A 57671-nucleotide genomic window follows, 5' to 3' on the forward strand; every position below is an offset into this window, starting at 1 on the left:
GTTACATTTCGAACCCGGAAGCTAAGCCTTACAGCGCCGATGGTACTGCAGGGGGGACCCTGTGGGAGAGTAGGACGCCGCCGAACAAATATTGAAAGGGTTGGACCTGGAACTTCGGTTCCGGGTCCAACCCTTTTTTGTTTCACGTCACTTGAAGTTCACGTTGCGCAACAACGATCCGCAGCATGGGTACTGCTGCAATGCTCAGGGCCGCCGGCGTCGGGGTCGGTGACGAGGTCATCGTGCCGGCCTTCGGGAGCGTCGAGGTCTCCGAAGCGGTGAGCCTGACGGGGGCACGCCCGGTGTTCGCCGACATCGACCCGGTGTCGTACTGCCTCGACACCTCCGCGGTCGAGGCGGCCGTAACGTCGCGAACCGCGGCCGTCGTTGTCGTACATCGATTCGGTCGCCCTGCGGATGTCCAGGCGCTGCTGGGTGTGGGGCAGCGGAGCGGGCTTCTGGTGCTGGAGCAGGGGGAGTCCGAGGCGCCGTCCGACGAGGTGGCGCAGCGGCGGCAGCGGGCCGCCTATCTCGATGCGAAGTTGCGGGGTGTGTACACGCCTGATGGGGGCGTGGGGCACACCTATCAGCAGTACGTGGTGCGGGTGCCCGGGAACGGGCGGCCGGACCGGGACGCGTTCGCACGGTCGCTGCGAGCCAGGGGAGTTGAGTGCTGGGTGCCGGTGAAGACGCCGGTGCACCGGTTGCCCGCGTTCCGGCAGTGTGTGTCGTTGCCGGAGACCGAACGGGCCGCGGGAGAGACACTCGCGCTGCCCGTGGACGGTGCGTTGACGAAGCGGGACATGCAGCGGGTCGTGTCCGCGTGCAATGCACTGGGCGGACTGCTGCAGCCCGCCTTCTGATCGCTTTCTGTACGGGGCGGTCGTGGTTGGGAGCACCGGCCTGTTCGGGGTAGGATCTATTCCGTTGCCGCGAGGGAAACCTCGGCAAGGTGACCGGCCCCTATAGCTCAGTCGGCAGAGCGTCTCCATGGTAAGGAGAAGGTCAACGGTTCGATTCCGTTTGGGGGCTCAGACAGAGAAGACCCCCACCCTTTCGGGTGGGGGTCTTCTTGCTGTGCGGGTTGCAGTTCAGGCGTTGGACAGGCCGTTGTGGAGGCCCGGGACGCGCATCGCCAGGATGGCCATGTCGTCGGACGGTGCGTCCGAGGCGAAGCGTTCCACTGCGCGCATGATGCGGGCCGCGACCGCGCCGGCTGTGAGACCTGTGCAGGTGGTGAGGACGTCGGCGAGGCCGTCGTCGCCCAGCATGCGGTTGCCCTCGCGGCGCTCGGTGACGCCGTCGGTGACGCAGAGGAGGACGTCACCGGGGTCGAGGGTGACCGTCTGCTCGTACAGGTCCAGGTCTTCCAGGACGCCGAGGAGCGGCTGCGGTTCGGCGGCGGCTTCCACCGTGCCGTCCTGGCGCAGTCGCAGGGGGAGCGGGTGGCCGGCGCAGACCACCTTCAGCTCGGCGCTGCCGTCCTCCAGCGGGCGCATCTCGCCGTAGAGCAGGGTGAGGAAGCGGCTGCGCGCGCCCTCGTCGAGGATGGCGGAGTTCAGGCGCTGCAGAACCGCCGGGCCGCTGAGGCCCTCGCGGGCGAGGAGGCGCAGGGCGTGCCGGGCGAGGCCGGTGACGGCCGCGGCGTTCGGCCCCGTACCGCAGACGTCGCCGATGGCGAAGCCGTAGGCGCCGTCGCGGATGGGGAAGAGGTCGTAGAAGTCGCCGCCGACCTCGTTGCCCTCGCCGGCCGCGCGGTAGATGACCTCGACCTCGACGCCGTCGATCACCGGGAGTTCCGGCGGCAGGAGGCTGCGCTGGAGGGACTGGCTGATGGCCGTGCGCTCGGAGTAGAGGCGGGCGTTGTCCAGGGCCAGGGCGGCTCGGCGCGAAAGGTCCTCGGCCAGTTCCAGGATCTCCTGGCGGAAGTGTTCGTCGGTGGGCTTGCCGAGGGTGAGCATGCCGATGACGCGGTTACGGGCGACCAGCGGCAGGACGACCGTCTCGCCGCCGACCGCGGACGCCGTCGCCAGCGTCGTACCGATACCGGAGCTGACCGTGGCGGGTTCGCCGAGGCCCAGGCTGCGCATCGAGGTGCGCAGGGCCGCCTGGTGGGCGGCTTCCGCCGGGGTCGACCAGACGCGGGCGCCGGGGGTGGGTACCGGGTCGGGCGGGGCGATCTTCGACAGCAGCGACTTGATGCCGTCGATGAGTTCCTCGTCCTCGTGCAGGACGTACGAGAGGTACGGCTCGGAGGCCTGGTCGGCGATCGTGTAGACCGCGCACCAGGTGGCCAGCGTCGGGACCGTCATCTGTGCCATCAGGGCCAGCGTCTGATCGCGGTCCAGGGTGCCGGCGAGGAGGTCGGAGGCCTCGACGAGGAAGCTGAGCGAGCCGCGGCGCAGGCGTTCGAGTTCGCCGAGGCGGGCCGACTCCACGGCGAGGGCGATGCGGTCGGCGGCGAACTGCAGGCGCAGGGCTTCCTCGTTGGAGTACCTGCTCGCTCCCTCCGCGGCGACGCCGAGGGAGCCGGTGAGGCGGCCCTCGACCTTGAGCGGGACGGTGACGACGGAGCGCATGCCGGTGCCGTTGAGCAGTGGTACGGCGCCCGGGACGGCCGTGAGGTCGTCGTGGACGGCGGGCATGCGGGCCGAGCCGTAGCGGCCGGGGCCCGCCTCGACGGGGACGCGGGCGAAGCGCTGGCGGGCGGAGGGCAGGCCCGTGGAGGCGCGGACCTCCAACTCCGTCTCGTCGTCGGTGGCGAGGAGGAGGAACGCGGAGTCGCCGTCGAGCATGTCGCGGGCGCGTTCGACCGTGCGCTGCAGGAGGCCGTCGAGGTCGTCCGGGGCGGGGGAGCCGATGAAGACCTCGAAGGGGTCGGTGCTCTGCCCTTCGGAGGCGGTGGTCGTGTCGGACGCCGTGATGCGCATCGGCGTCTGCAGGACGGCCCGTTCGTGGTCGCGGACGAGGAGGCAGACGGTCGAGGGTTCGCCGGCGGTGTCGCGGACGCGGAGGTGCGAGGCGTAGACCGGGACGACCCGGCCGCCGGCCTCGCGGACGCCGTAGCTGCCCTCCCAGCGCGAGAGTTGCAGGGCCTCGGCGATGCCGGTGCTGGTGCCCGGGGTGTGTGGCCAGGCGGCGAGATCGGTGAGGGGTTTGCCGGTGACCTGCTCGGCCTGGTAGCCGAAGAGTTCCTCGGCGTCCTCGTTCCAGGCCGTGATGGAGCCGCCGCGGTCGATCTGGATGACGGCGACGCGGACGCGGCCGTCGGCCAGCGGGAGCAGGTCGGCCGGGAGGCAGGGGCCGGCGGTGCGGGTGCCCACCGCCCGTTCGGGGAGGTCGAGTTGGAACCAGACCTGTTTGTGCGTGGGTGTGTAGTCGACGCCCCAGCGGCCGGCGAGGGCCGCGCACAGTTGGAGGCCGCGGCCGCCCTCGCGGTCCGGGCTGCCCATGTTGACGGCGGAGCCCTGGAGGGGGACTTCACGCTCCGGGTAGTGGTCGGCGACCTCGATGCGGACGCCGCCGTCGAGGCGCAGGCACAGCACGTCGGCGGTGGTGCCCGCGTGCACGACGGCGTTGGTGACCAGTTCGCTGGTCAGCACCACGGCGTCGTCGACGACGTCGGCGTACCCCCAGCCCTGGAGCGTGTCGCGGACGAAGGAGCGTGCGGAGGCGACCGAGCGCCCGACGGGCTCGAAGCTGGCGGCCGCGCGCGCGGTGATCACAAAACTCCTCGATCTGCTCTCGACGTGCTGGGCTGCGGTGCCGCCGAACGGCTCGCGTCGCGTCTGCGACGGCAGGCCGCTCGTCGGCCGGGGGTCCGGGGGCTGTTCCCCCGGGATCAGTCCGGTGGTCATGTGTGCGGCCGCCCCTCCGATGCCCGCTCGTTGTCGTGCCACCGCCCAGGCCGGACGGAACCGGTGCGGCTGGACAGCCGCATGCAAGGTTACTTACCTTCGCGGTTCATGCGGATGCCGGTCTGCAGTGTTTCCGTCCGGAGGGTGTGCGGACGCTGTGCGAAGCTGCCGAACTCTTATGGCCTGGTTCGGCCGGGGTGAAACACTGGGCAGGCTTGTGGTGGAGGTACGGGCAGGGCGAGTGCGGTGCGCGTTCGGCGGGCAGCAGCCCCTGGTGCGGTCCGGTACCTCCAGGTGGGATTGACGGCTGGTACCACGGGTGCAGATACGCAGTAGTAATCGATACGCCGAGCAGTAGAAGCCGAGCACAGCAGTAATGGTCGACCCCTGCGGGAGGGACACAGTGGAGTCTGGCGCAGCGACGCGGGGCACGAAGCCGCGCGCGAAGGGCGGACAGTCCCCGAGCAGCCGGAACGGGACCACGGAGGTGGACACGGCTGCCCTGAACCGGTTGAAGGCGGCTCTGGTCTCGATGCGGGACGGCAACTTCCGCAAGCGGCTGACGGTGTCCGGGGACGGTGTGATGGCGGAGATCGCCGCCGTCTTCAACGAGGTCGCCGACCGGAATCTGCACCTCACGGGTGAGTTGTCCCGGGTGCGGCGCGTCGTCGGACGTGAGGGGAAACTCACCGAGCGGCTGGACGCGGGGGCCTGCGAGGGGTCCTGGGCGGCAGCGATCGATGCCTCGAACGCCTTGGTCGACGACCTCGTATGGCCGGTGTCCGAGGTCAGCAGGGTGCTGTTCGCGGTGGCCGAGGGCGATCTGGCGCCGCGGATGGAGCTGCGGACGAACGCGCCCGACGGGAGCGGGCACCCGCTGCGGGGGGAGTTCCTGAAGGTCGGGCGGACCGTCAACAACCTGGTCGACCAGTTGTCGACGTTCACCGACGAGGTCACGCGGGTGGCCAGCGAGGTGGGTACCGAGGGCAAGCTGGGTGGGCAGGCCCAGGTGCGCGGTATGTCGGGTTCGTGGAAGGACCTCACGGAGTCCGTCAACACGATGGCGTACCGGCTGACCGCTCAGGTGCGGGACATCGCGCTGGTGACGACGGCCGTGGCGAAGGGTGATCTGTCCCGGAAGGTCACGGTTCACGTGGCCGGCGAGATGCTGGAGCTGAAGGAAACCGTCAACACGATGGTGGACCAGCTCTCGGCGTTCTCCTCCGAGGTGACCCGCGTCGCGCGTGAGGTGGGTACCGAGGGTGAACTGGGCGGGCAGGCGCAGGTGCCCGGGGTGGCCGGGGTGTGGAAGGAGCTCACCGACTCCGTCAACACCATGGCCGGCAACCTCACCGCCCAGGTGCGCGGGATCGCGGAGGTGACCACCGCGGTCGCCAACGGCGATCTGTCGCGGAAGGTGACCGTGCAGGCGCGCGGCGAGGTCGCGCAGCTCGCCGAGACGATCAACCAGATGACCGAGACGCTGCGGATCTTCGCGGACGAGGTCACGCGGGTGGCCAACGAGGTCGGTGCCGAGGGGCGGCTCGGCGGTCAGGCGAACGTGCCGGGCGCCGCGGGAACGTGGAAGGACCTCACGGACTCCGTCAACACGGTGTTCCGCAACCTCACCACTCAGGTGCGGGACATTGCCGCGGTGACGACGGCGGTCGCCAACGGTGACCTCTCCCAGAAGGTCACCGTGGACGTGGCCGGCGAGATGCTGGAGCTGAAGAACACCGTCAACGGCATGGTGGACCAGCTGTCCGCCTTCGGTTCCGAGGTCACGCGGGTGGCGCGGGAGATCGGCGACGAGGGTGAGCTCGGCGGTCAGGCGCAGGTGCCCGGCGCCGCGGGGACGTGGAAGGACCTCACGGACTCCGTCAACACGGCGTTCCGCAACCTCACCGGACAGGTGAGGAACATCGCCCAGGTGACGACGGCGGTGGCCAACGGAGACCTGTCCCAGAAGGTCACCGTGGACGTCTCCGGCGAGATGCTCCAGCTGAAGAACACCGTGAACACGATGGTGGACCAGCTGTCGTCGTTCGCCGACCAGGTCACGACGATGGCCCGGGAGGTCGGCACCGAGGGACGGCTCGGCGGGCAGGCGCGCGTGGAGGGTGTCTCCGGGACCTGGAAGGAGCTCACCGACGCCGTCAACTCCATCACCGGCAACCTGACCGCCCAGGTGCGGCAGATCGCCCAGGTGACGACGGCGGTGGCGCGCGGTGACCTGTCGCAGAAGATCACCATGGACGTGCGCGGGGAGATCCTGGAGCTGAAGAACACCGTCAACACGATGGTGGACCAGCTCTCGGCCTTCGCCGACCAGGTGACGCGGGTGGCCCGCGAGGTGGGTACGGAGGGCCGGCTCGGCGGTCAGGCGCAGGTGCCCGGCGTGGCCGGCGTGTGGCGGGACCTGACGGACTCCGTGAACGGCATGGCCGGCAACCTGACGGCGCAGATGCGGCAGATCGCCCAGGTCGCGACGGCGGTGGCGCGGGGCGACCTCTCGCAGAAGATCACGGTGGACGCGCGCGGCGAGATTCTGGAGCTCAAGAACACGCTCAACACGATGGTGGACCAGCTGTCCTCGTTCGCCGAGGAGGTCACGCGCGTGGCCCGTGAGGTGGGCACCGAGGGCAAGCTGGGCGGGCAGGCCGAGGTGCAGGGCGTCTCCGGCACCTGGAAGGACCTCACCCAGTCCGTCAACTTCATGGCGAACAACCTGACCGTGCAGGTGCGCAGCATCGCTCATGTCACCACCGCCGTCGCCAAGGGCGACCTGTCGAAGAAGATCACCGTCGACGCCAAGGGCGAGATCCTGGAGCTCGTCACCACCGTCAACACGATGGTCGACCAGCTGTCGTCCTTCGCGGACCAGGTGACCCGGGTGGCCCGCGAGGTGGGCACCGAGGGAATCCTGGGCGGCCAGGCGCACGTGCCGGGCGTCACGGGCATCTGGAAGGACCTCAGCGACAACGTCAACCTGATGGCCAAGAACCTGACCGTTCAGGTGAGGAACATCTCCCAGGTCGCGATGGCCGTCGCCAACGGCGACCTGACACGCACGGTGACGATCGAGGCGCGCGGTGAGGTGGCGCAGCTCGCCGACACCTTCAACACCATGGTGAAGACGCTGAGTTCGTTCGCCGAGCAGGTCACCAAGGTGGCCCGTGAGGTCGGCACGGACGGCATCCTCGGTGGTCAGGCGCATGTGCCGGGTGTGGCCGGCACCTGGAAGGACCTCACCGAGTCGGTGAACCAGATGGCGTCCAACCTGACCGGTCAGGTGCGGAACATCGCGATGGTCACGACGGCCATCGCCAAGGGTGACCTGACGAAGAAGATCGACATCGACGCGCGCGGGGAGATCCTCGAACTCAAGACGACCATCAACACGATGGTGGACCAGCTGTCGTCGTTCGCCGAGGAGGTCACGCGTGTGGCCCGAGAGGTGGGCACGGAGGGCCAGCTGGGCGGTCAGGCGCGGGTGCGGGACGTCGACGGCACCTGGCGGGACCTGACGGAGTCCGTGAACGAGATGGCCGGGAACCTGACCCGGCAGGTGCGTGCCATCGCGCGCGTGGCGACCGCGGTGACCCGCGGTGACCTGAACCTGAAGATCGACGTGGACGCCTCCGGCGAGATCCAGGAGCTTCAGGACTACATCAACAAGATGATCGCCAACCTGCGCGACACCACGATCGCCAACAAGGAGCAGGACTGGCTGAAGGGCAACCTCGCCCGGATCTCCGCGCTGATGCAGGGCCGCCGCGACCTGGAGGACGTGGCCTCGCTCATCATGAGCGAGCTGACGCCGGTGGTCTCCGCGCAGCACGGGGCGTTCTTCCTGGCGATGCAGCCGGCCGACAGCACGGGCAAGGACGAGCAGTACGAGCTGCGGATGCTGGGCTCGTACGGCTACTCGATGGGCTCCATGCCGACGTCGTTCGCGCCCGGCGAGGCGCTGGTCGGCACCGCCGCGCAGGAGAAGCGCACGATCCTCGTGGAGAACGCGCCGAGCGGCTATCTGAAGATCTCCTCCGGGCTGGGCGAGGCCCCGCCCGCACAGGTCATCGTGTTGCCGGTGCTGTTCGAGGGCATCGTGCTCGGCGTGATCGAGCTGGCCTCGTTCACGCCGTTCACGCAGATCCAGAAGGACTTCCTCAACCAGATCGCCGAGATGATCGCGACCAGCGTCAACACCATCTCCGTCAACACCAAGACGGAGGTGCTGCTGAAGCAGTCGCAGGAGCTGACCGAGCAACTGCGTGAGCGGTCCGCCGAGTTGGAGAACCGGCAGAAGGCCCTCCAGGCGTCCAACGCCGAACTGGAGGAGAAGGCCGAGCTGCTGGCCCAGCAGAACCGCGACATCGAGGTGAAGAACACCGAGATCGAGGAGGCGCGGCAGGTCCTGGAGGAGCGTGCCGAGCAGCTCGCGGTGTCGATGCGCTACAAGAGCGAGTTCCTGGCCAACATGTCGCACGAGCTGCGTACGCCGCTGAACTCGCTGCTCATCCTGGCCAAGCTGCTCGCCGACAACGCGGACGGCAACCTCACGCCGAAGCAGGTCGAGTTCGCGGAGACGATCCACGGGGCCGGCTCCGACCTGCTCCAGCTGATCAACGACATCCTGGACCTGTCGAAGGTCGAGGCCGGCAAGATGGACGTCTCGCCGACCCGCATCGCACTCGTGCAGCTCGTCGACTACGTGGAGGCCACCTTCCGGCCGCTGACCGCGGAGAAGGGCCTGGATCTGTCCGTACGGGTCTCCCCGGAGCTGCCCGCCACCCTGCACACCGACGAGCAGCGGCTGCTCCAGGTGCTGCGCAACCTGCTGTCGAACGCGGTGAAGTTCACCGACTCGGGTTCCGTGGAGCTGGTCATCCGTCCCGCGCGCGACGACGTGCCGCAGGCGATCCGGGAGCAGTTGCTGGAGGCCGGGTCGCTGACCGACGCCGAGGCCGGGCTGATCGCGTTCTCGGTGACCGACACCGGCATCGGGATCGCGGCGAGCAAGATGCGGGTGATCTTCGAGGCGTTCAAGCAGGCGGACGGCACGACCAGCCGCAAGTACGGCGGTACGGGCCTCGGCCTGTCCATCTCGCGGGAGATCGCCCAGCTGCTCGGCGGTGAGATCCACGCGCAGAGCGAGCCGGGCCGCGGGTCCACGTTCACGCTGTACCTGCCGCTGTACCCGACCGAACTGCCCCCGCACGGATACCAGCAGGCCACCGCGACCCCCGTGGCCGAACTCGCCGAGTGGCCGGAGCCGGCCGAGCCGGCGGTCGAGACGCCGGCCGAGGTGAAGTCGTACCGCGAGACGCAGAACGGGGCCGCCGCGCTCTTCCGGCGCCGGCGCAGGAGCATTCCCGCCGCCGAGCCGCGGGCGCTGCCGGCCGCGCCGGAGCCCTGGCAGGGCGGTGAGGCTGAGGCGGACACCCACCCGCGCGCGGGTATCCGGTTCGGGGGTGAGAAGGTGTTGATCGTCGACGACGACATCCGCAACGTCTTCGCGCTCACCAGCGTCCTGGAACAGCACGGGCTGTCGGTGCTGTACGCCGAGAACGGCCGCGAGGGCATCGAGGTGCTGGAGCAGCACGACGACGTGGCGGTCGTGCTGATGGACATCATGATGCCTGAGATGGACGGTTATGCGACGACCACGGCGATTCGTCGGATGCCGCAGTTCGCCGGGCTGCCGATCATCGCGCTGACGGCCAAGGCGATGAAGGGTGACCGGGAGAAGGCGATCGAGTCTGGTGCGTCAGACTATGTGACGAAGCCGGTCGATCCCGATCATCTGCTGGCGGTGATGGAGCAGTGGATGCAGGCCGAATGAACAGTGGGTGTCCTTGAGGGATTGCTGACGCAGGGTGTGCGAAGCCGTGTAGAAGTGCGGGATTCGGGGAACCTTCTGGTCCCCTGCTGCGTTTCTGCTACGTGCACAGTGACATCGCGGTGACAGGGTGTGTCGACAAGCGGGGTGCGGCTACGATGACCGGCACGAGGATGGGCGGCGCAACGGAGTCGGCCCACGGGGCGGCGCCCGGTGCACTGCCGGGGCGAGGAGGGCGGGCCATGGTGCAGAAGGCCAAGATCCTCCTGGTCGATGACCGGCCGGAGAATCTGCTGGCGCTGGAGGCGATCCTCTCTGCGCTCGATCAGACGCTGGTGCGGGCATCTTCCGGGGAGGAAGCGCTCAAAGCGCTACTCACGGACGACTTCGCGGTCATTCTGCTGGACGTCCAGATGCCGGGAATGGACGGTTTCGAAACCGCCGCGCACATCAAGCGGCGGGAACGGACCCGGGACATCCCGATCATCTTCCTCACCGCGATCAACCATGGCCCGCATCACACCTTCCGGGGCTACGCGGCCGGTGCGGTGGACTACATCTCCAAGCCGTTCGACCCGTGGGTGCTGCGCGCGAAGGTCTCCGTCTTCGTCGAGCTCTACATGAAGAACTGCCAGCTGCGTGAGCAGGCCGCGCTGCTGCGGCTCCAGTTGGAGGGCGGCGGCAAGGGCGCGGTCGGCGGCAAGGAGTCCGCCGGGCTGCTCGCCGAGCTGTCGGCGCGCCTCGCGGCCGTCGAGGAGCAGGCCGAGGCGCTCTCCAAGCAGCTCGACGACGAATCCGCGGACGCGGCGGCGGTGGCCACGGCGGCCCATTTGGAGCGCAAGCTCACGGGGTTGCGCCGGGCGCTGGACGCGCTGGAGCCGGGGACCGGCGGGGCGCCGTCGGTGCCGTCGCAGAACTGACGGCGGATCGGGCCGAGTTGCCCGCTCGGCCGCCACGAGTTCATGGAGCCGCCCTGCGACGGGCGCGGGCAAGTCGCCTGCTCGTGAGCTCGCGTCAGTTCCGCGCCTGCGTAAGGGCGACACGAACGGGTGAAGCAGTGGGCACGCGTGTCCGCTGTCGCCTCCACCGGTAACCTCACACCTATGGCCTCACGTCCCTCCGCAGCCAAGAAGCAGCCCGCCAAGAAGGCTGCCGCTTCCGCGAAGGCTCCGGCGAAGAAGGCCGCTGCGAAAAAGGCGCCCGCGAAGAAGGCGCCCGCCAGGAAGGCTCCGGCGAAGAAGGCCGCGCCGAAGCCGGCGCCCAGCCCGACCGGGGGCGTCTACCGGCTGGTCCGCGCAGTCTGGCTCGGCCTGGCGCACGCCGTCGGCGCCGTCTTCCGTGGCATAGGGCAGGGCGCAAGGAACCTCGACCCCGCCCACCGCAAGGACGGCGTCGCCCTGCTGCTGCTCTCGCTCGCGCTGATCGTCGCCGCCGGCACCTGGTCCAACCTGCGCGGTCCCGTCGGCGACCTCGTCGAGATTCTGGTCACCGGCGCCTTCGGCCGGCTCGACCTGCTCACGCCGATCCTCCTCGCGGTCGTCGCCGTGCGCTTCATCCGGCACCCCGAGCAGCCCGAGGCCAACGGGCGCATCGTCATCGGCCTGTCCGCGCTGCTCGTCGGCGTGCTCGGCCAGGTCCACATCGCCTGCGGCTCGCCCGCGCGCAGCGCCGGCATGCAGGCCATACGGGACGCCGGCGGTCTGATCGGCTGGGGCACGGCGACCCCGCTGACGTATGCCCTGGGCGAGGTGCTCGCCGTACCACTGCTGGTGCTCCTCACGCTCTTCGGACTGCTGGTCGTCACGGCCACGCCCGTCAACGCCATCCCCCAGCGGCTGCGGCTGCTCGGCGTGAAGCTGGGCCTCGTCCGCGACGCCGAGGAGTACGAGGACGAACTCACCGCCGACGACGAGCGCTACGACGAGCAGTGGCGCGAGGCCGTCCCCGCGCGACCCCGCAGACGGGGGCAGGCCCCGCGGGAGTACGACCCCGACGGCGCCGAGCAGGAGGCCCTCTCGCAGCGTCGGGGCCGTCCCAGGCGGGCGTCCGTGCCGCAGCCCGAGGGGGAGCGGCAGCGGGACGCCGTGGACGTCGCCGCGGCCGCCGCTGCCGCACTCGACGGCGCCGTGCTGCACGGCATGCCGCCCTCGCCGATCGTCGCCGACCTCACCCAGGGCGTCAGCGTGGGCGACCGCGCCGAGAGCACGCCGACCCCGATCCCGACGCCTGTGCCGGCCGCGCGCCCGCAGCAGGAGAAGCTCGGCACCGGGGTCCCCGACCTCACCAAGTCGCCGCCCGCGCAGGAGCGCGACCTGCCGCCGCGCGCCGAGCAGCTCCAGCTGTCCGGTGACATCACCTACGCCCTGCCCTCGCTCGACCTCCTCACGCGAGGCGGCCCCGGCAAGGCGCGCAGCGCCGCGAACGACGCCGTGGTGGCCTCCCTGACGACCGTCTTCACCGAGTTCAAGGTCGATGCGGCCGTCACCGGCTTCACACGCGGGCCGACGGTGACGCGGTACGAGGTCGAGCTCGGGCCCGCCGTCAAGGTCGAGCGGATCACCGCGCTCACCAAGAACATCGCGTACGCCGTCGCCAGTCCGGACGTGCGGATCATCAGCCCCATCCCCGGCAAGTCCGCGGTCGGCATCGAGATCCCGAACACCGACCGGGAGATGGTCAACCTCGGTGACGTGCTGCGGCTCGCGGAGTCGGCCGAGGACGACGACCCGATGCTGGTGGCGTTCGGCAAGGACGTCGAGGGCGGCTATGTCATGCACTCGCTGGCGAAGATGCCGCACATGCTGGTCGCCGGAGCCACCGGTTCCGGAAAGTCGTCCTGCATCAACTGCCTGATCACCTCGATCATGATGCGGGCGACCCCGGAGGACGTCCGGATGATCCTGGTCGACCCCAAGCGCGTCGAGCTGACCGCCTACGAGGGCATTCCGCACCTGATCACGCCGATCATCACCAACCCCAAGCGGGCCGCCGAGGCGCTCCAGTGGGTCGTACGGGAGATGGATCTGCGCTACGACGACCTGGCGGCGTACGGCTACCGGCACATCGACGACTTCAACCGTGCCGTGCGCGAGGGCAAGGCCAAGCCGCCCGAGGGCAGTGAGCGCGAGCTTCAGCCCTACCCCTACCTGCTGGTGATCGTCGACGAGCTCGCCGACCTGATGATGGTGGCGCCGCGGGACGTCGAGGACGCGATCGTGCGCATCACCCAGCTCGCCCGCGCGGCCGGCATCCACCTGGTGCTGGCGACGCAGCGGCCGTCCGTGGACGTGGTCACCGGTCTGATCAAGGCGAACGTGCCGTCGCGGCTGGCGTTCGCCACGTCGTCGCTGGCGGACTCCCGCGTCATCCTCGATCAGCCCGGCGCAGAGAAGCTGATCGGCAAGGGCGACGGGCTGTTCCTGCCGATGGGGGCGAACAAGCCGACGCGTATGCAGGGCGCGTTCGTGACCGAGGAGGAGGTCGCGGCCGTCGTCCAGCACTGCAAGGACCAGATGGCGCCGGTCTTCCGGGACGACGTCACCGTCGGCACCAAGCAGAAGAAGGAGATCGACGAGGACATCGGCGACGACCTCGACCTGCTGTGCCAGGCGGCCGAGCTGGTCGTCTCCACGCAGTTCGGGTCGACCTCCATGCTGCAGCGCAAACTGCGCGTCGGCTTCGCCAAGGCCGGGCGGCTGATGGACCTGATGGAGTCGCGGAACATCGTCGGGCCGAGCGAGGGCTCCAAGGCACGTGATGTTCTTGTGAAACCCGATGAGCTGGATGGCGTGCTCGCCGTCATCCGTGGGGAGTCTGAAGGGTAGGCAAGTGGGTCACGCTCGTCGGCTCGCCGCACAAGGTTGTTCGATCGTGACTCACCCGTAAGGGATCATTGAGCAACCGTTTCCCCACGCCGCACGTCAAGTTGAGGGAAACGACAAACACCCGCCCCATCATTCGTCAAGCAGCAACCCCGTCGTCGGGACGTCCGACCATTCGGATGGCGTACAAAGTCTCTCCGCCGGGTTGCCCCACCCTTTTGCACCCCCCCTAGACTGAACCTCCAGCACAGGTGGCTACACGCTCGAAAGGCGCCCCCGTGTCCATCGGCAACTCCCCTGAAGACGAGCGTCCGTTCGAAGACGTTTCCGAGGAAGCCCGCCCCTCCATCGGCCGTGCCCTGCAGCAGGCGCGTATCGCCGCAGGGCTGACCGTCGATGACGTCAGTACCGCCACCCGGGTCCGCATCGCCATCGTGCACGCCATCGAGTCGGACGACTTCGCGCCCTGCGGCGGTGACGTCTACGCGCGCGGGCACATCAGGACCCTGGCCAAGCACGTCCACCTGGATCCGGCCCCCCTCCTCGAGCAGTACGACGCCGAGCGCGGCGGGAGCCCGGCGCCGACGCCGGCGGCGCCGCTGTTCGAGGCCGAGCGCATCCGTCCGGAGCGTCGGGGGCCCAACTGGACCGCGGCGATGGTCGCCGCCATCGTCGCCGTTGTCGGCTTCGTCGGGTTCACCCTGTTCAAGGGCGACACCGAGGACGGCTCCAAGGCGCCGGTCGCGGAGGGTGCCAAGCCCTCCGCCGACAAGACCGCCTCGCCGTCGGCCGACGCCCCCAAGCCCACCGACCCCAAGCCCGACCCCACCGAGAGCGCGATCGCGGCCGCGCCTCGCGACAAGGTCACCGTCCAGGTCAGCGCCGTCGACGGCCGGAGCTGGATCTCCGCCAAGGACCACAACGGACGGCTTCTGTTCGACGGCCTCCTCAAGCAGGGCCAGTCCAAGACCTTCCAGGACAGCTCCAAGGTCAACCTGGTGCTCGGCGACGCGGGCGCCATCCAGCTCTACGTGAACGGCAAGAAGATCGAGGACGACTTCCAGCCCGGCTCCGTGGAGCGCCTGACGTACACGAAGGGCGACCCGCAGGCCGGATAGGCGGCCCCGCAGGGGCGCGGTGCGTACGGGGTTGGCCAAGATCGGCCAACCCCGTCGACGTGGGGTGTCAGTCGGACGAAGTAGTCTTGAGCCCATGCCTGAACGCCGTACCGTCGCACTTGTCACCCTTGGCTGCGCCCGTAACGAGGTGGACTCGGAGGAGCTCGCAGGCCGCTTGGAGGCGGACGGCTGGGAACTCGTCGAGACCGCCGAGGACGCGGACGTCGCCGTCGTGAACACGTGCGGCTTCGTCGACGCCGCCAAGAAGGACTCCGTCGACGCCCTCCTGGAGGCCAACGACCTCAAGGGGCATGGCAGAACCCAGGCCGTCGTGGCGGTGGGCTGCATGGCCGAGCGGTACGGCAAGGAACTCGCCGAGGCACTCCCCGAGGCCGACGGCGTGCTCGGCTTCGACGACTACACGGACATCTCCGACCGGCTGCAGACCATCTTGAACGGCGGCATCCACGCCGCGCACACCCCCCGCGACCGGCGCAAGCTGCTGCCGATCAGCCCTGCCCAGCGGCAGTCGGCGTCCGACGTGGCACTGCCCGGCCACGGCGCCCCCTCGGACCTCCCGGCGGGCCTCGCCCCGGCCTCGGGCCCGCGCGCGCCGCTGCGGCGCCGCCTGGACGGCAGCCCCGTCGCCTCGGTGAAGCTGGCCTCCGGCTGCGACCGGCGCTGCACCTTCTGCGCCATCCCGTCCTTCCGCGGCTCCTTCATCTCCCGCCGTCCCAGCGATGTGCTGAACGAGACGCGCTGGCTGGCCGAGCAGGGCGTCAAGGAGATCATGCTGGTCTCCGAGAACAACACCTCCTACGGCAAGGACCTGGGCGACATCCGGCTGCTGGAGTCGCTGCTGCCGGAGCTCGCGGATGTCGACGGCATCGAGCGGGTGCGCGTCAGCTACCTCCAGCCCGCCGAGATGCGGCCCGGCCTGATCGACGTCCTGACCTCGACTCCCAAGGTCGCGCCCTACTTCGACCTGTCCTTCCAGCACTCCGCGCCGGGCGTGCTGCGCGCGATGCGCCGGTTCGGCGACACCGACCGGTTCCTGGAGCTGCTCGACACCATCCGCAGCAAGGCCCCGGACGCGGGCGTGCGGTCCAACTTCATCGTGGGCTTCCCCGGGGAGAGCGAGGCCGACCTGGCCGAGCTGGAGCGCTTCCTGAACGGGGCACGGCTCGACGCCATCGGCGTCTTCGGGTACTCCGACGAGGAGGGCACCGAGGCCGCGACCTACGACAACAAGCTCGACGAGGACGTCGTCGCCGAGCGGCTGGCCCACATCTCGCAGCTCGCCGAGGAACTCGTCTCGCAGCGGGCCGAGGAGCGCGTCGGCGAGACCGTGCGGGTGCTGGTGGAGTCGGTCGGCGGTGAGGACGGCACCTACGGCCGCGCGGCGCACCAGGCTCCCGAAACGGACGGGCAGGTGCTGCTGACCGGAGTCGTGGCGGGCGCGGCCCTGAGCCCCGGTCGTATGGTCGAGGCGAAGGTGGTCGGTACGGAGGGTGTCGACCTCGTGGCCGAGTCGCCGGCTTTCGCGGGCGCGGGCGCCGACGGCCGGGCCGGCAGTGAGGAGGCTGGCAGATGACCGGAGTACCGGCGTCCGCCGCGGGTGGCTCCGCCCACGCGAACGGCACGGCCGCGCCCTCGAAAGGGCCCTCCTCGCAGCGCGCTTCCCGCCAGGGCCCCGCGCAGGGGGCTGGCTCGTCCGCTTCGGATGCCGGTGGCGTGGGTGTCTCCGGGGCCGGCGCCACCAGCGCCCAGATGGATGCCAGGCCGGCGCGCGGCGGGAAGATCGCGGCCGCGGCGGTGAACCAGGCCAGTGTCTGGAACATCGCCAACCTCCTGACCATGCTCCGGCTGCTGCTCGTCCCTGGCTTCGTCGCGCTGATGCTGGCCGACGGCGGGTACGACCCGGCCTGGCGCTCGCTCGCCTGGGCGGCGTTCGCCATCGCCATGATCACGGACCTCTTCGACGGCCATCTGGCCCGTACCTACAACCTCGTCACCGACTTCGGGAAGATCGCCGACCCCATCGCCGACAAGGCGATCATGGGTGCGGCGCTGATCTGTCTCTCGGCGCTGGGCGATCTGCCGTGGTGGGTGACGGCGGTGATCCTCGGCCGGGAACTGGGGATCACGCTGCTGCGTTTTCTGGTCATTCGCTACGGCGTCATTCCCGCCAGTCGCGGCGGGAAGCTGAAGACACTCACCCAGGGCGTGGCCGTCGGGATGTACGTGCTGGCGCTCACGGGGTGGCTGGCCACCCTGCGGTTCTGGGTGATGGCCGCGGCGGTCGTCCTGACCGTGGCGACCGGACTCGACTATGTGAGACAGGCCATTGTGCTGCGCAGGCAGGGAATCGCCGAGCGCAAGGCCGCGTTGGAGGAGACGGAAGGGTGAGTTCCCCGGCCACCGAAGTGGTGCGACTACTCACGGTGAGGGGCGAGACGATCGCCGTCGCCGAGTCGCTGACGGGTGGCTTGGTCGCGGCGGAGCTGACCGCGGTGCCCGGCGCGTCCAAGGCGTTCCGGGGGTCCGTGACGGCGTACGCGACCGAGCTCAAGCACGAGCTGCTCGGGGTCGATGCCACCCTGCTGGCTCAGCGGGGAGCAGTGGATCCGCAGGTCGCCGCCCAGATGGCAGCCGGTGTGCGGAAGGCGCTGGGCGCCGACTGGGGTCTCGCGACCACCGGTGTCGCCGGTCCGGACCCTCAGGACGGACAGCCCGTCGGGACCGTTTTCGTCGCCGTGGACGGTCCGTTCGCGGTGGGCCCCGGTTCTGCCGGTGGCGGAAAAGTGGAGGCCCTGAGGTTGAACGGCCACCGGGCGGAAATTCGTATGGAGAGTGTACGGAGCGTACTCGCACTGCTTCTGAGGGAGCTTGCGGGCGAACAGACTGGGAATGAGCGGGCACAGGATACGGAACGGAACGGGGGGTTTTGATGTTTGCAGCCCTGAGTGAACACGACATCGCTCCCCGCACGGCCGCAGCGCAAGGCGGTACGGTGGGGCGTGAAGGATGCGGCTACGCGGTCCGAGGAGGGAGCCACCGATGATTCTGCTCCGTCGCCTGCTGGGTGACGTGCTGCGTCGGCAGCGCCAGCGCCAGGGCCGTACTCTGCGCGAAGTCTCCTCGTCCGCCCGAGTCTCACTCGGCTATCTCTCCGAGGTGGAGCGGGGGCAGAAGGAGGCTTCCTCCGAACTGCTCTCCGCCATCTGCGACGCGCTGGACGTACGGATGTCCGAGCTCATGCGGGAAGTGAGCGACGAGCTCGCCCTTGCCGAGCTGGCCCAGTCTGCAGCGGCCACCCCCAGCGAGCCTGTTCGCACGCCGGTTCGCCCGATGCTGGGTTCCGTATCGGTGACCGGTGTGCCACCGGAACGGGTGACCATCAAGGCGCCCGCCGAAGCGGTGGACGTGGTTGCCGCGTGAGCTGAGTCTCGCGTGTGTAGCGCGTGCTCAGTGAACTGCGAGAACGTGTGAGGCCCCGGCCAGGGCCTCTCCGGGAGGTCCGGAGAGTGCGGTCGGGGTTTTCGCGTCTTCGGGACCTCCTCCGGGGTTCTCCCTTCGGGGCTGTTTTGCGTGCGTTTGCCGGTCCGGGGTGGCGCGGTCATCGTGGAGGGACATGACGGGCCAGCCCTACGGAGGTGCGATGTACGTCGTGAAAAGCCCCCTGTCCGACGCCGATCTGAAGACGGTCGCCGAGTCGCTGCAGGGCGCCCTCGTCGATCTGATCGACCTCGCCCTCGTGGCCAAGCAGGTCCACTGGAACGTGGTCGGCCCGCGCTTTCGCAGCGTGCACCTTCAGCTCGACGACGTGGTGACCAGCGCGCGTAAGCACTCCGATACGGTCGCCGAGCGGGCCTCGGCGCTGGGTGTCTCTCCCGACGGGCGCGCTTCCACGGTGGCCGTGGGCAGCGGTATCGCGGCGACGGCCGGCGGCTGGATCAGGGACGCGGAGGCCGTCGGTGTCCTCGTGGACGCGCTGGGAGCCGTGATCGGCCGGATGCGCGAGAGGGTGGCGGCCACCGAGGCGCCGGATCCCGTCTCGCAGGACATCCTGATCGGGATCACGGCTGATCTGGAGAAGCACCACTGGATGTTCCAGGCCGAGAACGGCTGAGCCGGTCCACGTGCGGGTCGCGTCCGGGTCCGGGCGTTCGTGGGCCTGACCTCCCCGTGTCCGAGCGGCCCGGTGGAAGCCCGGGTCGCGCCCACCGGTCGGCCTCGACGAGGCTGCCGCCCTGGATCGAGTGATTCTTCGCCGCGGCCCGTGAGGGCGCGGCCGTTGTGTGGGGCCTTTCGCGCGGATGTTGCCCTGGGGCGGCCTGCGGCGCGGAGATGGCCCCGTTGACCCAAGTGCCTCGTTCTCCGTCGGTGCCGGTGAATGGTGCGCCCCTGTGCCGCTGGTGCGCCCTCCCGTGGCAGGAGGGCACGCCACTAACGTCGTCCCCGGGACGAGGACGGCCTTTCTGGCGCCGAGCTGGAGGTGACGGCCATGGCGGGGCGAATAGTGCGCTGGGGGGCCGCACTGGGACTCGGCGTGGTGTGGTGGTGGGCCGTGCTGCGGCTGGCGACGGCGCCCGACGCGGGGGCGCTGGAGGGGGCGGTCGTGGCCGGGGGGTGGGGGCTGAGCCTGCTGCCGGTGCACTGTGTGCCCAGGGGGCGCGCGGCAGGCTCGCTCGGGTCGGCGGTATGGCGGGCGGTCCGGGGCCCCGCTACCAGGGCATGGCCACGCCCCCGTTCGGACGGAGGATCTGGCCCGTCGTGAAGGCCGAGGCATCCGAGGCCAGGTGGAGGACGGCGTGCGCGACCTCCTCCGCCGTACCCACGCGGCCCAGCGGAGACATCCGGGCCATCACCGACTCCGTGTGCGCCTGGGCCGCGCTGTCGTGGCGTTCGGTCATGGGCGTGCGGATCCAGCCCGGCGCGACCGCGTTCACCCGGATGCCGTACCGGCCCATCTCGGTGGCCAGCGTCTTCGTCAGCTGTACGACGGCTGCCTTTGCCGCGCCGTAGCACAGCAGGCCGGGGCCGCCGGTGTCGACGGCGCCGGAGGCCATGGTGACGATGCTGCCCCGCACATCGGCTTCGAGCATCGCACGGGCGGCCTCCTGGCAGGCGTAGAGGACGCCCTTGAAATTGACGTTCAGCACCCGGTCGAGGTCCTCGTCGAGGGTCTCCAGGACTGGGCTGCTGTGCATGACGCCGGCGATCGCGGCCAGCACGTCCAGCCGGCCGCAGGCTTCGACGGCCTGCCTGACCTGGGCGCGGTCGGTGACATCGAGGTGGTGGGTGTGGGCGGCGCCGCCCTGGCCCTTGATGAGCGTGGCGGTCTCGTGCAGGCCGGGGGCGTCGCGGTCCGCGCAGTGCACGGTGGCGCCCGCCTGGGCGAGGAGGATCGCCGAGGCGCGGCCGATGCCGCCCGCGGCGCCGGTGATGAAGGCGGTGCGTCCGGTGAGGTCGTATGCCTGTACGGCCATGCAGGGACGGTACGAGGATTTCTGACGGGTCGTCAATTGGCTGGGCGGTGCTGGATTTCGCCGGGCGGGGCAGGGCGGGGTTTGCTCCGTCGGCCTCCGCCGGTGCGTGTGGAGCCGGGCGCCGGGGCCGGGCCTGTCTGACAGCGCGGGCACCAGTAGGTGGGACGTTCGCGGGAGCCGTCGCCCTGGTCGGCGACCCGGATGGAGGTGTTGCAGCGCAGGCAGGGGCGAGGTGCGCGGCCGTACACGAACAGGTCCTGGCCGCGGCGTCCCGTCGTGCTGCGGATCGGGCTGTCGCGGTTGGCCTCCAGGAGCTTCTTCGCGAGATCCGGGAGCTTGGCGGTGCGGTCGGCGGGGAGGGCGCCGACCGGGAGCCAGGGGGTGGCCCCCAGCAGGAAGCAGAGCTCGCTCTTGTACACGTTTCCGATGCCGGCCAGGTTGCGCTGGTCCAGGAGAGCCTCGCCGAGGGGGCGCGCGGGGTCGGCGAGGAGATTGGCCAGGGCCTGGCCCGGGTCCCAGTCCGGGCCCAGGAGGTCGGGGCCGAGGTGGCCTACGACCCGGTCCTCGTCGGTGGTGCGGAGGAGTTCGAGGACGGGGAGGCGGTAGCCGACGGCGGTGTGGTCGGGGTTGCCGAGGATGGCACGGATCTGGTGTGCGGGGCCGCCGGTCCAGCGTGCGCCGGCCGCGAACACCCTCCAGGAGCCGTCCATCCTGAGGTGCGAGTGGAGGGTCAGTCCGCCTTCGATGCGGGTGAGGAGGTGTTTGCCGCGGGGTGTGACGTCCAGGACGGTGCGGCCGGTGAGGTCGGCCGTCGCGAATTTCGGGACGCGCAGGTCGGAGCGGGTCAGGATCTTGCCCGCGAGGGCGGTGTGCAGGCGCTTCGCGGATTGCCAGACCGTGTCTCCTTCGGGCATGGGTTCAGGGTGGCATGTTCTGGGGGCGGATTCTCAGGGGGTGGGCTGCGGGGGGCTTCAGGGGGTTCTGCGGATCGCTGGGCAAGCCGCTGTCCGCGATTGCGGGGCCTTTACTGCGCGTCGCCGGGTTCGATCATGCCCGCAGGCGAAGGCCCCGGGGGGTCGCGATGAAGCCCGCCGACTCCAGGAGGGTGCCTACGGGGGACGTGAGGGCGGCGGCGCCGTTGATGCGTTCCACGGTGACCGTGCCCAGTGAACCGGCACGGGCGGCTGCCGCAAGGGCCTCGGCGGCGGCGCCAAGACGCGGGTCGTCGTCAGGAGCGGCGTCCGGGTCGGCGGGCCAGGCCAGCAGGGTCTTGCCGCCGCGCTCCATGTACAGGGCCGCTTCGCCGTCGACCAGGACGATCAGTGAGCCCGCCTTGCGGCCCGGCTTGTGGCCGGCACCGGTCGGGGGTTCGGGCCAGGGCAGGGCCGCCCCGTACGCGTTCGCCGGGTCGGCGGCGGCGAGGACGACGGCCCGGGAGGCGGGGGTGGGGCGGTGACCGCGTGCGGTGCCGTACGGAGCGGGGCCGCCGTTCTGCCACGCGGGTGCCTGCGCGGCGTAGTCACGCGGGGACACGTACTCGCCCGGTGCGGGGTGGGCGAGCGGGGGCTCGCCGTCGGTGTCGGAGTATGCCTCGTCGTCCTGGTAGGCGTGATCGGGGAAGGGGCCCAGGGCGTCGGCGGGGGAGACGTGGCCGTCGGCTGAGCCGGGGGTGCCGCTGCCGAAGGCGGTGGTGCCGTATGTGCCGGTGCCGTGAGGGGAGCCGGCGCCGTTGCCGAAGGCCGGGTCGGGCAGGCTCTCGCCCCGGTCGCGCGCGTTGGACACGGCGCGGAGGCGGTCGACTGCGCCGTCCATCGCGAACTGCGCGGCGCCGAGGCCTTCCACCACGTAGCCGCGGCGGGCCTGGCCGCTCTCCTCGAAGGCGGACAGGACGCGGTACGTCGCAGAGAAGCCGCCCTCGACGCCTTCCGCGGCGACGGCGCCCCGGGTCACCACGCCGTGCCGGTCGAGCAGGGTACGGGCCAGGGCGTGGGCGCGGACGGTGGGGTCGGGATCGTGGGCCGGTAGCAGGGCCCAGCGGCCGGCGACGGTGGGCGGGCCGCTGCGCGACGCCGTACGGGCGGCGGCGGTCAGCGAGCCGTAGCGGCCCCGTGGCACCGTTCGCTTGGCGCGGTGCGCCGTGGAACCGGCGGTGCGGCCCGAGCCGAGCAGGGAGCGCAGCGGGGTGAGGGTGTCGTTGGTCAGCCGGCCGGACCAGGCCAGGTCCCAGAGGGCGTCGGCCAGTTGGGGGTCGCCGGCCTCGGGATGCGTGGTGGCGCGGACCTGGTCGGCGATCTGGCGGAAGAACAGTCCGTAGCCCCCGGAGAGGGCGGCGAGAACGGACTCGTGGAGGGCCGTCAGCTCCAGGGGGTGCGGGGGCGGCAGCAGCAGGGGGGCCGCGTCCGCCATGTACAGGGACACCCAGCCGTCCTTGCCGGGGAGCGCGCCCGCTCCGGCCCACACCACCTCGCCGGCTGCCGTGAGTTCGTCCAGCATGGCCGGGGTGTAGTTGGCGACGCGGGACGGCAGGACGAGCTTCTCCAGGGCGGAGGCGGGCACGGAGGCGCCCTGCAACTGCTCGATGGCACGCACCAGTCCGTCGATGCCCCGCAGTGTGTGCCCCCGGCCGATGTGCTGCCACTGCGGGAGGAACTGGGCCAGGGCGGCCGGCGGCACCGGCTCCAGCTCGTGCCGCAGTGCGGCCAGGGAACGGCGGCGCAGTCTGCGCAGGACCGCCGCGTCGCACCACTCCTGGCCGATGCCGGCCGGGTGGAACTCGCCCTGTACGACCCTGCCCGACCCCGCGAGCCGTTGCAGGGAGCCCTCCGTGACCGCCACGCCCAGGCCGAAGCGGGCGGCGGCCGTGGCCGACGTGAAGGGGCCGTGGGTGCGGGCGAAGCGCGCGAGGAGGTCGCCCAGCGGGTCCTTCACCGGTTCCATGAAGGCTTCCGGGACCCCGACCGGCAGGGCCGTGCCGAGCGCGTCACGCAGGCGGCCCGCGTCCTCGATGGCCGCCCAGTGTTCCGCACCGGCGATACGGACCCGGATCGCGCGGCGGGCCCGGGACAGCTCCTCGGCCCACTGCGGCTCGGCGCCCCGCTCGGCAAGCTCGGCCCCGGTGAGCGGGCCGAGCATCCGGAGCAGGTCGGCGACGCCTTCGGCGTCCTTGACGCGGCGGTCCTCGGTGAGCCACTGAAGCTCCCGCTCCAGTTCGGTCAGCACCTCGGCGTCGAGCAGTTCGCGCAACTCCGCCTGGCCGAGCAGCTCGGCGAGCAGGCGCGAGTCCAGCGACAGCGCTGCGGCGCGGCGCTCGGCGAGCGGCGAGTCCCCCTCGTACAGGAACTGGGCGACGTATCCGAAGAGCAGGGAGCGTGCGAAGGGGGACGGCTCGGGGGTCGTGACCTCGACCAGGCGGACCTTGCGGGACTCCAGGTCGCCCATCAGCTCGACCAGGCCGGGCACGTCGAAGACGTCCTGGAGGCATTCGCGGACCGCCTCCAGGACGATCGGGAACGAGCCGAACTCGCCCGCTACCTGGAGCAGTTGTGAGGCGCGCTGGCGCTGCTGCCACAGGGGGGTGCGCCTGCCCGGGTTGCGGCGGGGCAGCAGCAGCGCGCGGGCGGCGCATTCGCGGAAGCGGGACGCGAACAGGGCAGAGCCGCCGACCTGGTCGGTGACGACCTGGTCGACCTCGCCCTTGTCGAAGACGACGTCCGCGGCGCCGACGGGGGCCTGCTCGGCGTCGTACTCCGTGCCCAGCTTCACCGGTTCCTGGTCCAGCAGATCAAGGCCCATGAGGTCGGCGTCGGGCAGGCGCAGCACGATGCCGTCGTCGGCGTGCATGACCTGGGCGTCCATGCCGTACCGCTCGGAGAGACGGGCGCCGAGCGCGAGTGCCCACGGGGCGTGCACCTGGGCGCCGAACGGCGAGTGGACGACGACGCGCCAGTCGCCGAGCTCGTCGCGGAAGCGTTCGACGACGATGGTGCGGTCGTCGGGGACGTGGCCGCAGGCCTCGCGCTGCTCGTCGAGGTAGGACAGCACGTTGTCGGCGGCCCAGGCGTCGAGGCCCGCGGCGAGCAGGCGCAGGCGGGCGTCCTCCTTGCTCAGGGAGCCGACCTCGCGCAGGAACGCGCCCACCGCGCGGCCCAGTTCGAGCGGTCGGCCGAGCTGGTCGCCCTTCCAGAAAGGGAGGCGGCCGGGGACACCCGGTGCGGGGGAGACCAGGACCCGGTCGCGCGTGATGTCCTCGATGCGCCAGGAGCTGGTGCCGAGGGTGAAGACGTCCCCGACGCGGGACTCGTAGACCATCTCCTCGTCGAGCTCACCGACCCGGCCGCCGCCCTTCTTGGGATCCGCGCCGGCCAGGAAGACGCCGAAGAGGCCGCGGTCGGGGATCGTGCCGCCGGAGGTGACCGCGAGGCGCTGCGCGCCCGGGCGGCCGGTGATCGTGCCCGTGACGCGGTCCCACACCACGCGCGGGCGCAGCTCCGCGAACGCGTCCGACGGGTAGCGGCCGGCCAGCATGTCGAGGACGGCGGTGAAGGCCGACTCGGGGAGCGAGGCGAAGGGGGCGGCGCGGCGCACCAAGGCGAGCAGGTCGTCCACCTGCCAGGTGTCCATCGACGTCATGGCGACGAGCTGCTGGGCCAGGACGTCGAGGGGGTTGGCGGGGACCCTCAGGGACTCGATCGCGCCGGTGCGCATCCGCTCGGTGACCACGGCCGCCTGCACCAGGTCGCCGCGGTACTTCGGGAAGACCACGCCGGTGGAGACCGCGCCGACCTGGTGCCCCGCGCGGCCGACGCGCTGGAGGCCGGAGGCCACGGACGGTGGGGACTCGACCTGGACGACGAGGTCCACGGCGCCCATGTCGATGCCGAGTTCGAGACTGGAGGTGGCGACCACCGCCGGGAGACGGCCTGCCTTGAGGTCCTCCTCGACCAGGGAGCGCTGCTCCTTCGAGACGGAGCCGTGGTGGGCGCGGGCAAGGACGGGCGGGGCGCCCTGGGCGGCGCCGGAGCCGCCCATGAGGTCGGCCGGGGAGTGGTGTTCGTCGAGGGGCTCGCCGGTCGCCCGCTCGTACGCGATCTCGTTGAGGCGGTTGCAGAGGCGCTCCGCCAGGCGGCGGGAGTTGGCGAAGACGATGGTGGAGCGGTGGGACTGGACCAGGTCGGCGATGCGCTCCTCCACGTGCGGCCAGATGGACGGGCGGTCACCGCCCTCGGGGCCGCTGTCGGACGCCGGGGAGCCGCCCAGTTCGCCCATGTCCTCGACCGGCACCACGACCGAGAGGTCGAATTCCTTGCCGGACTTCGGCTGGACGATCTCCACCTTGCGGCGGGGGGAGAGGAACCGGGCGATCTCGTCCACCGGGCGGACGGTGGCGGAGAGGCCGATGCGGCGGGCCGGCCTCGGCAGGAGCTCGTCGAGGCGCTCCAGGGAGAGGGCGAGGTGGGCGCCACGCTTGGTGCCGGCGACGGCGTGCACCTCGTCGAGGATGATCGTCTCGACGCCGGTCAGGGCCTCGCGGGTGGCCGACGTGAGCATCAGGAACAGGGACTCGGGTGTGGTGATCAGGATGTCCGGGGGGCGGGTGGACAGCGCCCGGCGCTCCGCGGCCGGGGTGTCGCCGGAGCGGATACCCACCTTGACGTCGGGTTCGGGCAGGCCCAGGCGGACGGACTCCTGGCGGATGCCGGTGAGGGGGCTGCGGAGGTTGCGCTCGACGTCGACGGCCAGGGCCTTGAGCGGGGAGACGTAGAGGACGCGGCAGCGCTTCCTGGGATCGGCGGGGTGGGGGGCCGAGGTGAGCTGGTCGAGGGCGGCGAGGAAGGCGGCCAGGGTCTTGCCCGAGCCGGTGGGGGCCACGACCAGCACGTCCGAGCCCTCGCCGATGGCCTGCCACGCGCCCGCCTGGGCCGCGGTGGGCGCGGAGAAGGCCCCCGTGAACCAGCCGCGGGTCGCGGGGGAGAAGCCGTCCAGGGCTCGGTGCGTGGAGCTCGCCATGCGTCCATCCTGCACCTCGGCACTGACAATGGGGTTGAGCTGGGGTTTGGGCGGGGGCGGTGCCTGTGGCGGTGCGGGTTGCGCGGGTGCGGGTGGCGTACCGACGTGTCTGTCCCTGTCGACGCGCCGACCGCTGCGGGCGGACAGCCGCCCCCGGCACGTCCCCCCCCGCGCCCAGGCGTGGGCGGGAGGGCCCTCCCGCCGTCACCGGCCGGGTGGCGGAGAATGACGTCATGGGGTCGGGTGAGCGCGCGCGGCACTGGCAGTACTCGGAGCTGCCCGGTGTGGATCTGCTGCGTGCCCGGTACGTGCGGAAGACCTTTGTGCGGCATACGCACGAGCACTTCGTGATCGCCGCCATCGCGGACGGGGTGGAGGTCTTTCACCACGGTGGGGGCGATCAGTACGCGGGGGCCGGGGCGCTGGCGCTGGTCAATCCCGATACGCCGCACACCGGGCGGGCCGGGGTGCCCGAGGGGTGGCGGTACGGGGCTGTCTATCCCTCGCCGGACCTGGTGGCGGAAATCGCTGCCGAGACGACGGTGATCCGGGGCACCCCCGGATTCGTGCGGCCGGTGCTCGAGGATCCGTACGCGGTGGCACTGGTGCATCAGGTCCTGCGTGCCGCGGACGAGGGGAACGCCCTCGCCGCCGACACGCTCCTGCGGGTCGCTGTGACGCGGCTGCTGCGGCTGAACGGCGGCCCGCTGCCGCAGCGGGAGGTGCGGACGGCGGGGGCCCGGACCGCGGCACGCGCGCGGGAGGTGCTGGAAGCGCGGATGGCCGAGCCGCCGGGCCTGGAGAGGCTTGCGGAGGAGCTCGGGACCAGCCCGTTCGCGTTGCTGCGTGCGTTCCGGGAGTCGTACGGGATGCCGCCCCACACCTGGCTGACCGATGCCCGCGTGCGGCGGGCGCGGCGGCTGCTCGACGGCGGGACGGCACCCGCGGAGGCCGCCGCACTGGTGGGGTTCACGGACCAGCCTCACCTGAACCGGCACTTCAGCCGGATCGTCGGGGTGCCACCGGGGGCCTACCAGCGGGAGCGCAAGAACGTACAAGACGCCGCCGGGCGAGTGCGCCTACCGTCGGGCACGTGGCAGATCAGACAGCTCTCGCAGACATACGAACCGATGGACGGCCGGATGCCGCCGTCGTACGGGACGCCCTCGGTGTCGGAGTCGCCGTAGGACTGTCGGGGTTCGCGTTCGGGGTGACCTCGGCGGGAAGTGGGCTCACGCTGTGGCAGACGTGTGCGCTCAGTCTGCTGGTGTTCACCGGCGCCTCCCAGTTCGCGCTGGTGGGGGCGCTCGCCGCGGGCGGCAATCCGTTCACGGCGGCCGCGGGCGCCTTCTTCCTTGGGGTGCGCAACGCCTTCTACGGGCTGCGGCTGTCGCAATTGCTTGCCCTCCCGCGCGCGGTGCGCCCGTTCGCCGCGCAGTGGGTGATCGACGAGACGGCCGCGGTCGCCCTGGCACAGCCCACGCGGCGCAGCGTCCGGATCGGTTTCACGGTGACCGGTCTCAGCCTGTATGTGCTGTGGAACCTGACCACGCTGCTGGGCGCGCTGGGGGCCGAGGCCATCGGCGACACGGCCGCATGGGGACTCGACGCGGCCGGCCCGGCGGTCTTCCTGGCGTTGCTGGCGCCGATGCTGACGAGCGCGACCGAGCGGGTGGTCGCCGGGCTCGCCGTGCTTCTGGGGCTGGGGCTGCTGCCGGTGCTGCCTGCCGGTCTGCCCGTGCTGGTGGCCGCGCTGGCGGCACCGGCCGTGCTGTGGGTGCGGGGACGTCGCGCGGGACGGGAGGAGGTTCGTTGAACGTCTGGATCGCGATCGGTGTCACCGCCGTCAGCTGTTACGCCGTGAAGCTCGCCGGACTGCTGGTGCCGGCCGGCGTGCTGGAGCGCCCCCTCGTCGAACGGCTCGCCGCGCTGCTGCCGGTTGCCCTGCTCGCCGCCCTCACGGCCCAGCAGACATTCGCCGACGGGCGGGCGCTGGTGCTGGACGCGCGGGCCGCGGGGGTCGCCGCGGCCGCCGTGGCGCTGATGCTGCGTGCTCCCTTTCTGCTGGTCGTCGCGGCGGCTGTCGTCGTGACGGCGGGGGTACGGGCGATCGGTGGGTGAGGTGCGGATTCAGCCGATGGGCCGGGCGTAGGACCTGAGGGTGCGCAGGGCCTGGATGGTGACCAGGGGGCGGGCCTCCAGGGCGGGGGCGGGGGCCCAGCGGCGCCAGCGGAGGGGCCAGCCACCGTCCTGCTGCTGTTCGCTCGCGAGGAAGTCGAGGGAGCGTTCCATCTCGTCGTCCGTGAACCACGCCCGCGCGAGGGAGTGCGGCGTCTTGGCGTAGTCGTGCGGGAAATGGTGCTCGCCAGGGGCGTACCCGGGAGCGACGGGGTAGGTGTCCAGCTGCCCGGGATCGAAGGCGGCGAGGCGGTGTTCGCGCACCAGCCGGCCCAGACGGTCGGCGGCCGCCTCCGCGCGCGGGCGGTCGGGCGCGGAGTCCAGGAAGGTCACGGCCGCCTGGATCTCGTAGGGATGGGACCGCTCCAGGGAATCGACGGCCTGCCAGCAGAAGTCGGTGGCCCGGAACAGCCAGGCGTGCCATACCTCGTTGCGGTGCAGGACGCCCACCACCGGCCCGGTGGCGAGGAGTTCGCTCGGCGGGTCGTCGACAACCGGTACGAAAGGGGCCGTCGGATAGCCACGCTGGCTGGGATGGACCGCCGGCAGGGCGCCGTCCGGGGTGGAGACCGACGTCAGATAGCGGCACACCCGCTCCACGCGCTGGCCGCCGCAGCGCCCCACGGCGTCCAGCACGTGCAGGGCGTGCGCGGTGTGCAGTGGCTGGCTGACCGGACCGCGCAGATCGGGTTCCAGAGCGTGGCCGTATCCGCCGTCCTGGTTGCGATAGGCGTCCAGTGCCGTCTCCACCGGGTCGGCGCCGCCGTGGAGGAAGTGGTACGCGAAGAGGCGCTGCTCCAGCACGCGCGCGGTGAGCCAGACGAACTGCTCGGCGCGGAACAGCGGGGAGTGCGCCGGGGGCGTCGGGGGGAGTGGTGAAGCTCCTGTTTCGGCCATGGCTCAGACCGTAGGACGGAAAGCGGTCTCGGCAGGCGCTCCCGGCTCGGGCCCACTCTCAGGGGCGGGATACTGGCGTCATGAGGTTGACGGTCTTCTGGGAGCGGATGGCGGAGCACTTCGGTGCGGGCTACGCCGACACCTTCGCGCGCGATCACGTGATGTCGGAGCTCGGCGAACGCACCGTGTACCAGGCGCTCGACGCCGGCTGGGAGGCCAAGGACGTGTGGCGTGTGGTCTGCGCGGTCATGGACGTGCCGCAGGAAAGGCGCTGAGGTCACGAAGATCGCAGGACGTCACCCGATTGTCGGTGGCGTGGGTGAGACTTGCATCGTGGCAGACGAGACAGGGCAGGCAGCCCCGCACGCAGCTCCCTCCAGCACGGCGCCGCCGCCCCGGCCCGCCGCCGGTGGGCGCATGCCGCGCTGGCTGCCGCGCGCCATGGTCCTGGCGCTCGCCCTGATCGCCGTGTTCCAGCTGGGCAGTTGGGCCTTCCACCAGCTGACCGGCCTGCTGATCAACATCCTGATCGCCTTCTTCCTGGCTCTCGCCATCGAGCCGGCCGTGAGCTGGATGGCCTCGCGCGGAATGCGCCGGGGGCTGGGCACGGGCCTTGTCTTCCTCGCCGTGATGATCTTCTCGGCGGGCTTCGTCACACTGCTCGGCTCCATGCTCGCGGGCCAGATCATCACGATGGTCGAGGGCTTCCCCGGCTACATCGACTCCGTCATCAACTGGATCAACACGCACTTCAAGACCGAGCTGAGACGCGTGGACATCCAGGAGGGCGTGCTCCGCTCCGACTGGCTGCGCAACTACGTGCAGAACAGCGCGACCGGCGTCCTCGACGTGTCCGCGCAGGTGCTCGGGGGCCTGTTCCAGTTGCTGACGATCACCCTGTTCGCGTTCTACTTCGCCGCCGACGGCCCGCGGCTGCGCCGCGCGCTGTGCTCCGTGCTGCCGCCCGCCCGGCAGGCCGAAGTGCTGCGCGCATGGGAGATCGCCGTCAACAAGACCGGTGGCTATCTCTACTCGCGCGGTCTGATGGCGCTCATCTCGGGAGTGGCGCACTTCATTTTGCTGGAGTTCCTGGACGTGCCGTACGCGCCCGTGCTGGCCGCCTGGGTGGGGCTGGTGTCGCAGTTCATCCCCACCATCGGTACGTATCTCGCGGGCGCCCTGCCCATGCTGATCGCCTTCACGGTCGATCCCTGGTACGCGCTGTGGGTACTGATCTTCGTCGTGATCTACCAGCAGTTCGAGAACTACGTGCTGCAGCCCAAGCTGACCTCCAAGACCGTCGACATCCACCCCGCGGTCGCCTTCGGGTCGGTCGTCGCGGGCACCGCCCTGCTCGGCGCGGTCGGTGCGTTGATCGCCATCCCGGCGATCGCGACGCTCCAGGCGTTCCTGGGCGCGTATGTGAAGCGGTACGACGTCACGGACGATCCTCGGGTCCAGGGGCACCGCAGACAGGCACCGGGGACGGGGCTGGTCACGCGCGCCCGGCGAGTGTGGGGGCGGCTGCGGGCGGCGGAGTCCGGGGCGCCGGGGAGCGGTGCAGACTGCCCTTCGGGGGCTTCGGATGGCTCGGGGGCAGGGGCTTCGAGCGAGCCGGACGAGCCGGGGGAAGGCTCCGCGGACGAACGTTCCTGACGGCAGCGCGGCGTGAGTGCGTACGGACGTCCGGCTGACGTCCGAGCAGGCCTGTCCTGACGACCGTCCGCACCGCGCCCCCGGCAACGGCGGCCCCGTGCACAGGGAAGTCGGCGGGTTGCGGGGCCGGGGGGTGGAAGCGGGGGCCGGTGTCAGTGCGCGGTCGTAGTCTCGGAGGTACCGCGTGGTGAGCTTGACACGAAAATCGAACATCCATTCTTATGGAGGCTCCGGTGAGGCTCTCGGCGGGGATCTCCACAGGGATTTGATGGAGAAGTGCCCGAGTTATCCACAGGCTGGACCGGCGTCGGGGCGCATTGTCAGTGGCAGGCGTTAGCGTCTTTGACGTGAAGCGATCGACTCAAGCAAACCGGGTGGAACCCATGGCAGGTACCGACCGCGAGAAGGCACTCGACGCCGCCCTCGCGCAGATTGAACGGCAATTCGGCAAGGGCGCGGTCATGCGCATGGGCGAGCGGGCGAAGGAGCCCATCGAGGTCATCCCGACCGGGTCGACCGCGCTCGACGTGGCCCTCGGCGTCGGCGGTCTGCCGCGCGGCCGTGTCGTGGAGATCTACGGCCCGGAGTCCTCCGGTAAGACGACCCTGACCCTGCACGCGGTGGCGAACGCTCAGAAGGCCGGCGGACAGGTCGCCTTCGTGGACGCGGAGCACGCCCTCGACCCCGAGTACGCGAAGAAGCTCGGCGTCGACATCGACAACCTCATCCTGTCCCAGCCCGACAACGGCGAGCAGGCCCTGGAGATCGTGGACATGCTGGTCCGCTCCGGCGCCCTCGACCTCATCGTCATCGACTCCGTGGCCGCGCTCGTCCCGCGTGCGGAGATCGAGGGAGAGATGGGCGACAGCCACGTGGGTCTGCAGGCCCGCCTGATGAGCCAGGCCCTGCGGAAGATCACCAGCGCGCTCAACCAGTCCAAGACCACCGCGATCTTCATCAACCAGCTCCGCGAGAAGATCGGCGTGATGTTCGGCTCGCCGGAGACCACGACCGGTGGCCGGGCGCTGAAGTTCTACGCTTCGGTGCGCATCGACATCCGCCGCATCGAGACCCTGAAGGACGGCACGGAGGCGGTCGGCAACCGCACCCGTTGCAAGGTCGTCAAGAACAAGGTCGCGCCGCCCTTCAAGCAGGCCGAGTTCGACATCCTCTACGGCCAGGGCATCAGCCGCGAGGGCGGCCTGATCGACATGGGTGTGGAGCACGGCTTCGTCCGCAAGGCCGGCGCCTGGTACACCTACGAAGGCGACCAGCTCGGCCAGGGCAAGGAGAACGCCCGCAACTTCCTCAAGGACAACCCCGACCTGGCCAACGAGATCGAGAAGAAGATCAAGGAGAAGCTGGGCGTAGGGGTGCGTCCGGAGGAGCCCGCGGCGGAGCCGGGCACGGACGCCGCGGTCTCCGCTCCCGCGGACGACCCGGCCAAGGCGGTACCGGCCCCGGCGGCGGCCAAGACCGCGAAGACCAAGGCCGCGGCTGCCAAGAGCTGACCCGTGACACGGCGAACCGACTGGGCCGAGTACGCATACCTCGACACCGGCATCCCGCGGGAGCCGGCCCCGGGGAGCGCGGACGAGGGGGGCTCTGCCGGGACCGAGCGTGGTGAGGACCGCTACGACGGGGGCTTGCACCCCGGTGCGGGCGATGGTGGCGGGCCCCGTGGGGGGCGCGGCGAGGCCGGCGTGCGGCGGGGGCGCGGGCGTCGCCGGCGTGGCTACTCACAGCCGTCCGCTTCGGAGCCGTCCGCCGAGGACGGGGGCACCTCCTCCTTGTCGAGGGCCGAGCAGGAGGAGTCCCCAGGGGACCCGGCTGAGCGGGCACGGGCGATCTGCCTGCGCCTGCTCACCGGGACCCCGCGCACGCGGAAGCAGCTCGCGGACGCCCTTCGCAAGCGGGAGATCCCGGACGACGTCGCCGAGGATGTGCTGTCCCGGTTCGAGGAGGTCGGACTGATCAACGACGGTGCCTTCGCGGACGCCTGGGTGGAGTCCCGGCACCATGGCCGGGGGCTGGCGCGGCGTGCGCTGGCACAGGAGCTGCGGACCAAGGGCGTCGATTCCACACTGATCGAGGAGGCCGTCGCCCAGCTCGACACGGAGCAGGAGGAGGCGACCGCGCGTGAACTCGTCGCCCGGAAGCTGCGCTCCACCCGAGGTCTCGACCGCGACAAGCGGCTCAGGCGGCTGGCGGGGATGCTCGCGCGGAAGGGCTATCCCGAGGGGATGGCCTTGCGGGTGGTCAGGCGGGCTTTGGAGGAAGAGGGGGAAGATACGGAGTTCCTCGGCGAGGAGGGGTTCTAGCCGCGCCGGGTTCCAAGGCGTGCGTCACAGGTTCGCCGTCACGGGCAGCCCCGCACTCCGCCAAGCCTGGAAGCCGCCCGTCACATCGGTCGCCCGGCGCAACCCCAGGCGGTGCAGGGATTCCGCCGCAAGGCTGGACGCGTAACCCTCGTTGCAGATCACCACAACCCGCACGTCATGGCCGACGGCCTCGGGGAGGCGGTGACTGCCGAGGGGGTCGAGGCGCCACTCCAGTTCGTTGCGCTCCACTACCAGGGCGCCGGGGATCAGTCCGTCCCGTTCGCGGAGGGCCTCGTACCGGATGTCCACGAGGAGGGCCTCGCCGGACCGGGCGGCCTCGTACGCCTCTTGCGGGTCGATCCGGACGTACCCCTCGCGAACCCGTTCCAGCAACTCGTCGATGCCCACCGGCGCCTCACGCCTCACGCTCATCGTTCCTCCTCAACCTCCTTGCGCAGCCTGCCTGTCCGGCGGCACCTCCCGTCATGCGCCGCCTCACTGCCAGTCCTCCGGCCGCTCGACCTGCTCCAGCCGCAGCACGTTGTGCGCACGGCTGTACCGGCGGATCCGCGGCAGTGGCGGGTAGTAGGCGTGCACGGAGACGGCGTGCCGGCCGGGGGACTCGTTGAGTACTTCGTGCACATGGTGGTGCCCGAAGGCGCGGCCCCGGCCTGCCGGCAGGCGGCGCTGCCGGTCGACGTCCTCGGTGAGTTCCAGGGTCTTCCAGCCGTCGGTGGGCAGCCTGGCGGCGAGGGAGTTCTCCGTGAGTTCGCCGCGGGCGGTGACAAAGGCGCCGACCGAGTCGGCGTGGTCGTGCCAGCCGGTGCCCGTGCCGGGCGGCCAGCCGATCAGCCAGGCCTCGCTGCCGCCCGGCCCCTCCAGCCGTACCCAGGTGCGGCCCTGCGGGTCGAGCGGCAGGGAGTCGATCAGCGCGGCGTCGGCGGCCGTACGCCGGACGAAGTCGAGCAGATCGGCCTGTGCCGGGGCGGCAGTGGCGGACCCGGAAGCGGAAGGGGACACGGAGGCGTGGGGAGAGACAGACAAGGTGCACCGTCCTGATGAGCGTTCGCGTGAGCGCGCGGCGAGGCGTCAGCGGCGCGCGCGGGTAGAGAAAGGCGAGATCAGCAGGAGGGGCGACACACGCAGCCCGCATAGCGGACGAGGTCCATATGGACCCTCCGCCACAGGCGCACACAGGTGTCGGTCACGATCCGGAGTACACCACGCCGGTACGGACCGGTCAACTCGCCGCCACCCTGCGGACGGTCACAGGGTGGCGGTGAGGACGAGGCGCACCCGGCGCCCCGGAGGACCGACGTCAGCGTGAGCCCGCGGTGGCCTCCGCCGTGGCCTTGGCCGGGCCGCCCAGCGCCGCCTCGGCGGCCGCGTACAGGTCGGCCGGGCGGACGCCGTTGAGGGCAGTGACCAGATGACCGTCGGGACGGATGAGGAGCACGGTGTGGGCGGACGCACCCGGGTAGCGCTCGGCGACGAGCAGCTCGGCCGGGTGCGGCAGCGCCGTGACCGCGGCCGCGAGCCGGGGCATGATCCCGGCGGTCACCCAGTGCTTGCGTTCCCAGACGCCGGTGCCCGGGGCGATCAGTACGACGAGCAGAGCGCCTCGCCCGAGCCGGTCGCGCAGCCGTACGAAGGAACCATCCTCCGCCGTGACGCGCACATCCGTCACCGGTGCACCGGGTTGCGTGTCGACGGGGACCTCCGCCTCGATACGCGGAGCGGCGAGGGGTGAGCCGGCGTAGGTGGACGTCTCGCCCAGCGGTCCGCGCCCCAGGTGCCCGTCGATGAGCAGCGCGTCGTGTCCGCGGCTCGCGCCGGGCACGTAGGAGCGCAGGGCATTGCCTCCGCGGAGCAGCGGCAGCACCTGGTCGGCGGCGCGCAGCCGGGCGGCGACGATCGCGCGGCGCTCGGCCTGATAGCTGTCGAGGAGCGTTTCACGGGGCCCGTGGTGCCAGGCCAGTGCCAGCTTCCAGGCGAGGTTGTCGGCGTCCTTGAGTCCCTCCTCCAGTCCCTGCGTGCCGAGCGCTCCGAGCAGGTGCGCGGCGTCCCCGGCGAGGAAGACGCGGCCCACCCGCCAGCGGCGGGCAAGCCGGTGGTGGACGGTGTGGACGCCGGTGTCGAGGAGTTCGTACGGCGGTGTCGAGCCGCCGGTCCACCCCGCGAGGGTTTCCCGGATGCGGGTGACCAGGAGCTCGGGCGTGACCAGGTCCTTGCCGGGAGGCAGGAGCCAGTCGAGCCGCCAGACGCCATCGGGAAGCGGGCGAGCGGCGATCTCGCCGGCGGAGGGACCCGACGTCCGCCACGGCGGCGTCCGGTGGATCCATGCCTGGCGGGGCCAGGGGAGTTCCGTGCGCAGCGCGGCGACGGCGTATCGTTCCACCGCCGTACGGCCGGGGAAGCGGACGTCCTGGAGCTTGCGGACGGTCGAGCGGGGGCCGTCGCAGCCGACCAGATAACTGCCTCGCCACCACGTGCCGTTGGGACCCCGGGTGTGCGCGGTGACGCCGGAGGGCTCCTGCTCGATGGTGTCGAGCCAGCTGTCCACCGCGACCTTGACGAGGGGCTCGTGGTCGATGGCGGCGCGCAGGGCGTCGGTGAGGACGTGCTGGGCGACGTGCACGGGCGGCTGCTCGGGGGCGGCGCCGGTGGTCACGGCGTAGTCCGAGCCGAGCTGGTGCCCCGGGTCTTCCGGGCGGAGGCGGCCGCGGTCGGCGGAGCCGGGGGCTTTGCCGATGAGGCCGCCGTAGGCGTCGGCGTCGCCGGAGTCCTCGAACGTGATCTCCCGGACCACCTGCCTGCGCCGCATCGACCGCCATCCGGCCCAACGGGTCCCGGCCTCGTCGAGGGGTACCCCGGTCAGCCGTTCCATGAGCGCGGCGGTGTCGTCGCGCAGGACGAGGGTGCGGGCGAGCCGTGGCTCGTCCTTGCCCGGGCCCTCGTCGAGGACGACGGACGGGACTTCCTGACGCGCCAGCGCCAGGGCGAGCGTGAGCCCGACGGGCCCCGCTCCGACGATGATCACCGGATCCACGCGGCGCTCCCTGTCCGCAGCGGTGCCTTCGGAGACGTGTGTGAACAGGAGGTTGGAGCAGGGTGCACGATCACAGAACGTATGCAACCCATTGCCGGTGCTTGCGTCAAGTGACGAGGGGCAGTGGCGATCATGCCACTGCCCCTCAGGCCACGGAAAGCTCTTGACGTGCCCTCAGATGCCGCCTCCAGGGCCGGTGTCGTGGGTCGCCCCGACCTCGGCCGCGTTGAGGTCGTCCACCTTCTCGGCCCCGAGCACCGCTCCGGTGCTCCGCTTGCTGCGCCGCAGGCGGGCCTCCAGCCAGCCGGCGAAGCTGGTCAGGGCGAAGTTCAGGACGATGAAGATGATCGCCACGACGATGAAGCTCGGGATGACGTTGGCGTAGTTGGCCGCGAGCGTGTTGCGAGCGCTGACGAGTTCGCTGAAGTTGAGCAGCGCGCCGCCCAGCGCCGTGTCCTTCACGATGACGACCAGCTGGCTGACGATGGCCGGGAGCATCGCCGTGACGGCCTGCGGCAGCAGGATGGTGGACATCGTCTGGCCCTTGCGCAGACCGATGGCCTGTGCGGCCTCCGTCTGTCCCTTCGGCAGGGAGAGGATGCCGGCCCGGACGACCTCGGCGAGGACCGAGGCGTTGTACAGGACCAGGCCGGTGACGACCGCGTAGAGAGGCCGGTCGTCGCTGGTGATGTCCGTGGAGCGGGCGTAGAACTCGTTGGCGAACAGCATCAGCAGCAGTACCGGGATCGCACGGAAGAACTCGACCACCGCGCCGGCGGGAACCCGGACCCACCGGTGGTCGGACATCCGTGCGATGCCGAATATGGCGCCCAGGGGGAGGGCGATGACCATGGCGAGCGCCGCGGCCTTCAGCGTGTTGGCGAGGCCGGGCAGCAGAAACGTCGTCCACGCCTCGCCCTCGGTGAACGGCTTCCACAGGGCCGACTCCAGCTGGCCCTTGTCGTCCATGACCTGCCAGACCCACCACCCGACCAGAGCGAGCAGGACGACGAAGGTCACCGAGAAGATGATGTTGCGCCGCTTGGCCTTGGGGCCCGGGGCGTCGTAGAGAACGGAAGTCATCGCTTCACCGCCAGTCGCTTGCTCAGCCAGCCGAGGATCAGGCCGGTGGGCAGGGTCAGTACCACGAAACCGAAGGCGAAGACCGCGCCGATGAGCAGGGTTTGAGCCTCGTTCTCGATCATTTCCTTCATCAGCAGAGCTGCTTCCGCCACACCGATCGCGGCCGCCACCGTGGTGTTCTTGGTCAGCGCGATCAGGACGTTGGCCAGCGGGCCGATGACCGAGCGGAACGCCTGCGGCAGCACGACGAGCCGCAGTACCTGGCTGAAGCTCAGTCCGAGGGCACGGGCCGCCTCGGCCTGCCCGACGGGCACGGTGTTGATGCCGGACCGCAGCGCCTCGCAGACGAAGGCGGCGGTGTAGGCGGCGAGGCCCAGGACCGCGAGCCGGAAGCCCTGCAGTTCGAAGTCGTCCGGCGCGCCCATGGTCACCCCGAAGATGTCGGCGAGGCCGAGCGAGGTGAAGACGATGATGACCGTCAGGGGGATGTTCCGGACGATGTTCACATAGGCGGTGCCGAAGCCGCGCATCAGCGGCACCGGGCTGACCCGCATCGCGGCCAGCAAGGTGCCCCAGACCAGCGAGCCGATGCCGGAGAACACGGTGAGCTGCACCGTCACCCAGAAGGCGCCCAACAGGCTCGGGTCGTCATAGTCAGAAAGAAAGTCGAACACGATCTCCCGCGCTTCCGGGTGTGTGACGAACGTGGCGGGCATGGCGCGCCGCCGCCGGGACAGCGGCCGGCGGCGGCGCGCCCGCGAAGCACTCCGCTAGGTGCGGACTCCCGCGTTACTTGACGATCTGGCCGATCTTCGGCGCGGGCTCGTTCTGGTAGTCGGCCGGACCGAAGTTGTCCGTGACGGCCTTCTCCCAGGCCTTCTCACTGACCATCTTCTCCAGCGCTTCGTTGATCTTGTTCACGGTCTCGGTGTCGCCCTTCTTGACGCCGATGCCGTAGTTCTCGTTGCTGAGCTTCAGGCCCGCGAGCTTGAACTGGCCCTTGTACTGGTCCTGCGAGGCGAAACCGGCGAGGATCGAGTCGTCGGTGGTCACCGCGTCCACGGCGCCGCTCTGCAGACCGGCGATGCACTCCGAGTAGGTGCCGTTCTGCTTCAGCTGGGCCTGCGGAGCGATCTCGGCCTTGACGTTCTGCGCGGAGGTGGAGCCGGTCACCGAGCACAGCTTCTTGCCGTTGAGGTCGGTGCCCTCCTTGATGTCGGAGTCCGCCTTGACCAGCAGGTCCTGGTGGGCCAGGAGGTACGGGCCGGCGAAGTCGACCTTCTCCTTTCGCTCGTCGGTGATGGAGTAGGTGGCCGCGATGAACTTCACGTCGCCGCGGGAGAGAGCGTTCTCGCGGTCGGCGCTCTTGGTCTCGACCCACTCGATCTGGTCGGCCTCGTAGCCCAGCTCCTTGGCCACGTAGGTGGCCACGTCCACGTCGAAGCCGGAGAAGGAGCCGCCGGGCTCCTTCAGGCCGAGACCGGGCTGGTCGTACTTGATACCGATCTTGATCTTGTCCTTGTCACCGGAGCCCGAGTCCGAGTCGCCCCCACCACAAGCGGTCGCGGTCAGGGACAGGACAATCGCGGTGGTCGCCGCGGCGGTGACCTTGCGGAGCTTCATGTGAACATCCTTTGCGTGGTGAAGTGGAGGGCCGTCCGGTGCGGGGCGGGAACGCGGCTTGTCGCGAGGCGCGACGAGCGACGGTCAGTGGTGGAGGATCTTCGACAGGAAGTCCTTGGCGCGGTCGCTGCGCGGGTTGCTGAAGAACTGGTCCGGCACGGCCTCTTCGACGATGCGGCCGTCTGCCATGAACACCACGCGGTTCGCAGCGGATCGGGCGAAGCCCATCTCGTGCGTCACGACGATCATGGTCATGCCGTCACGGGCGAGCTGCTGCATGACCTCCAGCACCTCGTTGATCATCTCCGGGTCGAGGGCCGAGGTCGGCTCGTCGAAGAGCATCACCTTCGGGTCCATGGCCAGCGCCCGCGCGATCGCGACGCGCTGCTGCTGGCCACCGGAGAGCTGCGCCGGGTACTTGTCCGCCTGCGAGGCGACGCCGACCCGGTCGAGCAGGGCCCGGGCCTTCGCCTCGGCCTGCTTCTTCTCCGTCTTGCGGACCTTGACCTGGCCCAGCATCACGTTCTCGAGCACGGTCTTGTGCGCGAAGAGATTGAACGACTGGAACACCATGCCGACGTCGGCGCGCAGCCGGGCGAGGGCCTTGCCCTCCGCGGGCAGCGGCTTGCCGTCGATGGTGATCGAGCCGGAGTCGACCGTCTCCAGCCGGTTGATGGTGCGGCACAAGGTGGACTTTCCGGACCCGGAGGGTCCGATGACCACGACGACCTCACCGCGGGCGATGGTCAGATCGATGTCCTGGAGTACGTGCAACGCGCCAAAGTGCTTGTTGACGCTCTTCAGGACGACCAGTTCGCCGGTCGCGGCCACATCTTCCTTGGCCACCGATACTTCGGTCATCGCTCTCGGGCTCCGTCCTCCTCGGTTTCGGAGGACAGTAGCCACCCTATGCGACCTGCGTCATTACATCTGAGGCGAATTTGAGTATCACGATCCGGTAGCAGCCGGACACGGGTGGTAAGACGGAGGGCCGGGCGCGTATCGGCCGGATAACGGAAGGCCCGCGCGACCGGAACCCTCTTGACGCCGTCCTCATCCATCAGCGTGACTGCCCTGGTGCACGCGCGCGCGTGCACACCTTTGTGTACCCGCCGAGTCCGTACCGCCGATGAACCGAAGGAGGCCGGGATGAGACTGCTCCTCGTCGAGGACGACAACCATGTCGCCGCCGCTCTGTCCGCGGTCCTCGCGCGGCACGGGTTCGACGTCACGCACGCCCGCAGCGGCGAGGAGGCCCTTCAGGCGCTCGTCCCGGAGGGCGCCGGCTTCGGTGTCGTCCTGCTCGACCTCGGCCTGCCCGACCAGGACGGCTACGAGGTGTGCAGCAAGATCCGCAAACGCACCAGCACCCCGGTGATCATGGTCACCGCGCGTTCCGACGTGCGCTCCCGGATACACGGCCTCAACCTCGGCGCCGACGACTACGTCGTGAAGCCCTACGACACGGGGGAGCTGCTCGCCCGGATCCACGCCGTCAGCCGGCGCACCGCCCACGAGGATCCCGCCTCGGGCGGTGAGACCGCGCTGCTCCTGGGCGCCGTACGCATCGAACTGCACACCCGTCAGGTCACCGTGGACGGAGCGGTCGTCCAGCTGACCCGCAAGGAGTTCGATCTGCTCGCCCTGCTGGCGCAGCGTCCCGGCGTGGTGTTCCGGCGGGAGCAGATCATCAGTGAGGTGTGGCGCACCAGCTGGGAGGGGACCGGCCGCACCCTGGAGGTGCATGTCGCGTCGCTGCGCGCCAAGCTGCGCATGCCCGCCCTGATCGAGACCGTACGCGGCGTCGGCTACCGGCTCGTCGCCCCGGCCACGTAGCGGGGCAGGGTGCGCACTCGTCTGCTGCCGCTGCTGATCGTCCTGATGGCGGCCGTACTGCTGGCGCTCGGCGTCCCGCTCGCCGTCAGCGTGGCCGCGGCACAGCAGCAGAAGGTGGTCGTCGACCGGATCGACGACACGGCGTTCTTCGCGGCCCTCGCCCAGTTCGTCAACGCCCCGCCCGAGCCCCCGGGCAGGCGCCTGGAGACGCTGAGCCGCGAACTCGACAGCTACTACGAGGTCTACGGCATCCGCGTCGGTGTCTTCTACGCCGATGACACCCCCATGGCTCACGCGCCGGCGGAATGGCGCCTCCCCCGTGAGGGCGAGGTGCGCGACGCCTTCGACGAGGCGCTGCTCAGCCGCCGCAGCGACGATCCCCGGCAGGTGTGGCCCTGGCAGGACGGCCGGCTCGTGGTGGCCTCGCCGGTCATCCGGGACGGCGACGTGGTCGCGGCCGTGGTCACGGACTCGCCCACCGGTCAGATGCGTTCGAAGATCCTTTACGGCTGGCTGGTCATCGCCGCCGGGGAGACGGCCGCCATGCTGCTGGCCGTCGGGGCCGCGCTGCGGCTGACCGGCTGGGTGCTCAGACCCGTACGCGTCCTGGACGCCACCACGCACGAGATCGCCACCGGGCGCCTGAAGTCCCGGGTCGCGGTGGCCAGCGGGCCGCCGGAACTACGTCGCCTCGCCCGGTCGTTCAACGAGATGGTGGACAACGTCGAGGACGTCCTGGAGCAGCAGCGCGCCTTCGTCGCCGACGCCTCGCACCAGTTGCGCAACCCGCTCGCCGCACTGCTGCTGCGCATCGAGCTGCTCGCCCTCGAACTGCCCGAGGGCAACGAGGAGATCGCCTCGGTCCAGGCCGAGGGCAAGCGCCTGGCGCGAGTCCTGGACGACCTGCTCGACCTGGCGCTCGCCGAGCACGCCGAGGCCGACCTGGGGCTGACCGACATCGGTGCGCTGGCCGCCGAGCGGGTCGCGGCCTGGGCGCCGACGGCCGGGGCGAAGGGCGTACGGCTGGTGGGGGACTGCCCGGCGACCACGGCGTGGGCCGACCCGGTGACGCTGTCCAGCGCGCTGGACGCGGTGATCGACAACGCGGTGAAGTTCACGCCCGAGGGCGAGTGCGTCGAGGTCACCGTCGCCTCCAACGGGGACACCTCGACGGTCGTGGTCGCCGACAGGGGGCCCGGTCTGACCGACGAGGAACTCACCCGCGTCGGCGACCGCTTCTGGCGCAGCGGACGGCATCAGAACGTGAAGGGCTCCGGGCTGGGCCTGTCCATCACGCGCGCGTTGCTCGCGGCGGCCGGCGGCTCCATCGCCTTCGAGCGGCACGAACCGCACGGGCTGAAGGTGACGCTGGCCGTGCCCCGGAACTCCCCTACGGCTTGACCGAGCGGTAGTAGCGCCGGGCGCCGTCGTGCAGCGGCAGCGGGTCCGTGTAGATGGCCGTGCGCAGATCGACCAGCTGCGCGGAGTGGACGTGCGCGCCGATGCCGTCGCGGCTCTTGATCACCGTGCGGGTCACCCACTCGGTGAGTTCGGGGTCCATGTCCTTGCGGGTGATCAGTACGTTCGACACCGCCATCGTGGGCACGGTGGCACCGCCCCGGGCACCGTACGCCGACTTGGGCAGGCTGGTCGCGCGGTAGTGGTGGGTGGCCGGACCCTGGCGGTGCAGCTCGGTGACGAAGTCGGCGTCGATCGGCACGAACCGGAACTCGAACTTCTTGGCCAGCCCCAGCAGCCCGTCCGTCGGCAGCCCGCCGGACCAGAAGAACGCCTCGATCTCGCCCCGCCGCAGCCGGGCCGGGCCGGTGTCTATGCCGTCGGACATCGGCGTGATGTCCTGCTGCGCGTCGATGCCGGCCGCCTTCAGCACCCGGGTGGCGATCAGCCGTACGCCCGAGTGCGGCAGCCCAATGGCGACCCGCCTGCCGCGCAGGTCCTCGACGGAGTCGATGTCCGAGTCGCGCGGGACGACGAGATGCACGTAGTCGTCGTACAACCGGGCCACCCCACGCAGCTGGTCCGCGCCCGGCCCCTCGTTCAGCTCGTACGTCTCCACCGCGTCGGCGGCGGCGATGGTGAAGTCCGCCTCGCCGGTCGCCACGCGTGCGACGTTCTCCTGCGAGCCGTCGCTCGTCATCAGCCGCACCTCGAGGTCCGGCATGTCCCTCGACAGCTCGCTGCGCAGCAGGGTGCCGTACTTCTGGTACACACCGCGCGGCGTGCCGGTGCTGAAGGTGATCGACCCCCTCGGCGGCTCCTCGCCCAGCGGCAGCAGCCACCACAGCAGCAGGCCGAGGGCGACGACGCCGGCGGCCGCGCCCTGCAGGGCCCTGCGGGTGCCGATACGGGGGAACGCTCTGGACATGCGCGCGATCCTGCCAGCACGCAAGGCTGCTGACCAGGACGGGAATCACAGAAGCTGTCAGTGGGGCCCGATAGTGTTTCGGGCATGAGTTCCTCGCCCGCCGACCTGGTCCGTGAATTCCATCTCGCCTTCGGTCTCGACGCCCGCAGCGTCCCCACGGAGGTCTCGCCCGAGCTGGCCGGACACAGGGGCGAGCTGCTCGCGGAAGAGGCCGCGGAGGTCGCCGAGGTATCGGTGACCGGCCCCCTCGACAGGCTCGCGCACGAACTGGCAGACGTCGTCTACGTGGCGTACGGCACGGCTCTGGTGCACGGCATCGATCTCGACGCGGTCATAGCCGAGATCCACCGCTCGAACATGACCAAGCTGGGCCCCGGCGGCCAGGTCGCGCGCCGTGCCGACGGCAAGGTGCTCAAGGGGGAGCACTACGAGGCTCCGGACGTGTCGGCGGTGCTGCGCCGGCAGGGGTGGCGTCCGGAGGGGGAGTGAGGCGGGGGCGTACAGCGGGCCGGGCATGGTGACGGCCGTGGTGTGGCGGCTCGGGTCCGGGCGGGGCGGTCCGCTTGCCGCGTGTTCACGCGCGCCCGGCCGACGGGGCTGGCGCAGTGTCAGGTCGCCGCCTGCGAGCCTCCCTTCATAGTGGGGGGAACCCGGGGGCGAGGGTGCCGCGCGGTGCAGGGGGGCGTCGGTGAGGAGCGCCCAGTGCGGGCGGGTCTCCCTGTGGGAGCCGGCCGCGGTGGCGCCCAGGCGCCGTCGAAGCGCCAGGCCCGTCCCGCGGCGTCCGCGACCTCGTCGCCCGGTTCCAGGAACGCGCAGGGCCTGAACAGCAGGTCGAAGGTGAACGGTGTCCCGTCGCCCGGGGTGAATCCCGTAGTCCGTGTCGTCGAGATGGCTGTCCGCCGGGACGCGGTACGAGAGGTACGACAGTCCCCGGGGCAGCACGCGGACGGCCAGGCGCGGGCGGGGCAGCCATCCGGTCTCCAGCGGGGGATCGAACCGGTCGACGGCCGTGACGTGGACCACCGTCCGTGGCACTCCCACCCGGCAGACGCCGCCGGGCCGCAGCTGCCCGGGCGCCGGGTCGGTGCGGAACGACTCCGTCTCGTGCCAGAACAGGGTGGCCGCGTCGATCCCGAGCGCCACCACCCCGTTCCAGCACAGGAACCGGCTGTCGCGGTCAGCCCTCGCGTCCGTCATGCGCTGAAGGCCACGGCCGCCTGCCCGGCGCGCACCTCAGTCCCCGACCGGCGCCTCCTCCCGGGCGTCCTCCGCCCGCCGTACCGGCCCGGACGGGCTCTTCGTGCGGCGTCGCGCCCAGCGCAACGCGAGGGGCTCGGTGTAACGGGCCGTGAGGGGGCCGAGGATGACCAGGATCAGGACGTACGCGGTGGCCAGGGGACCCAGCGACGGCTCGATGCCGGCCGTCACCGCGAGGCCTGCGATCACGATCGAGAACTCGCCGCGGGCCACCAGCGCGCCGCCCGTCCGCCAGCGGCCCTTGACGGAGATTCCGGCGCGCCGGGCCGCCCAGTAGCCGGTGGCGATCTTGGTGACGGCGGTGACGGCGGCCAGGGCGAGGGCGGGCAGCAGAACGGGCGGGATGCTCGCCGGGTCGGTGTGCAGGCCGAAGAAGACGAAGAACACCGCGGCGAACAGGTCACGCAACGGGCTGAGCAGGGTGTGCGCGCCCTCCGCGACCTCCCCGGACAGCGCGATGCCCACCAGGAACGCGCCCACCGCCGCCGACACCTGAAGCTGCTGGGCGATGCCCGCGACCAGGATCGTCAGCCCCAGGACGACCAGCAGCAGCTTCTCCGGGTCGTCGCTGGAGACGAACCGCGAGATGACGCGGCCGTAGCGCACCGCCGCGAACAGGACCAGCCCCGCCACGCCCAGCGCGATTCCCAGCGTCACGCTGCCGGCCGCCAGTCCGACCCCGGCGAGCAGCGCCGTGATGATGGGCAGGTACACGGCCATCGCGAGGTCCTCCAGGACCAGCACACTGAGGATGACCGGCGTCTCGCGGTTGCCGATCCGGCCCAGCTCGCCGAGCACCTTGGCGATCACACCGGAGGACGAGATCCAGGTGACGCCCGCCAGGACCACGGCGGCCACCGGGCCCCAGCCGAGAAGCAGCGCGGCCGCCGCGCCCGGCAGGGCGTTGAGGGCGAAGTCGACCAGGCCCGCCGGGTAGTGGGACTTGAGGTTGGTGACGAGGTCGCTGGCCGTGTACTCCAGGCCGAGCATGAGCAGCAGCAGGATGACGCCGATCTCGGCGCCGATGGCGATGAACTCCTCGCTCGCACCGAGCGGCAGCAGCCCGCCCTCGCCGAAGGCCAGCCCGGCGAGGAGATAGAGCGGGATGGGGGAGAAACCCAGCCGGCCGGCCATCCGGCCGAGCAGGCCCAGGCCTAGCAGAATCGAACCGAACTCGATCAACAGGACCGCAGAGTGCACCCGTTCACTCCCGCCCGAGTATCGCCGCGGCGGCGTCGACGCCCTCGCGGGTGCCGATGACGATCAGCGTGTCGCCGCCCGCGAGGCGGAAGTCCGGTGCCGGAGACGGGATCGCCCCGGCCCGCCGCAGCACGGCCACGACGGACGCGCCGGTCTCGGTCCGCAACCGGGTGTCGCCGAGGACCCGTCCGTTCCAGTACGAGGTCGCGCCCACCTCGATCCGCTCCGCCACCAGGCCCAGGTCCGTGGTCGACAGCAGATTGTTGCTGTGGTGCGAGGGCTGGAGCGCGTCGATGAGCGCGGCGGTCTCGGCGGTGGTCAGGTGCAGCGACTGGGCGCAGGAGTCGGGGTCGTCGGTCCGGTAGACGTTGACCGTCCGGGTGCCGTCCCGGTGGGCCACCACCGACAGATGGCGGTGTTCCCGGGTGACGAGGTCGTACTGGACCCCGATGCCTGGCAGCGGCGTCGCCCTCAGTCGTGGAGCGGACACGTTTCTTCCCCTTGCTCGTCGTTTCGCTGAGCGCCTTGGCGGGGGGCCGGGAGTCGTCCCGGCGGCCCGCGGCCCCGCCATGCTGCCATCCGCCCGTACGGTGGCGACATGGGTGTCAGCACGGATGGACGCGGGTCGCGGGGAGCGCAGAGGCTGGTCAGGGCTGTGCCGTCGGCCAGGACGGGGAAAGAGGCCGGCACAGGCGTGTCGCTGTTCTGGCGGATCTTCTCCCTGAACGCCCTCGGCCTGCTCGTGGCCACCGCCCTGCTGCTCGGTCCGGTCACGGTGTCGACCCCGGTGCTGCCGGGCGAGGCGCTGGTCGTCGTCTGCGGACTCGCGGCACTGCTCGCGGTCAACGCGGCCGTCCTGCGCGTCGGTCTGGCGCCGCTGGGCCGTCTCGGCCGGGCCATGGCCACCGCCGATCTGCTGCGGCCGGGCGCCCGCGCCGAGGTCGCCGGGCCGGTGGAGACGGCGGCGCTCATCAGGACGTACAACACGATGCTGGACCGGCTGGAGTCGGAACGCGCCGCCAGTGCGGCACGAGCACTCTCCGCCCAGGAGCGGGAACGCCACCGGATCGCGCGCGAACTCCACGACGAGGTCGGGCAGACCCTCACCGCGGTGCTGCTCCAGCTCAAGCGGGTCGCCGACCGGGCGCCGGAGGAGCTGCGGGAGGAGGTCGGCCAGGCGCAGGACGCGACCCGGGCCGGCCTGGACGAGATCCGGCGTATCGCGCGCCGGCTGCGGCCGGGGGTGCTGGAGGAGCTTGGGCTGTCCAGCGCGCTGCGGGCGCTGGGCGCCGAGTTCACCGCGCACGGGCTGACGGTGCGGCACGACGTGCGTGGTGAGCTGCCTCCACTCGACGAGGAGACCGAACTGGTGGTGTACCGCGTTGCCCAGGAAGGGCTCACCAACACCGCGCGGCACTCAGATGCCGACCGTGCGGAACTCCGGTTCGGGCCGGTCGCCGAGGGCGTCGAGCTGATCGTCCGGGACAATGGCAAGGGCCTCGGCGAGGCGGCGGAAGGGGCCGGAATCGGCGGGATGCGCGAACGGGCACTGCTGGTCGGGGCAGCGCTGACACTGGGGCCGGGACCCGAACGGGGCACGGAGATACGGCTCCGGATACCGGCCGGCGGCGAGGTCCGGTGATGCCGGCGCGGACGCGCGTGGACACGGGGCGGTGATGCGGACGGCGGCCGGGGCGCACGCCTGCCCGCGTGGGGACGGGGAAGCCGCAGGTGGGCGTTCTACGGTGTGCGGATGCGAACGGTGCCCAGGTGGGCCTTGGCCTCGTCGGGATGCGCGCCTGTCCTGCTGATCTCGGGCTGGACGATCGCGGCACGCCTGGAAGGCCCCGCCTACGACCCCTTCACTCAGACGATCAGCGTCCTGGCGGCCTACGGGGCCGCGGGGTCCTGGGTGATGACCGGAGCGATGCTCGCCCTGGGCACCTGCCACCTGCTGACCGCCTGGGCACTGCGCGTGGCCGCGCCCGCCGGACGGGTGGCGCTGGCCGCCGGTGGCGCGGCGGCGGTGCTGGTGGCAGTGCTTCCGGCCCCGAGCAGCGGGGGTTCGCTGCGCCACGGGTCCGTCGCCGCGGTCGCCTTCACGCTCCTCGCGGTATGGCCGGTCCTGGCCGCCGGACGCGGCGGTGCCACACCCTGGGCACTGCGTCCGGGACCCTGCGCCGCGGCGACCGCCGCGATGTGCGCCGGGGCTGCCTGGTTCCTGATGGAGACGGGCCACCAGGGACCGGCGGGCGCCGTCGAACGCCTGGTGACGACGCTTCAGTCCGTGTGGCCTTTCGTGGTCGTCGTCTCGTGCGTCCGCACCCCGGCCCCCGGCGACGGGCGTACGCCGTGAGGCCGGACCACTCCAGGGCATCACCCTCGGCCCCCACGGAGCGCGCCGTGGGTGGCGCTCCGTGGGAGAGCGGCACGCTCGCCCGGGTGGCCCCTCGACGGGCGTCTTCCGGGACTGGGGACGGGCCCCTGCCGGGGGATCTGCCGGAGCTGCGGGCGGGCCTCCTCCGAGACTGGGACGGGCCCCTTCCGGGACCGAGACAGGCCCCTTCCGGGACCGCCTACCCTTGACGCATGACCAGCAGCAGCGACCGGAGCCCGGCAGTGGACGTCCAAGCACCCAAGAGCTACGAGATCCGCACCTATGGGTGCCAGATGAACGTCCACGACTCCGAGCGATTGGCCGGGCTGCTGGAGGACGCCGGCTACGTCCGCGCACCGGAAGGGGCCGACGGCGAGGCGGACGTCGTCGTCTTCAACACCTGCGCGGTACGGGAGAACGCCGACAACCGCCTCTACGGCAACCTCGGTCACCTCGCGCCGAAGAAGGCCCAGCGGCCCGGCATGCAGATCGCGGTGGGCGGCTGCCTCGCGCAGAAGGACCGCGACACCATCGTGAAGCGGGCACCCTGGGTGGACGTCGTCTTCGGCACGCACAACATCGGCAAGCTGCCCGTCCTGCTGGAACGCGCGCGTGTGCAGGAAGAGGCCCAGGTCGAGATCGCCGAGTCGCTGGAGGCGTTCCCCTCGACGCTGCCGACGCGCCGCGAGAGCGCCTACGCGGCGTGGGTGTCGATCTCCGTCGGCTGCAACAACACCTGCACCTTCTGCATCGTCCCGGCGCTGCGCGGCAAGGAGAAGGACCGCCGCCCCGGCGACATCCTCGCCGAGGTCGAGGCCCTGGTCGCCGAGGGCGTCTCCGAGATCACCCTGCTCGGCCAGAACGTCAACGCGTACGGCTCCGACATCGGCGACCGCGAGGCCTTCAGCAAGCTGCTGCGGGCCTGCGGCACGATCGACGGCCTGGAGCGCGTCCGCTTCACCTCGCCGCACCCGCGCGACTTCACCGACGACGTCATCGCCGCCATGGCCGAGACGCCCAACGTGATGCCGCAGCTGCACATGCCACTCCAGTCCGGCTCGGACCCGGTCCTGAAGGCGATGCGCCGCTCGTACCGCCAGGATCGCTACCTGGGCATCATCGAGAACGTCCGCGCCGCCATCCCGCACGCCGCGATCACCACCGACATCATCGTGGGCTTCCCCGGCGAGACCGAGGAGGACTTCGAGCAGACCCTGCACGTGGTGCGCGAGGCCCGGTTCGCGCAGGCGTTCACGTTCCAGTACTCCAAGCGGCCCGGCACCCCGGCCGCCGAGATGGACGGGCAGATCCCCAAGGAGGTCGTCCAGGCCCGCTACGAGCGTCTGGTCGCTCTCCAGGAGGAGATCTCCTGGGACGAGAACAAGAAGCAGGTCGGTCGCACCCTGGAGCTGATGGTCGCCGAGGGCGAGGGGCGCAAGGACGGCGCCACCCACCGCCTCTCCGGCCGCGCCCCCGACAACCGCCTGGTCCACTTCACCAAGCCGGAGCAGGAGGTGCGCCCCGGGGACGTGGTCACGGTCGAGGTGACGTACGCCGCTCCGCACCACCTTCTCGCCGAGGGCCCCGTCCTCGCGGTCCGCCGCACGCGCGCGGGTGACGCCTGGGAGAAGCGCAACGCCGCGGCGGCCGCCAAGCCGGCGGGCGTGCTGCTCGGTCTGCCGAAGGTGGGCGTCCCGGAGCCCATGCCGGTGGCTTCGGGCAGCGGCTGCGGCTGCGACTGACACCGGGGCGCCGTCCGGGGGGACTGCGGGGTTACGCTGCCGATCATGCTTGTCGCCGCCGCAGTCTGCCCGTGCCCACCGCTGCTCGTTCCCGAGGTCGCCGCGGGTGCCGCTCCCGAGCTGGACGCCGCCCGTGCCGCGTGCACGGATGCCCTCGGTGTGCTCGCCGCCGCCCGGCCGGACAGGCTGATCGTCGTCGGGCCCACCCGGCAGGGCGAGACCGACTCCTACCCGCAGGGCACGCCCGGATCATTCCGCGGCTTCGGCGTCGACGTGGGCGTACGACTTGGCCGGGAGAAGGCGGGTGACGTGCCGGGGGCGGCGGAGGTGACGGAGGCGGCCGTCGCAGCAGACACATCCGACGCGTCCGACGCGGCCGTGCGACCGGCCTTGCCGCCCTCGCTCGCGGTCGCCGCGTGGCTGCTGGAGCGGACCGGTTGGTCGGACGCACCGATCGAGGGGTTCGCCGTGGGGGAACCTCTCGCGCCCGAGCGGTGTATTGAGATCGGCAGGGACATCGCGGCCCGGGCCGAGCGGGTGGCGCTGCTGGTGATGGGCGACGCCAGCGCGTGCCGCACGCTCAAGGCGCCGGGCTACCTCGACGAGCGCGCGGAGCCGTTCGACGCGGCGGTCGGGCGTGCGCTGGGTTCGGCCGACCTCGCGGCCCTGGAGGCGCTGGACCTGGAGCTGGCGCGGCAGCTCATGGTCTCGGGCCGGGCGCCGTGGCAGGTGCTCGCGGGCGCGGCCGCCGGCGCCGGTCTGGGCGCCGAGCTGCTGTACGAGGACGCGCCGTACGGGGTCGGGTACGTGGTGGCGTCCTGGTCGTAGGGGCGGGAGCTGGGGGGACGAAGCAGGAAACGGCGGACGGCCGGGAGCGTCGTGCTCCGCGGCCGCCCGTCATGCCGTATGTCCTGGTCCGCCCTTCTCGGCGGCTCCGGAGTCAGCTGTGCTGTCGGCTGTTCAGGAGGTCGGCGGCGGGCCGCTCGGCGGCGTGGTGGTGCCGCCTCCCGCGCCCCCGTCGTGCTTGTGCGCGAGCCGGTCCATGGCGCCCTTGGCCTTGTCGGTGCCCGTATGGATCTTGTCGCTGTACTTGCCCTTGGTCCGCTCGTCGACGGCCTTCGCGGCCTTGTCGATGCCGTGCTGGATCTTGCCCCCGTGCTGCTGCGCGAGGTCGGAGACCTTGCCCTTGGCCGGGCCCAGCTTGGCCTTCAGATTGTCGAAAAGACCCATGGGTTCACCTTCCCTCGCGGGCTGTCACGTCCGGGCGCTCTCGTCGGCCTCGCTGTCGGCCGCCTTGTCGGGCGACTGCTGCTGCGGGATCTCCACCGCCTCCGAAGCCTCGCCCTCGTCACTCTTTGCCGCCGCGGCCGGTTCCGTCGCGGCGACGGCACCGGTCTCGCCGGAGCCCTTGGCCTCCGCAGCCTCTTCCGCCGCGGACCCGGCAGACGGCTGGTCGGCACGCGCCTCGGCGGTCGACGTCTCCTCCGTGGTCTTCGACCTGCGGAAAAGTCGCGCAAAAACGCCCATATCAACTCCATACGTTACTCGCGCGGGCGAAATCCCGCGTCGCCTTGGGGTCCCCCTGCCCGGGCGACGCCGAGGAGGCCGGGAAGCGTCCGTGTATCGCCCGGGTCGCCGCCTCTGTGAACCGGCGGCGTGAACCCCGCAACGGGCAACGACTCCAGGTTGCCCCCGTCACGTAACTCGTTCGGGGGCGGGGTGGGAGGTTTGCGAGACTGTTGCGGTGAGCAGCGCACTTCCCGCCCCCCGAGTCATCGCCGTTGTCGGACCGACAGCGGCCGGAAAGTCCGATCTGGGTGTTCACCTGGCCCAGCAGCTCGGTGGGGAGGTCGTCAACGCCGACTCCATGCAGCTCTACCAGGGGATGGACATCGGCACCGCCAAGCTGACGCCCGAGGAGCGCGGCGGCGTCCCGCACCACCTCCTGGACGTCTGGGACGTCACGGTCACGGCCTCCGTCGCCGAGTACCAGCGGCTCGCCCGGGAGCGCATCGACGCCCTGCTCGCCGACGGGCGCTGGCCGGTCCTGGTCGGCGGGTCCGGCCTGTACATCCGTGGCGCCGTCGACAACCTGGAGTTCCCCGGCACCGACCCCGAGGTCAGGGCCCGCCTGGAGGATGAGCTCGCGCTGCGCGGCCCCGGCGCGCTGCACGCACGCCTCGCCGCCGCCGATCCCGAAGCGGGGCGGGCGATCCTGCCCAGCAACGGCCGCCGTATCGTGCGGGCGCTGGAAGTGATCGAGATCACCGGGATGCCTTTCACGGCCAACCTCCCGGGTCACGACTCGGTGTACGACACCGTGCAGATCGGCGTCGATGTGGAGCGTCCCGAGCTGGACGAGCGCATCGCGCTCCGGGTCGACCGGATGTGGGAGACCGGGCTCGTCGAGGAAGTGCGCGCACTGGAGGCGCGGGGGTTGCGCCAGGGGCGTACGGCGTCGCGTGCACTCGGCTACCAGCAGGTGCTCGCGGCGCTTGCCGGTGAGTGCACGATGGAGGAGGCCCGGGCCGAGACCGTCCGGGCCACCAAACGCTTCGCGCGCCGTCAGGATTCATGGTTCAGGCGCGACCCCCGGGTGCATTGGCTGAGTGGAGCCGCGTCGGAGCGCGGGGAACTTCCGCGGCGTGCCCTGGCGTTGCTCGAACGACCGGTTACAGCCTGATCACGTGATGGCATCGGGACGCTCCGGCCGTCATCCGGGCATCCGGTGCCATGCCATCATCGAGCTTCGATCGACCAAGTGGAGTCCTAGTTGGGAGGGCGCGTGGCGATGGAGGCCGGCCCTCGCAACACGGCACCAGGCACCGAGTACACCGCCACCGGCAGTGGTGCACCGGAGCGGGGTGGCGACGGTCCTCGAGGCGCCGAGGTGGAGGGGCCCGGCGCGGCCGGAGGTGCCCGCTTCGGTACCGACGGTGCGGGTCTCGCCGGCGACGGTGCCGGTCCCGGTGCCGACGTGGACGGGCGTGTCAGCCCCGACGGTGAAGGTCATCCGAGCGTCGACGGTGAAGGTCATCCGAGCCCCGATGGTGCTGGTCCTCCGAGCCGCGAGGGTGAGGCTCCGCTCAGCCTCGACGGGGAAGGTCCTCTCGGCGCCGACGGGCTCGACGAGGTGCCGGGCGGTGTGACCGACGACGGTCCGGAGCCGGACGAGATGTTTCTGAGCGGGCCCGAGGTCGAGGTCGAGCTGCGTCCACAGCGCCGGCTGCGCCTGTGGCAGCTCGCGCCGATCGTGGGCCTGGCCGCGGTGGGCTCCCTGATGTTCGCGTTCCCGCTGGCCTTCGATTTCGGCGACTCCGGGGCCGTGATCGCCATGCTGGGTCTGCTGATCTGCTCCTGCGCTGCCGGCTGGGGCATGATGGCGGCCCGCAGGGTCGGCCACACCTGGCCTGGGCTGCCGCAGCGCGGTTCGGGGCGGCGGCCGGACTGGCGGGTGGTGCTCGCGTACATGGTCGTGGTCGCCGCGGTGGTGGTGCTGGCCGTGTGGCGGGTGGCCCGGCTGCGCTGAGCCCCGGGCTCGGCGAGCGGGTCGGTCACCGCCAGGGGGCCCCGTGTCTCCGCGAGGTCACCCTCGGTCACGGGCACCTGACGCCACGGGCGCGAGGCAGTGTCGTAGTCACCCCGTACGATCGAGGAATGAGCACGCGGATCGCCTTCCTCAAGGGCCACGGCACCGAGAACGACTTCGTGATCGTCCCGGACCCCGAGAACGTCATCGACCTGCCCCCCACCGCCGTCGCCGCCCTGTGCGACCGCCGGGCGGGCATCGGCGGTGACGGCGTGCTGCACGTCGTCCGTTCCGCCGCGCACCCCGAGGCCAAGGAGATGGCGGCCGAGGCGGAGTGGTTCATGGACTACCGCAACGGCGACGGCTCGATCGCGGAGATGTGCGGCAACGGCGTGCGGGTCTTCGCGCGCTACCTTCAGCGCGCCGGACACGTCGCCGAAGGCGACATCGCCGTAGCCACGCGCGGGGGCGTGAAGACGGTGCACCTCGCCAAGGACGGTGACGTCACCGTAGGCATGGGCAGGGCGCGGCTGCCCGAGGGAGACGTCACGGTGAGCGTCGGCGAGCGCAGCTGGCCCGCGCGGAACGTGAACATGGGCAACCCGCACGCCGTGGCTTTCGTGGACGACCTCACGGACGCCGGCGACCTGTACTCCCCACCGCCGTTCAGCCCGGCCGCCGCCTACCCGGACGGGGTCAACGTCGAGTTCGTCGTCGACCGCGGCCCCCGGCACGTCGCCATGCGTGTGCATGAACGTGGCTCCGGCGAGACCCGCTCCTGCGGCACGGGCGCGTGCGCCGTCGCCGTGGCCACCGCCCGCCGTGACGGCGCCGACCCGGCTGTCACCGGGACGCCGGCGACGTACACCGTGGATGTCCCGGGTGGGCGCCTGGTCATCACCGAACGCCCGGACGGCGAGGTCGAGATGACCGGACCGGCGGTGATCGTCGCGGAGGGCGAGATCGACGCGGAGTGGCTCACGGGATCCGCCGGCTGACAAAGCGTCCTTTTCATGGCTGACGGAGCGTCCGTTCGCATGGCGGGAGTCGGCCGCCCTCGATCGACTGCTGTTCCCCGGAGGGCAACGGCGGCGTCCACCGCTCGGGCGTTCGACACCCGTCCCCCCAGTTCATGCCGTGCCCGGCCATAAACATCCAAACCGTCGCTCGAATGGGTGATCCGTTTCACGCTGAGCGAGAGGCGGTCAAGTGCGCGCGGCCGGCTCGATAGCATCAAGCACCGGCCCGGACGGGGGAGATGTCCGCCACCCCCTGAGCCGTGTCCGCCATGGGGCACCCCGTTCGCCGGTCCACGCAGCCGGAGGTGCCCATGAGTGCGGAGGCCACGAACCCTGCGAGCCCAGGCGCTGTAGCGGGCCCGATGCCAGGACCCGCGCCCTCGTCGGCGCCGCGCAGAAGGTCGCTCCCACGGCTCGACCTGCGCCGTCTGGGTCGCGCCGCCCTTCTGGGGCCCGCCACCCGCGACCGGCTGCCCGACGCCATCGGCCACGTCGTCGACGCGCATCGTGCCCACCACCCCGACGCCGACCTCGAACCCCTGCGCCGCGCCTACGTCCTGGCCGAGTCCTCGCACCGTGGCCAGATGCGCAAGAGCGGCGAGCCGTACATCACCCATCCACTCGCCGTCACCCTCATCCTCGCCGAACTCGGCGCCGAGACCACCACTTTGACGGCCTCTCTGCTCCACGACACCGTCGAGGACACCGACGTGACGCTCGATCAGGTGCGCGAGCAGTTCGGTGAGGAGGTCCGCTACCTCGTCGACGGCGTCACAAAACTCGAGAAGGTCGACTACGGCGCCGCCGCCGAGCCCGAGACCTTCCGCAAGATGCTCGTCGCCACCGGCAGCGACGTCCGCGTGATGTCGATCAAGCTCGCCGACCGGCTGCACAACATGCGCACCCTCGGCGTGATGCGCCCCGAGAAACAGGCCCGCATCGCCAAGGTCACCCGGGACGTCCTCATCCCCCTCGCCGAACGGCTTGGTGTCCAGGCACTCAAGACCGAACTGGAAGACCTGGTCTTCGCGATCCTCCACCCCGAGGAGTACGAGCACACGCGCGCGTTGATCGCCGAGAACGCGGCCCGCTCCGACGATCCGCTCACCGAGATCGCCGCCGAGATGCGCACCGTACTGAACGAGGCCGACATCGCCTCCGAGGTCCTCATCCGCCCCCGGCACTTCGTCTCCGTGCACCGCGTGTCCCGCAAGCGCGGCCGGCTGCGCGGCTGTGACTTCGGGCGGCTGCTGGTGCTCGTGAACGAGGACGCCGACTGCTACGGCGTCCTGGGCGAACTGCACACGTGTATGAAGCCCGTCGTCTCGGAGTTCAAGGACTTCATCGCGGTACCGAAGTTCAACCTGTACCAGTCCCTGCACACCGCCCTCGCCCGTGCGGACGGCCAGGTTGCCGAGGTCCTCATCCGTACGCAGCAGATGCACAAGGTCGCCGAGGCCGGTGTCATCGCGCTCGGCAATCCCTATGCGCCGCCCGTCTCGGACGATCCGGGCGACGGCGAGCGCGCCGACCCCACCCGCCCCGGCTGGCTCTCCCGCCTTCTCGAATGGCAGCAGGCCGCGCCCGACCCCGACACCTTCTGGTCCACCCTGCGGGAGGACCTCGCCCAGGACCGTGAGATCACCGTCTTCCGTCCCGACGGCGGCACCCTCGGACTGCCCGAGGGCGCGTCCTGCGTGGACGCCGCGTACGCGCAGTACGGCGAGGACGCGCACGCGTGCATCGGCGCCCGAGTCAACGGCCGCCTGGCGACGCTGAGCACGGTCCTGCGGGACGGCGACACCGTCCAGCTCCTCATGGGTCAGGACCCGGCCTCCGAGCCCTCCCGGGAGTGGCTGGAGCACGCCCACACACCGGCCGCCCGTATCGCCATCCAGCGCCGGCTGGCGGCGCACCCGACGCCGGCGGAGACCGCGGGAGCGGGGGTGGCGCTGCCGAGCGGCACAAGCCCTGCGGCCGGTGCCGGCCTTGCGGGGGGCGCCGGCCCTGCGGGGGGTGCCGGCCCGCGTCCCACGCCGGCCACAGGCCTTCCGGATGGCCCCGCCCCTGGCCCCACCTCGGCGGAAGGCCGGCCGGACGCCCCTCGTCCCACTTCCGGCGCGGCTGCCACTTCAGGCACTGCGGCCACTGCTGCCTCGTCCGGCCCTGCTGCCGCTTCGGTCTCGGCAGCCACGTCAGCCTCCGGAGCCCCGGGAGCGTCCACGTCCCCCGAAGCGGTCGCCGTCGACCGTCCCGGCGCGAGCGTCCGGCTCGCCCGTTGCTGTACGCCCGTACCGCCCGACGAGGTCACCGGCTTCGCCGTGCGCGGGGGAGTCGTGACCGTGCACCGTGTCGAGTGTGCGGCGGTGGCGCGGATGAAGAGCACGGGGCGCGCGGAGGTCGGCGTGCGCTGGGGAGAGACCACGGGGTGCCGCGTCACGCTGGTCGCTGAATCGTTCGGCCGCCCGCATCTCCTGGCCGACCTGACCGAGGCGATCGCCCTCGAAGGCGCCGAGATCGTCTCGGCCACCGTCGAACCCCCCACACAGCAGCGCGTACGGCACACCTACACGCTCCAGCTGACCGACGCCGCCCACCTGCCCACCCTGATGCGCGCGATGCGGAACGTGGCCGGGGTGTACGACGTCAGCCGGGCGCAGCACCACGTTCCGGCGTGGTGAGGCAGCACAGCACGACCACGGCTGTCGGCCGAGCGTCGACCGCACCCGGAGGGGCCTCCGTCCCCGCCCTCGACGCCCGCATTCCGGCGGCGCGCGCGGCCAGTACCCACGCGCGCGCACCCTCACGCCACACCCACCCCACCGGTGGACTGCGCACCTCGGCCCCACCCCGCGCCCCCGTTCGGGTGCGCCCGGCGCGCGCCGTCGTCGTACGGCACACGCGCGCTGATAGCCGTAGCCCATGCTGCTCACCCCTCGCGACAGGGCTCCCCGGCCCGCCACCGACGGCGCCCGAGCCCGCACCAGCGCCCCCAGGACCCACCGCCGGCTGAAGACGGCCCTGGCCGCCTCCGCCGCCTCCGTCTGTCTCGTCGCCGCGGGCGCCTCGCCCATCCCACTGGGTGTCGGCGACCGTCTCTTCCCGTACCTCGGAAACCCTGGGTACGACGTGGCCGCGTACGACCTCTCCTTCACGTATCCCGGCAGCAACGACAAACCGCTCCAGGCCGTCACCACCATCGACGCCCGGACGACCGCCCCCCTCTCACGCGTCAACCTCGATTTCGCCCGCGGCAAGGTCTCCTCCGTGGAGGTCGACGGTGAGCCGGCGTCGTTCGCCGCCGCCGGCGAGGACCTGGTCATCACGCCGGACGAGGCGTTGCCCGAGGGGCGGTGGACGCGCATCACCGTGCGGCACACCA

At 71.2% G+C, this 57671-nt stretch carries 48 protein-coding genes, 1 tRNA gene and 1 rRNA gene (1 of these 50 running past the window's edge); 32 read left to right on the top strand and 18 right to left on the bottom strand.

Going from position 1 to position 57671, the window contains the following annotated elements; translation table 11 throughout:
* The 3 genes from rrf to ACIHCM_RS26960 form a co-directional block, all read left to right on the top strand.
* Nucleotides 1–86, top strand: a 5S ribosomal RNA gene (gene rrf, locus ACIHCM_RS26950); the annotation flags it as partial.
* Nucleotides 87–200: 114 nt separating this feature from the next.
* On the top strand, nt 201–863 hold the full coding sequence (locus ACIHCM_RS26955; RefSeq protein WP_399901240.1) for a DegT/DnrJ/EryC1/StrS family aminotransferase: 663 nt from the start codon (nt 201–203) through the stop codon (nt 861–863).
* Between the two features lie 96 nt (nt 864–959).
* Nucleotides 960–1032: transfer RNA gene (locus ACIHCM_RS26960), tRNA-Thr, on the top strand.
* Between the two features lie 59 nt (nt 1033–1091).
* Here the strand turns inward: ACIHCM_RS26960 and ACIHCM_RS26965 are convergent.
* Nucleotides 1092–3857: a SpoIIE family protein phosphatase gene (locus ACIHCM_RS26965; RefSeq protein ID WP_399900866.1), complete on the bottom strand. Its 2766-nt coding sequence runs from the start codon at nt 3855–3857 to the stop codon at nt 1092–1094.
* 403 nt (nt 3858–4260) lie between these two features.
* Here ACIHCM_RS26965 and ACIHCM_RS26970 point away from each other — a divergent pair, with 403 nt between their 5' ends.
* From ACIHCM_RS26970 to ACIHCM_RS27015, 10 genes are all read left to right on the top strand, one after another.
* On the top strand, nt 4261–9702 hold the full coding sequence (locus ACIHCM_RS26970; RefSeq protein WP_399900869.1) for a HAMP domain-containing protein: 5442 nt from the start codon (nt 4261–4263) through the stop codon (nt 9700–9702).
* Between the two features lie 239 nt (nt 9703–9941).
* Complete coding sequence (locus ACIHCM_RS26975) at nt 9942–10619, top strand: two-component system response regulator (protein ID WP_189702184.1); 678 nt, start codon at nt 9942–9944, stop codon at nt 10617–10619.
* A gap of 183 nt (nt 10620–10802) precedes the next feature.
* Nucleotides 10803–13523 carry a DNA translocase FtsK gene (locus ACIHCM_RS26980; RefSeq protein ID WP_399900873.1) on the top strand — a complete coding sequence of 907 codons (2721 nt, stop codon included), beginning with the start codon at nt 10803–10805 and terminating at the stop codon, nt 13521–13523.
* 275 nt (nt 13524–13798) lie between these two features.
* Nucleotides 13799–14638, top strand: a complete 840-nt coding sequence (locus ACIHCM_RS26985; RefSeq protein ID WP_399900876.1) for a helix-turn-helix domain-containing protein — start codon at nt 13799–13801, stop codon at nt 14636–14638.
* 94 nt (nt 14639–14732) lie between these two features.
* Nucleotides 14733–16232 (top strand): 30S ribosomal protein S12 methylthiotransferase RimO, encoded by a 1500-nt coding sequence (rimO, locus tag ACIHCM_RS26990; RefSeq protein ID WP_399900879.1) that lies wholly within the window; start codon nt 14733–14735, stop codon nt 16230–16232.
* Complete coding sequence (pgsA, locus tag ACIHCM_RS26995; protein ID WP_399900882.1) at nt 16229–17047, top strand: CDP-diacylglycerol--glycerol-3-phosphate 3-phosphatidyltransferase; 819 nt, start codon at nt 16229–16231, stop codon at nt 17045–17047. The genes rimO and pgsA overlap by 4 nt, the downstream gene beginning before the upstream one ends.
* Nucleotides 17044–17589, top strand: a complete 546-nt coding sequence (locus ACIHCM_RS27000) for a CinA family protein (protein ID WP_399900885.1) — start codon at nt 17044–17046, stop codon at nt 17587–17589. The genes pgsA and ACIHCM_RS27000 overlap by 4 nt, the downstream gene beginning before the upstream one ends.
* 109 nt (nt 17590–17698) lie before the next feature.
* Nucleotides 17699–18079, top strand: a complete 381-nt coding sequence (locus ACIHCM_RS27005; protein ID WP_399900887.1) for a helix-turn-helix domain-containing protein — start codon at nt 17699–17701, stop codon at nt 18077–18079.
* A 220-nt stretch (nt 18080–18299) separates the two neighbouring features.
* A complete protein-coding gene (locus ACIHCM_RS27010; protein WP_399900891.1) occupies nt 18300–18770 on the top strand; it encodes a Dps family protein in 471 nt (156 codons plus the stop codon).
* Nucleotides 18771–19145: 375 nt separating this feature from the next.
* Nucleotides 19146–19418 carry a hypothetical protein gene (locus ACIHCM_RS27015; RefSeq protein WP_399900894.1) on the top strand — a complete coding sequence of 91 codons (273 nt, stop codon included), beginning with the start codon at nt 19146–19148 and terminating at the stop codon, nt 19416–19418.
* Here the strand turns inward: ACIHCM_RS27015 and ACIHCM_RS27020 are convergent.
* The 3 genes from ACIHCM_RS27020 to ACIHCM_RS27030 all read right to left on the bottom strand — a co-directional run bounded on the left by ACIHCM_RS27020 (nt 19366) and on the right by ACIHCM_RS27030 (nt 26136).
* Nucleotides 19366–20130 (bottom strand): SDR family NAD(P)-dependent oxidoreductase, encoded by a 765-nt coding sequence (locus ACIHCM_RS27020; protein ID WP_399900897.1) that lies wholly within the window; start codon nt 20128–20130, stop codon nt 19366–19368. The genes ACIHCM_RS27015 and ACIHCM_RS27020 overlap by 53 nt on opposite strands.
* A 32-nt stretch (nt 20131–20162) precedes the next feature.
* Nucleotides 20163–21044 carry an Fpg/Nei family DNA glycosylase gene (locus ACIHCM_RS27025; RefSeq protein ID WP_399900900.1) on the bottom strand — a complete coding sequence of 294 codons (882 nt, stop codon included), beginning with the start codon at nt 21042–21044 and terminating at the stop codon, nt 20163–20165.
* Nucleotides 21045–21177: 133 nt separating this feature from the next.
* Entirely contained in the window at nt 21178–26136 is a 4959-nt protein-coding gene (locus ACIHCM_RS27030; protein WP_399900903.1) for an ATP-dependent helicase, read from the bottom strand.
* Nucleotides 26137–26369: 233 nt separating this feature from the next.
* Between ACIHCM_RS27030 and ACIHCM_RS27035 the strand changes: the two genes are divergently transcribed.
* From ACIHCM_RS27035 to ACIHCM_RS27045, 3 genes are read left to right on the top strand one after another with little or no spacing between them, the layout of a single operon-like run.
* Nucleotides 26370–27323, top strand: a complete 954-nt coding sequence (locus tag ACIHCM_RS27035) for an AraC family transcriptional regulator (RefSeq protein WP_399900907.1) — start codon at nt 26370–26372, stop codon at nt 27321–27323.
* A complete protein-coding gene (locus ACIHCM_RS27040; RefSeq protein WP_399900910.1) occupies nt 27230–27952 on the top strand; it encodes an AzlC family ABC transporter permease in 723 nt (240 codons plus the stop codon). The genes ACIHCM_RS27035 and ACIHCM_RS27040 overlap by 94 nt, the downstream gene beginning before the upstream one ends.
* Nucleotides 27949–28257 carry an AzlD domain-containing protein gene (locus tag ACIHCM_RS27045; protein WP_399900913.1) on the top strand — a complete coding sequence of 103 codons (309 nt, stop codon included), beginning with the start codon at nt 27949–27951 and terminating at the stop codon, nt 28255–28257. The genes ACIHCM_RS27040 and ACIHCM_RS27045 overlap by 4 nt, the downstream gene beginning before the upstream one ends.
* A gap of 9 nt (nt 28258–28266) precedes the next feature.
* Here ACIHCM_RS27045 and ACIHCM_RS27050 read toward each other — a convergent pair whose 3' ends face one another.
* Nucleotides 28267–29211 carry a hypothetical protein gene (locus tag ACIHCM_RS27050; protein WP_399900916.1) on the bottom strand — a complete coding sequence of 315 codons (945 nt, stop codon included), beginning with the start codon at nt 29209–29211 and terminating at the stop codon, nt 28267–28269.
* An 80-nt stretch (nt 29212–29291) separates the two neighbouring features.
* Between ACIHCM_RS27050 and ACIHCM_RS27055 the strand changes: the two genes are divergently transcribed.
* The 4 genes from ACIHCM_RS27055 (at nt 29292) to recX (ending at nt 33188) form a co-directional block, all read left to right on the top strand.
* Complete coding sequence (locus ACIHCM_RS27055; RefSeq protein WP_399900919.1) at nt 29292–29486, top strand: DUF3046 domain-containing protein; 195 nt, start codon at nt 29292–29294, stop codon at nt 29484–29486.
* A gap of 142 nt (nt 29487–29628) precedes the next feature.
* The gene (locus ACIHCM_RS27060; protein WP_399901243.1) at nt 29629–30867 is read left to right on the top strand and encodes an AI-2E family transporter; all 1239 of its coding nucleotides are present in this window, start codon (nt 29629–29631) and stop codon (nt 30865–30867) included.
* Between the two features lie 383 nt (nt 30868–31250).
* On the top strand, nt 31251–32378 hold the full coding sequence (recA, locus tag ACIHCM_RS27065; protein WP_399900922.1) for a recombinase RecA: 1128 nt from the start codon (nt 31251–31253) through the stop codon (nt 32376–32378).
* A gap of 3 nt (nt 32379–32381) precedes the next feature.
* Nucleotides 32382–33188 (top strand): recombination regulator RecX, encoded by an 807-nt coding sequence (recX, locus tag ACIHCM_RS27070; RefSeq protein ID WP_399900925.1) that lies wholly within the window; start codon nt 32382–32384, stop codon nt 33186–33188.
* 24 nt (nt 33189–33212) lie between these two features.
* On the opposite strand, the gene ACIHCM_RS27075 is transcribed toward recX, so the two are convergent.
* The 8 genes from ACIHCM_RS27075 to ACIHCM_RS27110 form a co-directional block, all read right to left on the bottom strand.
* Complete coding sequence (locus ACIHCM_RS27075; protein ID WP_399900928.1) at nt 33213–33620, bottom strand: rhodanese-like domain-containing protein; 408 nt, start codon at nt 33618–33620, stop codon at nt 33213–33215.
* A gap of 63 nt (nt 33621–33683) precedes the next feature.
* On the bottom strand, nt 33684–34232 hold the full coding sequence (locus ACIHCM_RS27080) for a cysteine dioxygenase (RefSeq protein ID WP_399900931.1): 549 nt from the start codon (nt 34230–34232) through the stop codon (nt 33684–33686).
* A 77-nt stretch (nt 34233–34309) separates the two neighbouring features.
* The gene (locus ACIHCM_RS27085) at nt 34310–34396 is read right to left on the bottom strand and encodes a putative leader peptide (RefSeq protein ID WP_313960178.1); all 87 of its coding nucleotides are present in this window, start codon (nt 34394–34396) and stop codon (nt 34310–34312) included.
* Nucleotides 34397–34506: 110 nt separating this feature from the next.
* Nucleotides 34507–36237, bottom strand: coding sequence for an FAD-dependent monooxygenase (locus tag ACIHCM_RS27090; RefSeq protein ID WP_399900934.1), 1731 nt, complete (start codon nt 36235–36237; stop codon nt 34507–34509).
* Nucleotides 36238–36411: 174 nt separating this feature from the next.
* Nucleotides 36412–37320 (bottom strand): amino acid ABC transporter permease, encoded by a 909-nt coding sequence (locus tag ACIHCM_RS27095; RefSeq protein WP_399900937.1) that lies wholly within the window; start codon nt 37318–37320, stop codon nt 36412–36414.
* Nucleotides 37317–37994 carry an amino acid ABC transporter permease gene (locus tag ACIHCM_RS27100; protein ID WP_399901246.1) on the bottom strand — a complete coding sequence of 226 codons (678 nt, stop codon included), beginning with the start codon at nt 37992–37994 and terminating at the stop codon, nt 37317–37319. Before ACIHCM_RS27100 ends, ACIHCM_RS27095 begins: the two co-directional genes overlap by 4 nt.
* 115 nt (nt 37995–38109) lie before the next feature.
* The gene (locus tag ACIHCM_RS27105; RefSeq protein WP_399900940.1) at nt 38110–38943 is read right to left on the bottom strand and encodes a glutamate ABC transporter substrate-binding protein; all 834 of its coding nucleotides are present in this window, start codon (nt 38941–38943) and stop codon (nt 38110–38112) included.
* A gap of 84 nt (nt 38944–39027) precedes the next feature.
* Complete coding sequence (locus ACIHCM_RS27110; RefSeq protein WP_399900943.1) at nt 39028–39804, bottom strand: amino acid ABC transporter ATP-binding protein; 777 nt, start codon at nt 39802–39804, stop codon at nt 39028–39030.
* Between the two features lie 288 nt (nt 39805–40092).
* Here ACIHCM_RS27110 and ACIHCM_RS27115 point away from each other — a divergent pair, with 288 nt between their 5' ends.
* Both ACIHCM_RS27115 and ACIHCM_RS27120 read left to right on the top strand, forming a co-directional pair.
* Nucleotides 40093–40779 (top strand): response regulator transcription factor, encoded by a 687-nt coding sequence (locus tag ACIHCM_RS27115; protein WP_399900947.1) that lies wholly within the window; start codon nt 40093–40095, stop codon nt 40777–40779.
* A gap of 9 nt (nt 40780–40788) precedes the next feature.
* A complete protein-coding gene (locus tag ACIHCM_RS27120; protein ID WP_399900950.1) occupies nt 40789–42180 on the top strand; it encodes an ATP-binding protein in 1392 nt (463 codons plus the stop codon).
* Here the strand turns inward: ACIHCM_RS27120 and ACIHCM_RS27125 are convergent.
* A complete protein-coding gene (locus ACIHCM_RS27125) occupies nt 42170–43165 on the bottom strand; it encodes a TAXI family TRAP transporter solute-binding subunit (protein ID WP_399900953.1) in 996 nt (331 codons plus the stop codon). The two genes, ACIHCM_RS27120 and ACIHCM_RS27125, sit on opposite strands and share 11 nt — an antisense overlap.
* An 84-nt stretch (nt 43166–43249) precedes the next feature.
* On the opposite strand from ACIHCM_RS27125, the gene ACIHCM_RS27130 reads away from it, so the two are divergent.
* Nucleotides 43250–43654 carry a MazG nucleotide pyrophosphohydrolase domain-containing protein gene (locus ACIHCM_RS27130; RefSeq protein WP_399900956.1) on the top strand — a complete coding sequence of 135 codons (405 nt, stop codon included), beginning with the start codon at nt 43250–43252 and terminating at the stop codon, nt 43652–43654.
* Nucleotides 43655–44398: 744 nt separating this feature from the next.
* Here ACIHCM_RS27130 and ACIHCM_RS27135 read toward each other — a convergent pair.
* Entirely contained in the window at nt 44399–45622 is a 1224-nt protein-coding gene (locus ACIHCM_RS27135; protein ID WP_399900959.1) for a cation:proton antiporter, read from the bottom strand.
* A 4-nt stretch (nt 45623–45626) separates the two neighbouring features.
* Nucleotides 45627–46112, bottom strand: coding sequence for a cation:proton antiporter regulatory subunit (locus tag ACIHCM_RS27140; RefSeq protein WP_399900962.1), 486 nt, complete (start codon nt 46110–46112; stop codon nt 45627–45629).
* Nucleotides 46113–46316: 204 nt separating this feature from the next.
* Between ACIHCM_RS27140 and ACIHCM_RS27145 the strand changes: the two genes are divergently transcribed.
* From ACIHCM_RS27145 to ACIHCM_RS27160, 4 genes are all read left to right on the top strand, one after another.
* A complete protein-coding gene (locus tag ACIHCM_RS27145; RefSeq protein ID WP_399900965.1) occupies nt 46317–47264 on the top strand; it encodes a sensor histidine kinase in 948 nt (315 codons plus the stop codon).
* A 111-nt stretch (nt 47265–47375) separates the two neighbouring features.
* Nucleotides 47376–47978: a DUF998 domain-containing protein gene (locus tag ACIHCM_RS27150; RefSeq protein WP_399900968.1), complete on the top strand. Its 603-nt coding sequence runs from the start codon at nt 47376–47378 to the stop codon at nt 47976–47978.
* Between the two features lie 233 nt (nt 47979–48211).
* A complete protein-coding gene (miaB, locus tag ACIHCM_RS27155; protein WP_399900971.1) occupies nt 48212–49741 on the top strand; it encodes a tRNA (N6-isopentenyl adenosine(37)-C2)-methylthiotransferase MiaB in 1530 nt (509 codons plus the stop codon).
* A gap of 45 nt (nt 49742–49786) precedes the next feature.
* A complete protein-coding gene (locus tag ACIHCM_RS27160; protein WP_399900974.1) occupies nt 49787–50569 on the top strand; it encodes a class III extradiol dioxygenase subunit B-like domain-containing protein in 783 nt (260 codons plus the stop codon).
* Nucleotides 50570–50701: 132 nt separating this feature from the next.
* On the opposite strand, the gene ACIHCM_RS27165 is transcribed toward ACIHCM_RS27160, so the two are convergent.
* Nucleotides 50702–50971 (bottom strand): antitoxin, encoded by a 270-nt coding sequence (locus tag ACIHCM_RS27165; RefSeq protein WP_399900977.1) that lies wholly within the window; start codon nt 50969–50971, stop codon nt 50702–50704.
* A 24-nt stretch (nt 50972–50995) separates the two neighbouring features.
* Nucleotides 50996–51268: a hypothetical protein gene (locus tag ACIHCM_RS27170; protein WP_399900980.1), complete on the bottom strand. Its 273-nt coding sequence runs from the start codon at nt 51266–51268 to the stop codon at nt 50996–50998.
* 217 nt (nt 51269–51485) lie between these two features.
* Here ACIHCM_RS27170 and miaA point away from each other — a divergent pair, with 217 nt between their 5' ends.
* From miaA to ACIHCM_RS27195, 5 genes are all read left to right on the top strand, one after another.
* Nucleotides 51486–52424, top strand: a complete 939-nt coding sequence (miaA, locus tag ACIHCM_RS27175; protein WP_399900983.1) for a tRNA (adenosine(37)-N6)-dimethylallyltransferase MiaA — start codon at nt 51486–51488, stop codon at nt 52422–52424.
* Between the two features lie 294 nt (nt 52425–52718).
* A complete protein-coding gene (locus tag ACIHCM_RS27180) occupies nt 52719–53270 on the top strand; it encodes a hypothetical protein (protein ID WP_399901249.1) in 552 nt (183 codons plus the stop codon).
* Nucleotides 53271–53398: 128 nt separating this feature from the next.
* On the top strand, nt 53399–54268 hold the full coding sequence (gene dapF / locus ACIHCM_RS27185) for a diaminopimelate epimerase (protein WP_399900987.1): 870 nt from the start codon (nt 53399–53401) through the stop codon (nt 54266–54268).
* Nucleotides 54269–54600: 332 nt separating this feature from the next.
* The gene (locus ACIHCM_RS27190; protein WP_399900990.1) at nt 54601–56970 is read left to right on the top strand and encodes a RelA/SpoT family protein; all 2370 of its coding nucleotides are present in this window, start codon (nt 54601–54603) and stop codon (nt 56968–56970) included.
* A gap of 241 nt (nt 56971–57211) precedes the next feature.
* Nucleotides 57212–57671, top strand: the start of a protein-coding gene (locus ACIHCM_RS27195) for a M1 family metallopeptidase (protein ID WP_399900994.1). 1127 nt of this gene lie beyond the right edge of the window; 460 of the gene's 1587 nt are visible here — the first part of the coding sequence; the start codon lies at nt 57212–57214; the stop codon falls past the right edge of the window.

The organism is Streptomyces sp. NPDC052023 (assembly GCF_044548465.1).
Classification (GTDB): Bacteria; Actinomycetota; Actinomycetes; order Streptomycetales; family Streptomycetaceae; genus Streptomyces.

Excerpts from the sequence above, each read along its gene's own strand:
- ACIHCM_RS27010 (WP_399900891.1), top strand. The coding sequence starts at position 18,300 with ATGTACGTCGTGAAAAGCCCCCTGTCCGACGCCGATCTGAAGACGGTC.
- pgsA (WP_399900882.1), top strand. The coding sequence starts at position 16,229 with ATGACCGGAGTACCGGCGTCCGCCGCGGGTGGCTCCGCCCACGCGAAC.
- miaB (WP_399900971.1), top strand. The coding sequence starts at position 48,212 with ATGACCAGCAGCAGCGACCGGAGCCCGGCAGTGGACGTCCAAGCACCC.
- ACIHCM_RS27160 (WP_399900974.1), top strand. The coding sequence starts at position 49,787 with ATGCTTGTCGCCGCCGCAGTCTGCCCGTGCCCACCGCTGCTCGTTCCC.
- dapF (WP_399900987.1), top strand. The coding sequence starts at position 53,399 with ATGAGCACGCGGATCGCCTTCCTCAAGGGCCACGGCACCGAGAACGAC.
- ACIHCM_RS27105 (WP_399900940.1), bottom strand. The coding sequence starts at position 38,943 with ATGAAGCTCCGCAAGGTCACCGCCGCGGCGACCACCGCGATTGTCCTG.
- ACIHCM_RS27060 (WP_399901243.1), top strand. The coding sequence starts at position 29,629 with ATGCCGCGCTGGCTGCCGCGCGCCATGGTCCTGGCGCTCGCCCTGATC.
- ACIHCM_RS27110 (WP_399900943.1), bottom strand. The coding sequence starts at position 39,804 with ATGACCGAAGTATCGGTGGCCAAGGAAGATGTGGCCGCGACCGGCGAA.
- recA (WP_399900922.1), top strand. The coding sequence starts at position 31,251 with ATGGCAGGTACCGACCGCGAGAAGGCACTCGACGCCGCCCTCGCGCAG.
- ACIHCM_RS27055 (WP_399900919.1), top strand. The coding sequence starts at position 29,292 with ATGAGGTTGACGGTCTTCTGGGAGCGGATGGCGGAGCACTTCGGTGCG.
- ACIHCM_RS27030 (WP_399900903.1), bottom strand. The coding sequence starts at position 26,136 with ATGGCGAGCTCCACGCACCGAGCCCTGGACGGCTTCTCCCCCGCGACC.
- ACIHCM_RS26975 (WP_189702184.1), top strand. The coding sequence starts at position 9,942 with ATGGTGCAGAAGGCCAAGATCCTCCTGGTCGATGACCGGCCGGAGAAT.
- rimO (WP_399900879.1), top strand. The coding sequence starts at position 14,733 with ATGCCTGAACGCCGTACCGTCGCACTTGTCACCCTTGGCTGCGCCCGT.
- ACIHCM_RS27115 (WP_399900947.1), top strand. The coding sequence starts at position 40,093 with ATGAGACTGCTCCTCGTCGAGGACGACAACCATGTCGCCGCCGCTCTG.
- ACIHCM_RS27125 (WP_399900953.1), bottom strand. The coding sequence starts at position 43,165 with ATGTCCAGAGCGTTCCCCCGTATCGGCACCCGCAGGGCCCTGCAGGGC.
- ACIHCM_RS27020 (WP_399900897.1), bottom strand. The coding sequence starts at position 20,130 with ATGGCCGTACAGGCATACGACCTCACCGGACGCACCGCCTTCATCACC.
- ACIHCM_RS27005 (WP_399900887.1), top strand. The coding sequence starts at position 17,699 with ATGATTCTGCTCCGTCGCCTGCTGGGTGACGTGCTGCGTCGGCAGCGC.
- ACIHCM_RS27190 (WP_399900990.1), top strand. The coding sequence starts at position 54,601 with ATGAGTGCGGAGGCCACGAACCCTGCGAGCCCAGGCGCTGTAGCGGGC.
- ACIHCM_RS27150 (WP_399900968.1), top strand. The coding sequence starts at position 47,376 with ATGCGAACGGTGCCCAGGTGGGCCTTGGCCTCGTCGGGATGCGCGCCT.
- ACIHCM_RS27015 (WP_399900894.1), top strand. The coding sequence starts at position 19,146 with ATGGCGGGGCGAATAGTGCGCTGGGGGGCCGCACTGGGACTCGGCGTG.
- ACIHCM_RS27075 (WP_399900928.1), bottom strand. The coding sequence starts at position 33,620 with ATGAGCGTGAGGCGTGAGGCGCCGGTGGGCATCGACGAGTTGCTGGAA.
- ACIHCM_RS26980 (WP_399900873.1), top strand. The coding sequence starts at position 10,803 with ATGGCCTCACGTCCCTCCGCAGCCAAGAAGCAGCCCGCCAAGAAGGCT.
- ACIHCM_RS27095 (WP_399900937.1), bottom strand. The coding sequence starts at position 37,320 with ATGACTTCCGTTCTCTACGACGCCCCGGGCCCCAAGGCCAAGCGGCGC.
- ACIHCM_RS27170 (WP_399900980.1), bottom strand. The coding sequence starts at position 51,268 with ATGGGCGTTTTTGCGCGACTTTTCCGCAGGTCGAAGACCACGGAGGAG.
- ACIHCM_RS27165 (WP_399900977.1), bottom strand. The coding sequence starts at position 50,971 with ATGGGTCTTTTCGACAATCTGAAGGCCAAGCTGGGCCCGGCCAAGGGC.
- ACIHCM_RS26955 (WP_399901240.1), top strand. The coding sequence starts at position 201 with ATGCTCAGGGCCGCCGGCGTCGGGGTCGGTGACGAGGTCATCGTGCCG.
- ACIHCM_RS27035 (WP_399900907.1), top strand. The coding sequence starts at position 26,370 with ATGGGGTCGGGTGAGCGCGCGCGGCACTGGCAGTACTCGGAGCTGCCC.
- ACIHCM_RS27130 (WP_399900956.1), top strand. The coding sequence starts at position 43,250 with ATGAGTTCCTCGCCCGCCGACCTGGTCCGTGAATTCCATCTCGCCTTC.
- ACIHCM_RS26965 (WP_399900866.1), bottom strand. The coding sequence starts at position 3,857 with ATGACCACCGGACTGATCCCGGGGGAACAGCCCCCGGACCCCCGGCCG.
- ACIHCM_RS27050 (WP_399900916.1), bottom strand. The coding sequence starts at position 29,211 with ATGGCCGAAACAGGAGCTTCACCACTCCCCCCGACGCCCCCGGCGCAC.
- ACIHCM_RS27025 (WP_399900900.1), bottom strand. The coding sequence starts at position 21,044 with ATGCCCGAAGGAGACACGGTCTGGCAATCCGCGAAGCGCCTGCACACC.